Genomic DNA, 46,499 nt, shown 5'->3' on the forward strand with positions numbered 1-46,499 from the left:
TGGTGAGGTTATTTGGCCAGCAGTTCCCGGCGCACGATCTCGGCGCCCGCACTCAAGGCATTCAGCTTGCCGCTGGCGACCTGGCGAGGCAGGGGAGCCATGCCGCAGTTGGTCGACGGGTAGAGCTTGTCGGCATCGACAAACTGCAGCGCTTTACGCAGCGTAGCGGCCACTTCTTCCGGCGTCTCAACGGTATGATTCGCCACATCAATGGCGCCAACCATCACTTTTTTGCCGCGAATCAGTTCAAGCAGATCCATCGGGACGTGCGAGTTATGGCACTCAAGCGAGATGATATCGATAGTAGACGTTTGCAGCTTGGGAAACGCCTCTTCATATTGCCGCCACTCAGAGCCCAGCGTCTTTTTCCAGTCGGTATTGGCCTTAATGCCGTATCCATAGCAGATATGTACCGCCGTTTCACACTTAAGCCCCTCAACGGCCCTTTCCAGGGCGGCGATGCCCCAGTCATTCACCTCGTCAAAGAACACGTTAAATGCGGGCTCATCAAACTGAATAATGTCGACGCCGGCGGCCTCGAGCTCTTTGGCTTCCTGATTGAGGATCTTGGCGAATTCCCAGGCCAATTTTTCGCGGCTTTTATAATGGTTGTCATAGAGCGTGTCGATCATGGTCATCGGCCCCGGCAGGGCCCATTTAATCGGCTGCTTGGTCAGCTGGCGTAAAAATTTGGCGTCTTCAACAAAAACGGGCTTTTGGCGCGCGACCGCCCCCACGACGCTCGGCACGCTCGCCTCATAGCGATTGCGGATTTTAACCACTTCGCGTTTCTCGAAGTCGACGCCGCTGAGGTGTTCGATAAACGTCGTGACGAAGTGCTGGCGCGTTTGCTCGCCATCGCTGACGATATCGATGCCGGCCTGTTGTTGTTCAGCCAGCGACAAGCGCAGAGCGTCCTGTTTCCCTTCGATTAATTCTTCATTCTGCAATTTCCAGGGCGACCACAGGGTTTCCGGCTGGGCCAGCCAGGAAGGTTTAGGCAAGCTGCCGGCGGTCGAGGTAGGGAGCAATATTTTCATAATAGATGACCTGTATTTGAGTGAATCAAAGCGCGTAGTGAGCAGACCATTGCTCAAGAATGGGCTTGTAGGGCTTGATAAATTGCTCTTCCGTAAATTTCCCCTGCTCAATCGCTAACTGGCTACGCTCTTCGCGATCGTAAACAATCTTGGTTAATGAATGATCCTGGTTATTCAGGCTTGGCTGATAGCATTGCCCTGCCGCCGAGTTGGCATTGTAAATTTCAGGCCGATAGATTTTTTGGAAAGTCTCCATCGTGCTGATGGTGCCGATCAGCTCCAGATCGGTGTAATCGTTCAGCAAATCCCCGGGGAAATAAAACGCCAGGGGCGCGACGCTATTTTTCGGCATGAAATAGCGCACCTGCAGGCCCATTTTTTTAAAATACCGGTCGGTCAGCGACGCGCCGTCTTGCCGATACTCGTCGCCCAACACCGGATGTTGATTGCCCGTCCGATGATAGGTGTCTTTGCTGGACACGCTGAGGCAGATCACCGGCGGTTTGCTGAAATTCTCATGGTATGCGTTTGAATTGACGAAGTGCTTAAAGATATTGCCGTGCAAATCGCCGAAATCATCCGGAATGTTGAACTCCGCCGTGTTTTTATTGTGCGCCGGCAGCAAGACGCTAAAATCGTAATCGCGCACGTAAGACGAGAAGTTATTCCCGACGATGCCCTCAAGACGCTTTTGCGTTTTTTTATCAATGATGTTGGTTTTCAGGATTTCGATCACCGGGAAGCTGGCCCCCTGATCTTCAACGCGCATCTCAACCGAAATGATTTCAAGCTCGACCGAATAGCGGTCGGCCTTGGGATTATCCCAATGCGCCAACGAATTGAAGCGATTGTTAATCATCACCAGCGTGTTGCGCAGGTTCTCCCGGCGGTTTTCCCCTCTGGCCAAATTGGCGAAGTTGGTGGTGATACGCGTACTTTCAGAAGGGTTATAATCTTCATCGAAAGAACTGCTCTTAATCGTAAAGGCAAAGTCTCTATTCATGGTCTTATAGTATCCTGTTATATGATATGAAGGCTGGATTTATCCATTTATTTCAATGGGTTGTTTTTCTCTTTTTTTATTCAGCCGATTTCATATTGTCTGTCGTTAATGAGGTCTATTTTTGCCAGAGTCCCGAAGGGAGTGAAAGAGACTTAATTTCATTACTACATGAGCGGTATTCATGATCTGGCGTTCGGGCCGGTTGGCCGCCGTTGCCCTGCGGCGCAAACCGCCAACGTACGGGCCGGCAACCTGGTGCAGCCTGAAAAATTACGGGTATAATCCCCCCATGACCCCACGGCTTCAGACACGAACATGACAAAACTCACCTTACAAGAGCAGATGCTCAAAGCGGGCTTGGTAACCAGCAAGAAAATGGCCAAAGTCCAAAGAACGGCTAAAAAATCACGCGTTCAGGCCCGTGAGGCCAGAGAGGCGGTGGAAGAGAATAAAAAGGCGCAGCTTGAGCGCGATAAGCAGCTGAGCGAGCAGCAAAAGCAGGCCGCGCTGTCCAAAGAATACAAGGCGCAGGTGAAGCAGCTGATCGAGATGAACCGCATCGTCCTGGCGAAAGGCGATATCGGTTTCAACTTCACCGACGGTAACCTGATCAAGAAAATCCTGGTGGATAAGGCGACGCAGACCCAGCTGATCAATGGCCGTCTCGCCATTGCCCGCTTGGTGGTCGAGAACCGCGAAGAGTGTGAATACGCGATTATCCCCGCGAGCGTCGCCGATAAAATCGCGCAGCGCGATGCGGCCAGCATTGTGCTGCACAGCGCGCTGAGTCAGGAAGAGCAGGATGAAGACGATCCGTACGCCGACTTTAAAGTGCCCGACGATTTGATGTGGTAAGCCGCGTTCAGAACGGCGCAGCGTGACGAGCGGCGATCCGCGCTCCACTGACGGGGTGCACAAAGTCCAGCTCGCTGGCGTGCAGCATCAGCCGCGGCGTCTTTTCGGTACCCGGCAGCAGGCGCCCGCCATACAGATCGCAACCTAAAATAGGGTGGCCCAACTGCCGGCTGTGAATACGCAGCTGGTGGGTGCGCCCGGTCTCTGGGGTGAGCTGCACCCGCGTCAGCGGCAGCGAGATCCCGTCCTCCGCTTCACGATAAAAACGCTCGACGACCCGATAGCGGGAGCGGGCGGGCTTGCCGTGGAGGGCGCAAATTGACATCAGCGGGAACAGCGCCGGATCTTTGGCGATCGCCGCGTCTATGACCCCTTCGTTATCCGCCAGATGGCCGCAAAGCAACGCGCTGTACACTTTGCTGACGGTGCGTTCGCTGAACTGCCGGCAGAGCGCGGCGTTGGCGGCTTTGTTGCGGGCCACCACCATCAACCCGGACGTGCCGAAATCCAGGCGGTGCACCAGCGCGCAGCCGGGGAAGATCTGTACCAGACGGTGGTGTACCGAGTCGAGATTCTGCGGATTCTTGCCCGACAGGCTGAGCAGCCCGGCCGGCTTATTGATCAGCACCAGATGGTCGTCCTGATAGAGGATCTCTATCTGGTCATGGCATGGCGGGGCGATAAAGGTATCGGTAATCGTAGACATCGGGCGGCCGGCTGGAAGGTGGGTGCGGATGATAGCGAATTTTTCACCGAGGGGCGAATTTGACGGCGTTCATAGCGTGGATCCTCCCTCACTGATTTGAGTATTAGTCCCGCTGATGCTGGATTAGAAACATCAATTTCACCTAATGATCGCTTCCTCGTATGATGCGCGTGTTGACCGACACGCGCCCTCGTCCGGCGCCTTCTATCATTCGAGGAATCCCCATGTTAGCCGTCTTCCTGCAGGGTTTTACCCTGAGCGCCGCCATGATCCTGCCGTTGGGCCCGCAGAACGTATTCGTGATGAATCAGGGCATTCGCCGCCAGTACCATTTGATGATTGCTTCGCTGTGCGCCTTGAGCGATATCGTGCTGATCTGCGCCGGAATTTTCGGCGGCAGCGCCTTGCTGACCCGCTCACCGCTGCTACTGGCGCTGGTCACCTGGGGCGGGGTGGCGTTTCTGCTGTGGTACGGGTGGGGCGCGTTCCGTTCCGCCTTCAGCCCGCAACCGGCGCAGGAGCTGGCGCAGAGCCGCTGGCGCATCGTGGTCACCATGCTGGCGGTCACCTGGCTGAACCCGCACGTTTATCTGGATACCTTTGTGGTGCTCGGCAGTTTGGGCGGGCAGCTGACGGCGGACGTGCGCTCCTGGTTCGCGCTCGGGGCGGTCAGCGCGTCGGCGGTGTGGTTCTTCGGGCTGGCGCTGCTGGCCTCCTGGCTGGCGCCGTGGCTGAACACGCAGCGGGCGCAGCGCATCATCAACGCGCTGGTCGGGCTGGTGATGTGGGGCATCGCGCTGCAGCTGGCCTGGCAGGGGGCAAATTTATAAGAATTTGTCACTAATCCGAATTCAAAACGCCGCGCGATATGCTACGTTTGATGCCAGGAATCCGGCGGTTCTCACAGGGAAAAGCCGGCGATCAGAGACAGCCTGTCATTAAGGAGACACTGTGAAGCTAAAAGCATTGGCTATGGCCGCAATGGTCGGATTAGGGACGTTACCGATGGCGCTGCAGGCGGCTGAAGTGCCTGAAGGGCCGCACGTCGTCACCTCCGGCACCGCCAGCGTGGACGCCACGCCGGATATCGCCACCCTGGCGATCGAAGTGAGCGTTTCCTCCAAAGACGCCGCCCAGGCGAAGAAGCAGGTGGACGAGCGCGTGGCGCAGTACTTTGATTTCCTGCAGAAAAACAACATCGAGAAGAAAGACATCAGCGCCGCCAACCTGCGCACCCAGCCGGAATATGACTACCTGAAAACCGGCGAGTCGGTGCTGAAGGGCTACCGGGCGGTGCGCCAGGTGCAGGTGACCCTGCGTCAGTTGGACAAGCTGAACGAGCTGCTGGACGGCGCGCTGAAATCTGGCCTGAACGAGATCCGCGCGGTGGAGCTGGGTGTCGCCAAACCGGATGTGTATCGCGAGCAGGCGCGGCAAAAAGCGATCGAGAACGCGACTCAGCAGGCCGAATCCCTGGCCAAAGGCTTCCACGCCAAGCTGGGGCCGGTGTACAGCATTCGCTACCGGGTTGCCAACTACCAGCCGATGCCGGTGGCGCGGATGTATAAGGCGGCCGGTGCGGCGGCGGAAAGCGACGCGGCGCAAACCTATGAACAGCAAAGCATTCACTTCGACGATCAGGTGGATGTGGTGTTCGAGCTGCAGCGCAACGCCGCGCAGTAAGGTGTTCGTATTGAAGAAAAGGTTCGCTGCGGCGAACCTTTTTTCGTTTTAATCCTGACGCAGCACCTGGTGGCCGTGTTCCAGCAGCGCGTCGGTCACTTTGCGCATCATGCGGCTTTCCGGCGCGAAGCGGTGCCAGTACAGCATGCGGCGCTGGTACAGCCCCGGCGTCAGATCGATCAGTTCACCGGATGCCAGCTCCTTTTCGATCTGCAGGTGAGGGATCATACAGCAGGTGGTGCCCTGGCGTGCCAGCTGCACGAAGGCTTCCGACGAGTTCACGATGTGGCAGGGCACGCTGCCCGGCGACAGATCGAAGTTCTGCTGCAGGAACGCCTGGTGCATGTCGTCGAGATGATCGAAGGCCACCGCCGGCGCTTTCAGCAGCGCGGAGCGGGTGACGCCGCTCGGGAAGTAGCGCTCGGCGAAGCCGCTGGAGGCCACGAACAGATAGTCCAGTGCCCCCAGCCGATCCACCAGGCAGCTCGGCAGCGGCTGCGGCTGAATACTCACCGCGCCCACCACCTCACCGCGGCGCAGCCGCTCCTGGGTGCGGGTTTCATCTTCCACCTGCAGATTCAGGCGAATGGGGGAGTCCGCCAGCACCGGTTTCAGCGCCGGCAGCAGCCAGGTTGCCAGACTGTCGGCGTTGACCGCCAGCGACAGCAGCAGCGGCGTATCGACGCCGGTGTCGTTGCCCAGCCACTCTTCTTCCAGCAACTCCACCTGATGCAGCAGCGCCAGCAGCTTTTGCCCTTGTTCGGTCGGGCGCGGCGGCACGGTACGAACCAGCAACGGTTGGCCGAACAGGTTTTCCAGCTGTTTGATGCGTTGGGATACCGCCGATTGCGTGATACAGAGTTTTTGAGCGGCGCGCTCGAAGCCGCGCTCACGGATCACCGCGTCCAGCGCTTGCAGCGTACGATAGTCTGGGCGTTTCATCGGAAAGATATCCCTTAAATTAGAATGATACCGGCACTATGCCACATTTTGCGCACGGCGCAGGTGGAAAATCACGCCCCACCTCGCCGCCAAGCGGGTAAAAATGCGGGCTGCGGTAAATAAGTGTGATCCTGCCGGCGTGAAAAACAGCGTTTTACCCTATAATACGCACACGTTTTCGTACAGAGGCAAGGGACATATTATGACGCAGGATGAACTGAAAAAAGCGGTGGGCTGGGCGGCGCTGGAATACGTGACGCCGGGCACCATCGTCGGGGTCGGCACCGGCTCTACCGCCGCCCACTTTATTGACGCGCTGGGCTCCATCAAGCACCAGATCGAAGGCGCGGTGTCCAGCTCCGACGCCTCCACCGCCAAGCTGAAAAGCCTCGGCATCCACGTGTTCGACAGCAACGAAGTGGACTCGCTCGATATCTACGTGGACGGCGCGGACGAAATCAACGGCCATATGCAGATGATCAAGGGCGGCGGCGCTGCGCTGACGCGCGAGAAGATCATCGCCGCCATCGCCAAGAAATTCATCTGCATCGTCGACGTCAGCAAGCAGGTGGACGTGCTGGGCAAGTTCCCGCTGCCGGTGGAAGTGATCCCGATGGCCCGCTCTTACGTGGCGCGCGAGCTGGTGAAACTCGGTGGCCTGCCGGAGTATCGTCAGAACGTGGTGACCGACAACGGCAACGTGATCCTCGATGTGCATAACCTGAGTATCACCGACGCCATCGCGCTGGAGAACAAGATCAACGGCATCGCCGGCGTGGTGACCGTGGGGCTGTTCGCCAACCGCGGCGCGGACGTGGCGCTGGTCGGCACCCCGGAAGGCGTGAAAGTGGTCAAATAAGCCTCCGCCGTCTGTGGCCCGGTAGCGCCGGGCCGCATAATTCTTCGGTTAAAATATCTTTTCTGAAAAACGGCAAATTTGGTGACTTATGTCACATTGTGAAACCTGACTCCCCAAAGCTTCTGCCGAAAACTTTCCCTATGGCATTTTCTGCCGTAAACCGCCATCAACGCTGCGCCTTGTCCTGCCGGGCAGGCAATCGTTTGTATTGCCGCCCGCGTTATTTTTGTTATGTTGGATGGGAGCTGTGTCGTCACAGCCGCTTCTGAAGTCTGAACATAGGGTCGGGTAAATGGCAAAAGTATCATTGGAGAAAGACAGGATTAAATTCCTGTTGGTGGAAGGGGTTCATCAGAGCACGGTCGATAATTTACGTGCCGCCGGTTATACCAACATCGAATACCACAAGGGTGCGTTAGACACCGAATCGCTGAAGGCATCCATCCGCGATGCGCATTTCGTCGGCATCCGATCGCGTACGCACCTGACCGAAGAGGTGTTCGCCGCCGCAGAAAAACTGGTGGCGGTGGGCTGCTTCTGCATCGGCACCAACCAGGTTGATCTGAAAGCGGCGACCAAACGCGGTATTCCGGTCTTCAACGCCCCCTTCTCCAATACCCGATCCGTGGCCGAAATGGTGCTGGGCGAGCTGCTGTTGATGCTGCGCGGCATTCCGGCCGCCAACGCCAAGGCGCACCGCGGCGTGTGGCACAAATTGGCCGTGGGCTCCTATGAGGCGCGCGGTAAAAAGCTGGGCATCATCGGCTACGGCCACATTGGCACCCAGCTGGGCATTCTGGCCGAAGGGCTGGGCATGAAGGTGTTCTTCTACGATATCGAGAACAAGCTGCCGCTGGGCAACGCGCAGCAGGTGCGCCATCTGTCCGATCTGCTCAATATGAGCGACGTGGTGACGCTGCACGTGCCGGAAACGCCGGCCACCAAGAACATGATGGGGGCGGAAGAGCTGGCGCTGATGAAGCCAGGTGCCATTCTGATCAACGCCTCGCGCGGCACCGTGGTGGATATTCCCGCGCTGTGCGATACGCTGGCCAGCAATCACCTGGCGGGCGCGGCGATCGACGTCTTCCCGGAAGAGCCGGCAACCAACAGCGATCCGTTCAACTCGCCGCTGTGTGAGTTCGACAACGTGCTGCTGACGCCGCACATCGGCGGCTCCACTCAGGAAGCGCAGGAGAACATCGGCGATGAAGTGGCCGGCAAGCTGGCGAAATATTCCGACAACGGCTCGACCCTGTCCGCCGTCAACTTCCCGGAAGTGTCGCTGCCGGCGCATGGCCCGAATGCCAGCCGCCTGCTGCACATCCACGAAAACCGCCCGGGCGTGCTGACGCAGATTAACCAGATCTTCGCTGAAGAGGGGGTTAACATCGCCGCGCAGTATCTGCAAACCGGCCCGGAAATCGGCTACGTGGTGATCGACATCGAAGCGGAAACCGCGCGCGCCGATGCCGCGCTGCAGCGTATGAAGGCCATCGACGGCACCATTCGCGCCCGTCTGCTGTTCTGATTAGGCGGCATGCCGCAACGAAAAAGGCCGGAGCGATCCGGCCTTTTGCTATTTAGGTTCGTGCCAGGCCCAGTTGCAGAGCGGGGTGAGGATTTCCGGCAGCGGGATATCCCAGTGCTCGGTCGGCAGGTGCTCCACCTGCTGGCAATCATGGGCCAGCCCGATGGGATAGGGGCCGCCGCTGCGCCAGTTTTGCAGGGTGCGATCGTAAAAACCGCCCCCCATACCCAGACGCTGCCCGGTATGATCGAATGCCACCAGCGGCGTCAGCACGACGTCCAGCTCGCCCAGCGGCAACACCTGGCGCACATCGAGGCGCGGTTCGAGAATATTGAAGCGATTGCGCACCAGCGGCGTTTCCGGCGCATAGCGCAGGAACAGCAGGTGGCCCGGGTTGAACGGGTGCAGCACCGGCAGGTAAACCCGTTTTCCGAGCGTCCACAGCTGCTCGATCAGCGGCCCGGTGTCGAGTTCACCGTCAAACGACAGGAATACCGCGATGCTGTGCGCCGCCTTAATGTGCGCATGCGCGACGACGCGCTCGGCTATTTTTTCTGCGGCAAAGCGTTGCTGGCTCAGCGTAAGCTCGCGCCGACGTTGGCGAATGAGTTGACGAATGGCTTGGCGCTGCTGCGCGAATTGGGGTTGAAAAGGCATCGTATCAGGCTTGCTCAGTGTGGCGTTCGGCACACATAAACCGCTGAGAAGGGGAATCTCCGAGATGCCGTCGCAGGCTGTAACCCTTGAACCCATGGTTCAAGGTGAACGTGCCGTCGCAATCTTAAGGCTTCTCGGCGCACCGAGCGTGCTCACCGATCGCGGAGCAACACATTCTGTTTGTACTAAATATCGGCTCAGGGGACTGGCCCGCTGGCGAACATCTCAGAGAAATTTTGTACTCGTTGCCGAAACTTTGATTTCAACAACTTAAGTTATTCGAATTGTGCATCCTGACGTTCAGAGATGCGACCTTGTTCAAGCAGCGCTTGTTCAATGGTCTGCTGCAGCATCCGTATGCGTTGTTCCATATTGGACGCATAGTCACGGGTTTTCAACCGTTCTTGAGCAAGTTCGTGACAGACGTTCAATGCCGCGATGAAAACCAGTTGCTCAGTATTGGAGACTCTAGTGCGAACTTTAAGATCTTGCAACCGTTGGTTAAGATCGTCCGCCGCCATATTCAACGCATCTTGTTGTTCTGGCGGGCAATTGACTCTTAACGAGCGGCCAAAAATTTGAATATCTACCGGTTGTGCAGACATGCCACCTTCCTGCCTAAATTTCGCGCCAGCCTTGTCCGCCCTGGCCGGGCCGTCAAAGCGGGCGCCACTATATATACCTCGGTACCAAGATACAACCCCTTTTTCAGTACCTGGTTGTAATCTACTGTGGCGCACATTGCCAGTCAAAAAAGGGTTTCAAAATGCGTATTTACCGCACTTTCGCCACCCGACGGCGCCGTGTGAAACCTGCCACATCGCGATTATAACTAGCCACTGAGGTGTCGCGCTTATCTGGTATAGCGACGGACCTTGGTGGTAGCATAACACGAACTTATCCTGCCAACGATGGCGAATGCGCATGTCTATACAGAATACATTTCCAAGTTACCAATCTTTGACCGTGGCCCTCAACCAGCAGTCGGTGGCGCTGACCGCGGCAGAAATGCATGGCCTGATCAGCGGCCTGTTGTGCGGCGGCAGCCGTGATGCCGGCTGGCAGGCGCTGGTGCACGATCTGACCAACGAAGGCGTCGCCTTCCCGCAGGCGCTCAGCCAACCGCTGCAACAGCTGTATGAAGTGACGCGCGAAACGCTCGAAGACGACGAATTCCTGTTCCAACTGATGCTGCCGGAAGGGGAGATCGTCAGCGTGTTCGATCGCGCCGATGCGCTGGCCGGTTGGGTCAACCACTTCCTGCTCGGGCTGGGGATGATGCAGCCGAAGCTGGCCCAGGTGAAAGACGAAGTCGGGGAAGCGATCGACGATCTGCGCAACATCGCGCAGCTGGGCTACGACGAAGACGAAGATCAGGAAGAATTGGAGCAGTCGCTGGAAGAAGTGGCGGAGTATGTGCGGGTCGCCGCCATCATGTGCCACGGCGAATTCACCCGTCACAAGCCAACGGCGCCGGAAAACATCAAACCGACGTTGCACTAAACGTTCTATCGCCCCTCCGCCGGCGGTGCGGATGGCATGATTTCAGGAGAAGGTAATGACTCAGCAGGAATTCAACAACCGCCGTCAGGCGCTGTTGGCGAAAATGGCGCCGGCCAGCGCGGCGGTTATTTTCTCTGCGCCGGAAACGACGCGCAGTGCAGATTCAGACTATCCCTATCGGCAGAACAGCGACTTTTGGTACCTGACCGGCTTCAATGAACCGGAAGCGGTGCTGGTGCTGATCAAAAGCGATGAAACGCACAATCACAGCGTGCTGTTCAACCGGGTGCGCGATCTGACGGCGGAAATCTGGTTTGGCCGCCGCCTGGGGCAAGACGCCGCGCCGGCGAAGCTGGGCGTGGATCGCGCGCTGCCGTTCAATGAAATCAATGACCAGCTGCACCTGCTGCTCAACGGCCTGGACGTGGTCTACCACGCGCAGGGCGAATACGCGTATGCCGATCAGATCCTGTTCGGCGCGTTGGACAAGCTGCGCAAGGGGTTCCGCCAGAATCTGCAGGCGCCGGCCACCGTGACCGACTGGCGGCCGTGGCTGCACGACATGCGCCTGTTCAAATCGCCGGAAGAGCTGGCTGTGATGCGCCGCGCCGGTGAGATCAGCGCGTTGGCGCATACCCGCGCGATGGAAAAATGCCGCCCTGGCATGTTCGAATACCAGCTGGAAGCGGAAATTCACCATGAATTCATCCGCCTCGGCGCCCGCTACCCGTCTTACAACACCATCGTCGGCAGCGGCGAAAACGGCTGCATCTTGCACTACACCGAGAACGAGAGTCAGATGCGCGACGGCGATTTGGTGCTGATCGACGCCGGCTGCGAGTATCAGGGGTACGCCGGCGATATTACCCGCACCTTCCCGGTTAACGGCAAGTTCAGCAAGCCGCAGCGCGCGGTGTACGACATTGTGCTGGCGTCGCTGCTGCGCGCTTTGGCATTGTTCAAACCCGGCACCAGCATCCGTGAAGTCAACGACGAAGTGGTGCGCATCATGGTGGTCGGGCTGGTGGAACTGGGCGTCTTGAAAGGTGAAGTCGACCAGCTGCTCGCCGAACAGGCACACCGGCAGTTCTTCATGCACGGGCTGAGCCACTGGCTGGGTCTCGACGTGCACGACGTCGGCCACTACGGCACGCCGAGCCGCGATCGGCTGCTGGAGCCGGGCATGGTGCTGACCGTGGAACCGGGGCTGTATATTGCGCCGGATGCGGACGTGCCGGCGGAATACCGCGGCATCGGCATCCGCATCGAGGACGACATCGTGATCACCGCCGACGGCAACGAAAACCTGACCGCCGCCGTGGTGAAAGACGCCGATGCCATCGAGGCTTTGATGGCGGCGGCAAGGTAACGGAATGAGCGTAATTATCGTTGGTGGCGGTATGGCGGGCGCGACGCTTGCGCTGGCTATCTCGTCGCTTACTCAGGGAAGAATGGCCGTAGATTTGGTCGAGGCGACTCGGCCGGATGACCGCAGCCACCCAGGCTTTGACGCCCGCGCCATCGCATTGGCGCAGGGCACCTGTCAACAGCTGGCGCGCATCGGCGTTTGGCCGGCGCTGCGCGACTGCGCCACGCCGATCACTCAGGTGCACGTCAGCGATCGCGGCCACGCCGGTTTCGTGAATCTGCAGGCGCAGGATTATCAGGTCGATGCGCTTGGCCAGGTGATCGAACTGCACGACGCCGGGCAGCGGCTGTTCGCGCTGCTGGCGAAGGCGCCGGGCGTTACGCTGCATTGCCCCGCGCGGGTGGTGGACGTGATTCGCACCGCAGAGCGGGCAGAGGTGCTGCTGGATAACGGTCAGCGCCTGTGCGGGCAGCTGCTGGTGGCGGCCGACGGTTCACGTTCGGCGCTGGCGCAGGCCTGCAACGTGCAGTGGCGGCAAGAGGAGTATCCGCAGTTCGCCACCATCGCCAATGTCACCACGGCGGAAGATCCGCAGGGGCGCGCCTTCGAGCGTTTTACCCGCTACGGGCCGCTGGCGCTGCTGCCGATGTCGCAGGGGCGCAGTTCGCTGGTGTGGTGCCATGCGCGCGAAGATCGCGCCCGGGTGGATGCCTGGGACGACGAGCGTTTTATCGCCGAGCTGCAACAGGCCTTCGGCTGGCGGCTGGGGCGTATCCTCAAGGCCGGTAAACGGCACAGTTATCCGCTCAGCCTGCTGACCGCCGATCGCCATGTCAGCCATCGTCTGGCGCTGGTGGGCAACGCGGCGCAGACGCTGCACCCGATCGCCGGGCAGGGGTTCAACCTCGGCCTGCGCGACGTGATGTCGCTGGCGGAAACGCTGGCGGAAGCGGTAGACAGCGGCGAAGACGCCGGCGGTTATGCGCTGCTGAGTCGCTATCAGCAGCGGCGGCAAAACGATCAGCAGGCGACGATCGGCGTGACCGACGGATTGATCCGCCTGTTCGCCAACCGTTATGCCCCGCTGGTGGTCGGCCGTAATCTGGGGCTGATGGCGATGGAGCGTTTGCCGGCGGTGCGCGACGCCTTCGCCAAGCGCACGCTGGGCTGGGTAGAACGTTAGACACAGAATCGGGCGCCCTGTGGCGCGCCCAAAACGCGGCGCGGCAAGGCGTCGCGCGTCATTTAAGGAAATCGAGCAGCATGCAATCATTTGACGTGATTATCGCCGGTGGCGGTATGGTGGGGCTGGCGTTGGCCTGCGGCCTGCAGGGCAGCGGGCTGCGCGTGGCGGTGCTGGAGCAGCGTCAGCCGGACATGGTGCCGCCGTTGGAGCAGCCTGCGCTGCGCGTCTCCGCCATCAATGCCGCCAGCGAGCGTTTGCTGCAGCACATCGGCGTGTGGGACGACATTCTCCAGCTGCGCGCCAGCGCTTACAACGCGATGGAAGTGTGGGAGCGCGACAGCTTTGGCAAAATCGCCTTCCGCGGCGACGAGTGCGGCTTCAGCCATCTCGGCCACATCATCGAAAACGCGGTGATCCAGCAGGCACTGTGGAAACGCGCCGAAAGCCTGTCGGACATCACGCTGATTACCCCGGCCGCGCTCAAGCAGGTGGCGTGGGGCGAGAACGATGCCTTTGTCACGCTGGAGGACGGGCGCATGCTGACCGCCCGTCTGGTGATCGGCGCCGACGGCGCCCAGTCGTGGCTGCGCCAGCATGCCGATATCCCGCTCACTTTCTGGGATTACCGCCACCATGCGCTGGTGGCCACCATTCGCACCGAAGAACCGCATCAGGCGACGGCGCGGCAAATTTTCCACGGCGACGGCATTCTGGCGTTCCTGCCGTTCAGCGATCCGCATTTGAGCTCCATCGTCTGGTCGGTGACGCCGGAAGACGCCGAGCGGCTCAAACAGCTTGAGCCGGAGCAGTTCAACCGCGAGCTGGCGATGGCCTTCGATATGCGTCTGGGCGCCTGCAGCCTGGAAAGCGAGCGGTTGACGTTCCCGCTGACCGGCCGCTATGCGCGCAGCTTCGCCGCGCACCGCCTGGCGCTGGTGGGCGATGCGGCGCATACCGTGCATCCGCTGGCCGGGCAGGGCGTGAACCTGGGCTTTATGGACGCCGCCGAGCTGATTGCCGAACTGCGCCGCCTGCAGCGGCAGGGCAAGGATATCGGCCAGCACCTCTATCTGCGCCGCTATGAGCGCCGCCGCAAACATGGCGCGGCGGTGATGCTGGCCAGCATGCAGGGTTTCCGCGAACTGTTCGACGGCAACCACCCGGCCAAAAAGCTGCTGCGCGACGTGGGGCTGCGGCTGGCGGACAGCCTGCCGGGCGTCAAGCCAAAGCTGGTGCGTCAGGCAATGGGCCTGAACGATCTGCCCGAGTGGCTTGCCTGACACCTGCCTTCTGCGAGCCCCCAGCGGGCTCGCGCTTCTCGCCTTATGCCATCGTTTTTCCTTATATAACCCTTCATTTGAAATAATCTAATTTCAGCCGCTTTTTATCATTACTTTTTCTAATTCCATGTTCGGTTATCAAAAGTCGGAATCTCATGTGCGGCCGTCGGTTTGTTATATAACTTCGGAGTTTTGCCGCTTTAATTGTTAATTTTGTGCCTTAAAGCGCATTTTTCCAGTGAAAAACTCTGCACACTAGCCCGGCATTTTACCGCCCTGGAACGGCGATGAGCCTATTTTAACTTATGGTTAATGTGGTCGTTCGGTGATAAGTTCGAGGGAAAGGTATCGTTTGCGTCACGGCGGTTGCACGCAGTTTCCGCCCGTCCCGGCGCAGCATTTGTGTTGAGCAGTCAGTGCGCCATGGCGATCGGGCCGCGAGCCAGGCTCCGCCGCATTGCGTGGCAGCACCCTAACTTCTAGCGATGAGTGGAAAGAGGGAAAAGATGGCAAAGCAAACCCCACTGTACGACCAGCACGTGGCGTGCGGTGCGCGCATGGTAGACTTTCACGGCTGGATGATGCCGCTGCACTACGGCTCGCAGCTCGATGAGCACCACGCGGTGCGTCAGGATGCCGGCATGTTCGACGTGTCTCACATGACCATCGTCGATCTGCACGGCGCCCGCACCCGCGAGTTCCTGCGCTACCTGCTGGCGAACGACGTCGCCAAACTGACCCAACCCGGCAAGGCGCTGTACACCGGCATGCTGAATGCCTCCGGCGGCGTGATCGACGACCTGATCGTTTATTTCCTCACTGAAGACTATTTCCGCCTGGTGGTGAACTCCGCCACGCGCGACAAAGACCTGGCCTGGATCGAAGAGCACGCTGCGCCGTATGGCGTAGCGCTGACGGTGCGCGACGATCTGGCGCTGATCGCGGTGCAGGGCCCGCAGGCCAAAGAGCGTGCCGGTACCCTGTTCACCCCGGAACAAAAAAGTGCGGTCGAAGGCATGAAGCCGTTCTTCGGCGTGCAGGCCGGCGAGCTGTTCATCGCCACCACCGGTTACACCGGCGAGGCCGGCTACGAGATCGCGCTGCCGAAAGAGCAGGCGGCGGATTTCTGGCAAAAATTGCTGGCCGCGGGCGTCAAGCCGGCCGGTCTGGGCGCGCGCGACACGCTGCGTCTGGAAGCGGGCATGAACCTCTACGGGCAAGAGATGGACGAAGGCGTTTCGCCGCTGGCCGCCAACATGGGCTGGACCATCGCTTGGCAGCCGGAAGATCGCCGTTTCATCGGCCGCGAAGCGCTGGAACAACAGCGCGAGCAGGGCACCGAGCAACTGGTCGGCTTGATCATGACGGAAAAAGGCGTATTACGTAATGAGCTGCCGGTGCGTTTCACCGACGCGGCGGGGCAAACTCACGAAGGCGTGATCACCAGCGGTTCGTTCTCTCCGACGCTGGGCTTCAGCATCGCGCTGGCGCGCGTGCCGGCAGGTATCGGCGAGCAGGCCATCGTGCAGATCCGCAACCGTGAAATGCCGGTCAAAGTGACCAAGCCCGGTTTCGTTCGCGCCGGCAAGCCGCTGACAAATTGATTGTTATTGATTCTTCCCTAGGGATTTCGCGCTGCGGCTAGGCGGCAAGTGCGCGAGTCTTCGGGAGCTTACTGCGGTAAGTGACCGAGGTGAACGTACGCAGCCAACAACGCTGCAGTGTGAAAGATGACGGGAAATTATTTCTTCGAAGGAGTAATCGGCTATGAGCAATGTGCCAACAGAATTGAAATACGCATCCTCCCACGAGTGGGTTCGTTCAGAAGGTAACGGCGTTTACACCGTAGGCATCACCGAACACGCGCAGGGACTGCTGGGCGATATGGTGTTTGTCGATCTGCCGGAAGTGGGCCGCAACGTCGCCGCCGGTGAAGATTGCGCCGTGGCGGAGTCCGTCAAGGCGGCGTCGGACATTTACGCGCCGATCAGCGGCGAAATCGTGGCGGTGAACGGCGAGCTGGAAAGCTCTCCGGAGCTGGTGAACAGCGAGCCCTACGGTGACGGCTTCCTGTTCCAGATTAAAGCCGCCGACGAAGGCGAGCTGGCGAACCTGCTGGACGCCGCGGCTTATCAGGCCTCGATCGACGAGTAATCGTGACCACGCCCCAGGCCTGTTGGCCGGGGCGTTTTAGTTACCGCTCAAGCTATATCCCGTATCACGCAAGCATTCAGGAATTTGTAGCAATGACTCAGACACTCAGCCAACTCGAACACAGCGAAGCGTTCATTGAACGCCACATCGGCTCTTCTGCGGAACAACGCCAGGAGTTGCTGGCAGCGGTGGGCGCTCGCTCGCTCAGCGCGCTGATCCAACAGATCGTGCCGGCGGACATTCAGCTGCCGGGGCCGCCGCCGGTCGGCGACGCGGCGACCGAACACCAGGCGCTGGCTGAGCTGAAGGCGATCGCCTCGCAAAATCAGCGCTACAAATCCTATATCGGCATGGGCTACAGCGCCGTGCTGACGCCGCCGGTGATCCTGCGCAACATGCTGGAAAATCCGGGTTGGTACACCGCTTATACCCCTTATCAGCCGGAAGTGTCGCAGGGCCGCCTGGAAGCGCTGCTGAACTTCCAGACCGTGACCCTCGATCTGACCGGCCTGGATCTGGCTTCCGCTTCGCTGCTGGATGAAGCCACCGCCGCCGCCGAAGCGATGGCCTTGGCCAAACGCGCCAGCAAGCTGAAAGACGCCAATCGCTTCTTCGTGGCTGACGACGTGCATCCGCAGACGCTGGACGTGGTGCGGACCCGCGCCGAAACCTTCGGCTTCGACGTCATCGTCGATAAAGCGGAAAAAGTGCTGGAGTTGGACGGCGTGTTCGGCGTGCTGCTGCAACAGGTGGGCACCACCGGCGAGCTGCACGACTACAGCGCGCTGCTGGCCGAATTGAAATCGCGCAAAATCATCACCAGCGTGGCCGCCGACATCATGGCCCTGGTGCTGCTGACCGCGCCGGGCAAGCAGGGCGCCGACGTGGTGTTCGGCTCCGCGCAGCGCTTCGGCGTGCCGATGGGCTACGGCGGCCCGCACGCCGCTTTCTTCGCCTGCCGCGACGAGTTCAAGCGCTCGATGCCGGGCCGCATCATCGGCGTTTCCCGCGATGCCGCCGGCAACACCGCGCTGCGCATGGCGATGCAGACCCGCGAGCAGCATATCCGCCGCGAGAAGGCCAACTCGAACATCTGTACCTCGCAGGTGCTGCTGGCCAACATCGCCAGCCTGTACGCGGTGTACCACGGCCCGCAGGGGCTGCAGCGCATCGCCGGGCGTATCCATCGCCTGACCGACATTCTGGCCGCCGGGCTGCAGAAGGCCGGCCTGACGCTGCGTCACAACACCTGGTTTGACACCCTGACCGTTGAAGTGAAAGACAAGGCGGCGGTGCTGGAACGCGCGCTGAGCTTCGGCATCAACCTGCGCACCGATATCCACGGCGCCGTGGGCATCACGCTGGATGAAGCCACCTCGCGTGAAGACGTGCAAACGCTGTTCGCACTGCTGGCCGGCGACAACCACGGTCTGGACATCGACGCGCTGGACGCGGCGGTGAGCAAGAACAGTCAATCGATCCCGGCCGCCATGCTGCGCCAGGATCCGATCCTGACCCATCCGGTATTCAATCGCTATCACAGCGAAACCGAGATGATGCGCTACATGCATCGCTTGGAGCGTAAGGATCTGGCGCTGAACCAGGCGATGATCCCGCTGGGCTCTTGCACCATGAAATTGAACGCCGCAGCGGAGATGATCCCGATCACCTGGCCTGAATTCTCCGAGCTGCACCCGTTCTGCCCGCCGGAGCAGGCTGCCGGCTACCAGCAGATGATCGGCCAACTGTCTCAGTGGCTGGTGCAGCTGACCGGTTATGACGCGGTGTGCATGCAGCCGAACTCCGGCGCGCAGGGCGAATACGCCGGCCTGCTGGCGATCCGTCGCTACCACGAAAGCCGTAACGAAGCGGGCCGCCACGTCTGCCTGATCCCGAGCTCGGCGCACGGCACCAACCCGGCCTCTGCCCAAATGGCGGGCATGAGCGTGGTGGTGGTCGCCTGCGACAAGAACGGCAACATCGATCTGCACGATCTGCGCGTCAAGGCAGAGCAGGCAGGCGAAGAACTCTCTTGCATCATGGTGACCTACCCGTCGACCCACGGCGTGTATGAAGAAACCATTCGCGAAGTGTGCCAGATCGTGCATCAGTTCGGCGGTCAGGTGTATCTGGACGGCGCCAACATGAACGCCCAGGTGGGCATCACCACGCCAGGTTACATCGGCGCGGACGTTTCGCACCTCAACCTGCATAAAACCTTCTGCATCCCGCACGGCGGCGGCGGCCCGGGCATGGGCCCGATCGGCGTGAAAGCGCACCTGGCGCCGTTCGTGCCGGGCCACAGCGTCGTGCAGATCGACGGCGTAACCACCCAGCAGGGCGCGGTTTCCGCGGCGCCGTTCGGCAGCGCCTCCATCCTGCCTATCAGCTGGATGTACATCCGTATGATGGGCGCGGAAGGCCTGAAGCAGGCCAGCCAGATGGCGATCCTGAACGCCAACTACATCGCTACCCGTTTGAAAGACGCGTACCCGATTCTGTATACCGGCCGCGATCACCGCGTGGCGCACGAATGTATCCTCGATATTCGTCCGCTGAAGGAAGAGACCGGCATCAGCGAAATGGACATCGCCAAGCGCCTGATCGACTTCGGCTTCCACGCGCCGACCATGTCGTTCCCGGTGGCGGGCACGCTGATGGTCGAGCCGACCGAGTCGGAAAGCAAGGTGGAACTGGATCGCTTTATCGATGCGATGCTGGCGATCCGCAGCGAGATCGACCGCGTCGCCAAAGGCGAATGGCCGCTGGAAGATAACCCGCTGGTGAATGCGCCGCACGTGCAGGCGGAGCTGGTCAACGACTGGCAGCACCCGTACAGCCGCGAGCTGGCGGTGTTCCCGGTGGCCGGCGTGCGCGAGAACAAGTACTGGCCGAGCGTCAAGCGTCTGGACGACGTGTACGGCGACCGTAACCTGTTCTGCTCTTGCGTGCCGATGAGCGATTACGAATAACACGTTCGGCAAAGTTTGTGTTCGGGGGACACCGCATCATGCGGTGTCCCTTTTTATTTTATTGCGGCCTATTCTTTCCTGTACGTTCCCACGATTTGAGGAGTCACCATGCAAGCGGCAATCGTAAAAGCGTTGGGGCAAGCCCCGGTTTTCGGCACCTTTGAGGAGCCCCTGGCGCAGGCGAATGAAGTGCCGATCGAGGTTCTGGCGGCCGGCATCAAACAGCTGGATCGCGCTACCGTCGCCGGTACCCATTACTCCAGCCCCAAGCAGCTGCCGATCGTGCCCGGTACCGACGGCGTGGGCCGGACGGCCGACGGGCAACGGGTCTATTTCGCCTCCTTCCGCCGTCCTTACGGCGCGATGGCTGAGCGCAGCGTCGCGTCATGGACGGTGCCGGTGCCGGAGGCGGTAGACGACGCCACGGCGGCGGCGCTGATCAACCCGGCCTTCGCCGCCTGGCTGCCGCTGCGCTGGCGAGCGGATCTGCAGCCCGGTGAAACGGTGCTGATCATCGGCGCTACCGGCACCTCGGGCAAACTGGCGGTTGCGGCGGCGCGTCAGGCGGGAGCCGGGCGCATCGTTGCCGCCGGCCGTCGGCTGAGCGTACTGGAGGCGTTGGGCGTGGATGCCACGGTGGATCTGAGCCTGCAGGGCGAGGCGCTGACGCAGGCCTTCGCGGCGGCGGCGGGGCCGGGCGGTTATCAGGTGATCGTCGATTATATCTGGGGCCCGGCGACCGAAGCGCTGCTCGCGACGCTCAATAATCACGATCTCTCGTCTTACGCCGGCGGGCGCGGTATTCGCCTGGTCAATGTCGGCTCGATGGCCGCGGCGGATATTCGGTTGCCGGCGGCGGTATTGCGCAGCAATCAGCTGCAGATCCTCGGCAGCGGCACCGGCAACTTCCCGCCGATTCCGGAGATGCAGCGCTACGCGACCGACATTCTGGCGCTGGCGGCGACGGGCGCGCTCACTATCGAGACGCAGGAGCATGCGTTGGCGGAGATAGCCGAAGTGTGGGATCTGAACAAGAAAAGCGACGTGCGTTCGGTGATACGCATCGCCCGTTAGGCCCTTGTCTTTAACGGCAAGGGCAGACCAGGTGAATATCCTCCGGCTCGCGGGCGAACAGCTCGGCATCCGGGCGCTCGATGAGCCGGCAGCCCTGCGCCAGATAGAAGTCTACGGTGCTTTTGTTGGGGATGGAGGAGACGTATAGCCCAGCAGCGCCTTCTTGTGCCGCCTGACGCAGGCAGAGTTGAAACAGTTGCTTGCCCAGCCCCTGGCCGCGTTTGCGCGCGCTGACGTAAAAGAACAGCAGCTGGCGCAGATCCCGCTGCGGGCCGCGCGGCTCTGTGTCCAGCGCCGCTGCCGCGACGATCTCCTCGCCTTCGAACCGTGCGAAGAACGCGCCGCCGCGATCGAAGCAGGCTTCGTGGATCGGCGTATAGGTTTCCCGGTCGTGCGGATCCCAACCGCGCACGTCGTAGTAATCCGGGTAGGCTTGCAGCTTGCCGTCCTGCAGGCGATACAGGGTGTCGATGATTTCACTGCGGTCGATATCCCATAGGCGGTCGAGTTGCTGCCGTTGCAGCAGAACAGGGGCGCTCATGATCGTTGTTCACTCTCCGTCTGTGGCCGGTAACTTTCCGGCAAATCGATAATAAAACCGATGCCGCGATCGTCGAGGCCTTCGGTGACGCGCAGCTGCGCGCCGATTTTGTCGGCCAGGTTCCGGGCGATGGCCAAACCCAGCCCGCTGCCGGTCTGCTGCGTGCCGGGCACGCGGTAAAAGCGTTCAAACAGGCGCGGAAGGTGCTCTTCGCTCACTCCGGGGCCGTTGTCGCGCAACGTAATATAGCAGCCGAGCGGCGCCAGCGAACGGACATTGGCTTCGATGCGGCTGCCGGGCGGCGCATACTTGAGCGCGTTGTCCAGCAGGTTGGTGAAGATGGCGATCAGCGCTTGGCGATCGGTGTTTATCACCACGTCCTCGCTGCCGTCGAGCGAGAGTTCCACATCCTTTTCCAACGCATAGGGGACGTGCTGCGCGATGCATTTGCCAATGTCGGCGTAGATGTCCACCGCCTCGATTTTCAGCGGAAAATCCTCCGCCTCCAGCTTGGCCAGGTTGATCAGCTGGCGCGACAGCGACGCCGCGCGATCCAGCCCCTGCTGCATGTCGCCGATGATTTCCCGGCGCTCCTGCTGCTCGCTGACCTGGGTCAGCAGATGCAGCTGCGCCAGCACAGCGGCGATCGGCGTACGCAGTTCGTGCGCCGCATCGGCCATAAAGCGTTTTTCGCGCTGGTTGGCGGCGTCGATGCGCGCCATCAGCTTGTTGACCTCCACTACCACCGGCCGGATTTCCTGATACTGCTCGCTGACGTTGATCGGCGACAGGTTACCCGGCTGGCGATCTGAGATGGTGCGGGCGATCTGGCGCAGCGGCCGCAGGCTGAAGTAGGCGGTAAACAGCAAGGTGATGATGATCGCCGCCAGAATGCCCAGCAGCGGCACGGCGGTGCTTTCCGCCGGGTTGCCGAACAGCGTGGAACGATCGGCGAAGGATTCGCCGACAATCACCCGATACTGCCGCTTTTCGCTCCAGCTGCCGGCAAGATGCCAGTTGGCGCCGGCGTACTTAACGGAACCGGACAGCACCGAAGGCGGCAGGCGCAGCGGTTCTCCCTGCGTTTGCGAACTGTAAAGCACCCGGTTGTCCCGGTCGTAAACCACGAACAGCGGGCGGTAATCGATTTGATCCTGCATGCCGTTATTGATGGAATCAATGTACATGCCTTCAATGGTTTTGATGATGCCGCGGTAATCGATATTGTCGGTGCCGGTTTCATCGAGAATATTGGCGATACCCACGGCGACGATGCGTTGCTGGTTATCGAAGTATTTTTCCATGTCGGGGTAATACCAATATTTCACCCAGGCGACGAGGAGCCCCCACAATAATAAAATGGCCAGGACCTGGAAAATAATGGTGCGCATAAAGAAGGACTTGAAACCGATCATCCTGCTACTCTTTCTTCAGCAAATAACCAATGCCGCGTACGGTAATAATTCTTTCTTTACCGATCTTGCGCCGTAAATTATGCATGTGCACTTCCAGCGAGTTGCTTTCCACGCTGTCGCCGTGGCCGAACAGCCGCTGTTCCAAGACCGCTTTGCGCACCACGGTGCCGGCACAGCGCATCAGCTCGTGCAGCAGGTGATACTCTTTTTTCGACAGCATCAGCAGTTCGTTATCCAGCGTCACCTGATGGTTGACCGGGTCGAGATACAGCGTGCCGAGGCTCCAGGTTTGCGAAGCGAAGCCCGCCATGCGCCGGTTGACCGCCTTGACGCGCGAGATGAGCTCGGGCAGCGCAAAGGGTTTGGCCAGAAAGTCGTCCGCGCCGGAATCCAGGCTGTTCACCAGGCTTTCGATGCGGTCGCGGGCGGTCAGGATGATGATGGGGATATTTTGCCCGGCGGCGCGCCAGGCGATCAACTTTTGCAAACCGTCGCCGTCCGGCAGCGTAAGATCCAACAGCATCAGGTCGAACCCGCCGGGTGAAAGTTTATTTTCCGCGTCCGAGAGCAGGCGCACCCAGCACAAATTAAAGCCGGTGAGCTCCAATGCGCGGCATAGCGCCTTGCCTAATTGCAGGTCGTCTTCCACCAACAGTATGTTCACGTTTGTTCCGCTGAGATCCTCAAGTCGCGATTATCTAACTATAACCCTGCCGGGAAGACAACGGGGAAAATCGCTTTGCCTGCGCGTTCTTAAGCAAACCTTAATCTGGCTTTAATCTCGCGTTAAGGGAACGCGGGGGAATTTCCATTATTTTACTGGCATTCGATATCACGACAGAAGGAGCGAAACATGCAGACTGACGGTTCCCCGCTCGCGGGCACCTCGCGGCGGCTGATATATTCAGGCGTGGCGGCCGTGCTCGTTCTGTTGATGCTGTCTTTTCGCGGCGACGCCCAGAGCCATGGCCATAGCGGCCTGCATGCTGCCGGCTTACAACGGGGGCATCAGGTGACGACGCCGGACGCCTACGGCTGCGTCAAAGCGCGCATTAAAAAGCAGCTGCGCCGCCTGGCTCAGCTTTAAAGCGTTTTTTAGCGCGCGGCTCTATACTCTGACGGGCAAACGGGGCGCCTGTGCGCAGGCCGCTGTGTTGATATCGCCAACCAGAGAAAAACAATATGACGAAAGTGGCATTGGTCACAGGCGCGAGCCGGGGAATTGGTCGTGCGACCGCTTTGCTGCTGGCCCGGCAGGGCTATGCGGTGGGGGTGAATTACCTGCGCGACGAAAGCGCGGCGCGGCAGGTGGTGGCGGAGATTGAGGCGCAGGGCGGTAAGGCGCTGGCGCTGCAGGCCGACGTGGCCGATGAAGCACAGGTGATGGCGATGTTCGCTGCGCTGGACGCCGGGCTGGGCACGCTCAGCGCGCTGGTCAACAATGCCGGGATTCTGTTCCAGCAGGCGAACATTGAACAATTGACCGCCGAGCGCATCAATCAGGTGCTCGGCACCAACGTGACCGGTTACTTCCTGTGTTGCCGCGAGGCGGTGAAGCGCATGGCGCTGCGCCATGGCGGGCAGGGCGGCGCTATCGTCAACGTTTCCTCCGCGGCGTCCCGGTTGGGGGCTGCCGGGGAATACGTCGATTACGCCGCCTCGAAAGGCGCCGTCGATACCCTGACCATCGGGTTATCGCGCGAGGTGGCGGCGCAGGGCATCCGCGTAAACGGCGTGCGGCCCGGATTCATCTATACCGAGATGCACGCCAGCGGCGGCGAGCCCGGCCGGGTGGATCGCGTGAAGGGCAGTTTGCCGATGCAGCGCGGCGGGCAGCCGCAGGAAGTGGCGGAGGCGATCGCCTGGCTGCTGTCTGACGCCGCGTCTTACGTGACCGGCACTTTTATCGAGGCCGCCGGCGGGCGTTGAATGCATGAGGGGGTTTTGACATCCCGTCGTGCGGAGTGTATTTTGATTAAATAACAATCAAAATGTAGTTACAAAAATGTATGTTTATTTTGAATGGAATCAGGATAAAAATCACAGCAACCAGCGCAAACACCGCGTCAGTTTTGAGATTGCGCAACGGGTTTTTCTGGATCCCAACCATTTGGCCGTGCTGGAGAGGATCGAGGGCGGAGAAGAACGCTGGCAAACGCTCGGTATGGTCTGCTCCTGTTTGTTGCTGCTGGTGGCGCATACGACGATCGAAACGGATGTCGAAGGCGATACAGTAGAGATCGTGCGTATCATTTCAGCACGCAAGGCCGATGCCAAAGAGAGGGGAAGATATGAAGCGCAAAAATTCAGCCAAAAATCTGGCGCATAGCGTACTCTCTCCGTTGACGGAGGAGCAGAAAGCGCAAATTGCTTCGTTGAGCGCGCTGCCGGATGAGGATATCGATTATGCCGATGCCCCGGCCCTGGGTGAGGAAAAGTGGCAGACTGCGGTGCAGGGGCGTTTTTATAAACCGATGAAAGTATCGAAAACCATCCGAATCGATGCGGATGTGTTGGCCTGGCTTCAGCGGCCAGGCAAAGGCTATCAGAAACGCCTGAACGCCGTGTTGCGTGAGGCAATGTTGAAAGAGCATGAGCACGAGGAATAAGTCGTGTCAGACGGGTAACTGTCCGGTGAGGTTCTCACCGGATTTTTTTGCAGTTTTTCAGGTAAAGCCTACCAGCATTAGCTGCCGCTCGGCAGCGTTCGGTCAAAACCACAAAAACGGTCATTAACGGTCATGTTGCGGAACGTGGAATTGTGACCGTTTACCGTTTCTCTCCTGTCTGTCTAAGACGCACACGCATCATAACTGCCTGTTACTCCACAATTTCGTAATTATTCATTTCATTTCCTGCCCGATTTTTTTGACAACTATCACACCGCCATCGTTGACCGATCGCGGGGCGATGCGCTTTGCGTCTGCGCGCAAAACGCGGCGCGGCAAATCGATATCGTAATCATCGTCCTGGAGGAGAAAAGAAACATGCTGCCTGTAGAACGTCATCGCTTTATCACCGAAGTCTTGAGCCAGCGCGGCCGCGTGATGGTGCAGGAGGTGGCGCAGCTGTGCCATATCTCTATCGAGACGGCACGGCGTGATTTGGCCTTGCTGGAACGGCGCGGCCTGCTGCTGCGCAGCCACGGCGGCGCGGTGTTCGTCGAGCCGCCGGCGGTGGAGAAAACCTATGTGCCCGCCGAGATAGACCAGGGGGAATCTTTCCGCCAGCGCAGCAACGAGGCGCCGGAGCAGAAAACGCGCATCGCCAAACGCGCGCTGGAATTTATCGCGCCGGGGGATTGTCTGCTGCTGGACAGCAGCTCCACCAGCTGGTTTTTGGCGCGCCAACTGCCGGATATCTCGCTGGTGGTATTGACCAACTCGCTGCACATCATCCAGACACTGGCCTGCAAGGCCAACGTGCGCACCATCGGACTGGGGGGCGAGTATTCCGCCAAGTACGAGGATTTCATCGGCGTGCTGGCGGAGCAGATGCTGAAGGAGTTTGTGATCAACAAGCTGTTCTTCTCCTGCCACGGCATCTGTCAGGACGGCGGCATCCGCGAGAGCAACGAGCACCATGCGCGGTTGAAGCAGCAGATGCTGCTGGCGTCGGAGCGCAAGTTCCTGCTGGTGGACAGCAACAAGTTCGGCCGCCGCTCGTTCGCGCGCATCTGCCACTACCGGGAGATAGATACCTTAATCACCGATCGGCTCAGCGACGACGAATTTCGTCAGGAACTGGCCTGGAACAACGTCGACGTGATTGAAGTTTCACCCGCCGCGAAAAGGACGGCGCGATAACAACAACGAAAACCCTTTATTACAGCCAACACTTGTGGAGAGAGAACAATGAAAAAATCCGTACTGGTCGGTCTGTTTGCCTCGCTGCTGCTTTCGGTCTCCGCGCAGGCGGCGGACAAGCTGAAAATGGGCGTGGTGGTGAAGATCGGCGGCATTCCCTGGTTCAACGCCATGGAGGCCGGCATCAAAAGCGAGGGCGCCAAACGCGGTATCGATGCCTGGATGGTCGGGCCGACGGCGGCGGATCCGGCGCTGCAGGTGCGCGCCATCGAAGATCTGATCGCGCAGAAGGTGGACATCATCGGCGTGGTGCCGAATGACGCTCGGGTGCTGGAGCCGGTGCTCAAGCGTGCGCAGGAAGCGGGCATCAAGGTGATCGTGCACGAATCCCCCGGCCAAAAGTACGCCGACTGGGACTTTGAGCTGGTGGACGCCTCGCAGCACGGCGTCAACCACATGAAAGCGCTGGCTGCCTGCATGAAAGAGCAGGGCAAGTACGCGGTGTACGTCGGCAGCCTGACGGTGCCGCTGCACATCACCTGGTCAGACTCGGCGATCAACTACCAGAAGCAGCACTACCCGAACATGCAGCTGGTGGGCGACAAGTTCGGCGTGGGCGAATCGCTGGATGACAGCGTGCGCACCACCAACGATCTGATGGCCAAATATCCCGATCTGAAAGGCGTGCTGGCCTTTGGTTCACAGGGGCCGATCGGCGCCGGGCGCGCGGTGCTCAACCGCGGAAAAAGCAACGATATTTGCGTCATCGGGCCGTTCAGCCCGGGCCAGGGCGCTTCGCTGGTCAACCGTGGCGCCATCAAGGGCGGCCATATCTGGAATCCGCTGGTGGCGGGCGAAGTGTTCGTGCGCATCGCCGACATGATGCATAAGGGAGAACAGATCACCGACGGCATGACCATCGAAGGCATGGGCAAGGTGCAGGTGGATGCGCAGCAGCACACCATTCTCGGCAACGCCACCGAAAGCCTGGATAAGCAAAACCTGCCGAAGTTGGTGAAGATGGGGCTGTAATCATGGCGATTTCCGGCAATACGGCAACGCAGGGGGGGCCGCTGATCGCGCTGCAGCAGCTGTCGATGACCTTTGGCGGCCAGCGAGCGCTGAACGCTATCTCGCTGGCGCTGATGCCGGGGGAAGTGCACTGCCTGGCGGGTACCAACGGCTGCGGCAAGAGTACGTTGATCAAGGCGATCGCCGGCGTGTATCAACCGGACGACGGCAGCCGCATCACCATCGACGGGCAAACCTTCGGTCGGCTGTCGCCGGATCAGGCGCGTGCCTTCGGTATTCAGGTGATCTACCAGGATCTGTCGCTGTTTCCCAACCTGACGGTGGCGGAAAACATCGCCTTCGAGCACAACCTGCATGGGCTGCTGGGATGGTACCGCCCGGCACGCCTGCGGCGCACCGCCGAGCGGCTGCTGCAGGAGCTGAGTTTCCATCTGGATCTCGACAAACGGGTGGCGGAGCTGCCGATTGCCCAGCGCCAGCAGGTGGCGATCTGCCGCGCGCTGGTGGCGGAGGCGCGGCTGGTGATCATGGATGAACCGACCGCCTCGCTGACCCGCACCGAGGTCAATCAGCTGCTGCGTACGGTGGATTACCTGAAAGCGAAAGGCATCTGCGTGGTGTTTGTCAGCCACCGGCTGGACGAGGTGCTGGAAATTTCGGATCGCGTCACGGTGATCCGCGACGGCAACAAGATCGGAACCTGGCCGGCGGCGGAGATCACCGGCGATCGTCTGACCGAGCTGATGACCGGTCTGAAGCTGGACTATCGCCTGAAGTCACCGAGCATGAATAAAGATCGGGTGATGTTGGAGGCGGATCGCCTCAGCCGCACCGGGCAGTATCAGGACGTGAGCTTCCGGCTGCATCAGGGCGAGGTGCTCGGTCTATGCGGCCTGCTCGGCTCCGGGCGCACCGAGCTGGCACTGAGCCTGTTCGGCATGACCCGGCCGGACAGCGGCAAGCTCTACCTCGACAGCAAACCGGTGCGCTTTCGCGGCCATGAGGACGCGATCAAGGCCGGCATCGGCTACGTCTCGGAGGATCGCCTGACGCTCGGCCTGGTGCAGCAACAGTCGGTGGCGGACAACGCGGTGCTGACCATTCTCGATAAGCTGCGCGGGCGTTTTCGCCTGATTGACGACTACCGTAAGAATCGCATCGTCGCGGAGTGGATCGCCAAACTTGGCGTGCGGGTGGCGGATCCGGAGCAGGCGGTTTCGACGCTGTCCGGCGGCAATCAGCAAAAGATCGTGTTGGCCAAGTGGGTGCTGACCCAGCCGCGGATCCTGATCCTCGACTCGCCGACCGTCGGCGTCGACGTTGGCGCCAAGGCCAGCATCTATCAACTGATCCATCTGCTGGCGCAGGAGGGGATCGCCATTTTACTGATCTCCGACGAGGTGCCGGAGGTGTATTACAACTGCGATCGGGTGCTGCACTTCAGCGGCGGCAGCGTGATCGGCGAATACCTGCCGGGGCAGGTGAGCCAGCAACAGCTGGCGGAGGCGGTCAATGCGTAGATTCAGCCTGAAACCGCGCGGTAACGAAGGCTACCTGGCCTGGGTACTGCTGCTGACGGTCATCGTTTTTTCGCTGCTCAGCGATCGGTTTTTGACGGTGCAAAACCTGCTCGATCTCAGCGAAAGCTATGCAGTGAGCGGCATTTTCGCCCTCGGCCTGTTCGTGGTGCTGGTGACCGGCGGTATCGATATCTCCTTCGCGGCGGTGGCCTCGGTGGTGCAGTACCTGATCGCCACGCTGGCGACCCACTACGGGCTGGCCAGCCCGGCGGGCAGCATTCTGCTGGCTTTGGCGATCGGCGCCGCGCTGGGCATGGTCAACGCGCTGTTGATCTACTGCCTGCGCATCGTTTCGATCATCGTCACCATCAGTATGCAGGCGTTGTTGTTCGGCATGCTGATGTGGCTGACCAACGGCCGCAGCCTGTACGCGCTGCCGGACTGGTGGACGCTGCCGCGCAGCGTGCTGCCGTTCCAGCTGGGTGAACAGAGCTATCAGCTCGGTTTGCCGACGCTGGTGATGCTGGCGGTGGCGCTGCTGACCTGGCTGCTGCTGAACAAGACGCACCTTGGGCGCCAGCTGTTTGCCGTCGGCGGCGATGCGGAGTCGGCGCGGCGCATCGGCATCCGCGTCGGCCTGCTGCACCTGTTCGCCTATGGCTACCTGGGCGTGATGGCGGCGATCGGCGGCCTGGTGCAGGTGTACCGCATGGGGGAGGTGGTGCCCAACGCGCTGGTGGGCGGTGAGCTCGACGTACTGGCGGCGGCGGTGCTGGGCGGCGCCAGCCTGAACGGCGGCAAGGGCAGCGTGGTCGGCACGTTGATGGGCGTATTCCTGATCGGCGTGTTGAAAAACGGTCTCAACCTGATCGGCGTGTCCAGCTACTTCATGAACGTGGTGATCGGCCTGGTGATCGTCGCGGCGATTACCGTCACCCACTACAAGAAACGCAAAGAAACCGACGTCGGTTTCGCCTGAGGAGCGCCTGATGGGTAACTACCTGAAATTTCGTCCGGACGGCACCGCCGTCGGCCTGTTGGCGCTGCTGGTGGCGGTGGTGCTGGCCTTCAGCCTGCTGATGCCGGGGCGCTTCTTCAGCGGCGCCACCTTCACCAGCGTGGCGTTCCAGCTGCCGGAGCTGGGCCTGCTGACCCTGGCGATGTTCATCCCGATCCTCAGCGGCGGCCTGAACCTGTGCATTATCGCCAGCGCCAACCTGACCAGCCTGCTGATGGCCTGGCTGTTCATCAGCTATCTGCCGCCGGACGCCGGGCTGGGGCTGCAGGCGCTGTGGCTGGTGTTGGCGCTGGCGGCGGCGATGCTGCTGGCCGTGATGATTGGCGCGGCGACCGGCGCGTTGGTGGCCTACGTCGGCGCGCATCCGATTCTGGTGACGCTGGCCACCATGACCACGGTTAACGGCATCGGTATCTATCTGACGCGCGGTGCGGCCCTGAGCGGCATGCCGGAGATCGTGCGGTTTATCGGCGCCGAGCGCGTGCTGGGCGTGCCGGTACCGCTGTGGATCTTCCTGGCGGTTGCCGTGCTGCTGGCGCTGTTCTTGCAGAAAACCCGGCTCGGCAAATGCATCTACATGAGTGGCAGCAACATCAACGCCACCCACTTCAGCGGCGTGAATACCCATCGGGTGCTGATCGCCATTTACACCCTCTCCAGCCTGCTGTGCGTGATCGCCGGGCTGGTGATGATGGCGCGCTTCAACTCGGCGCGCATGGGCTACGGCGACTCTTATCTGCTGCTGACGGTACTGGCGATCATTTTGGGCGGCACCGATCCGTTCGGCGGTTTTGGCCGGGTCAGCGGCGTGGTCCTGGCGCTGGTGGTGCTGCAGGTGATCGCCACCGGTTTGAACCTGATGAACGTCAGCCCGCATTTCAGCCTGGCGATGTGGGGCGCGGTGCTGATCGCCGTGCTGGCGCTGAAGTTTTTCCGCCATCGCTATCGGCAGCGGCGGGCGATGCGCCGCAGCGCGGCCCAGGCCAGAGCCGCAGCGGGCCACTGATCCTTTTCCCTTTTGCGCAGGATAACGCTAATGAAATACCAGATTTCACCTTCACTGATGTGCATGAACCTGATGGATATCCGGCAGCAATTGGCGGTGCTGAACCGCCGCGCCGATATGCTGCATATCGACATCATGGACGGGCACTACGTTAAAAACATCACGCTGTCGCCGTTCTTTATCGAACAGATCCGCCCGCACACCTCGTTGCTGCTGGACGTGCATCTGATGGTGGAGAACCCGACCGATTTTATCGACCCGATCGCCCGTGCCGGCGCGGACTTTATCTGCCCGCACGCCGAAACCATCAACCGCGATGCGTTCCGGGTGATCAACCAGATCCGCGCGCTGGGTAAAAAAGTGGGGGTGGTGCTGAACCCGGCTACGCCGGTGGAGTTTATCCGCCACTACCTTCATCTGCTGGATAAGATCACCGTGATGACCGTCGATCCGGGCTATGCCGGGCAGCCGTTCATTCCCGAAATGCTGGAAAAGATCCGCCAGTTGCGCGATCTGAAACGCCAACAAAACCTGAGCTATCTGATCGAGATCGACGGATCCTGCAATCAGCGCACCTACCGCGATCTGATGGGCGCCGGCGCGGAAGTCTTGATCGTCGGCAGCTCCGGGCTGTTCAACCTCGATCCGGATCTGGAGACGGCATGGGAAAAAATGCTGGATCAGATGCGGCAGGCGGCCTGAGGCGGGGGACATGATGCGGCATTTTCTAGGCGTAGACGTCGGCGGCACCAATACCCGCCTGCTGTTGATGGATGATGACGGCGAGTTCAGCGGGTACCGCAAGATAGTGACCGCCGATTGGGCACGGCAGGCCGATCCGCTGGTGGCGTTGGGCCGCCTGATCGCCGGGCATTGCAAAGATCGTCAGGTGGCGCAGGTGATGCTCGGGCTGCCGGGGATCCTCAGCCGCGATCGCTCGCGGGTGCTGTCGCTGCCGTTCATTCCGGCGCTGGACGCCCAGCCGGTGGCGGCGCTGTTGGCCGATGCGCTGGCGCTGCCGGTGCGGATGGATAAAGACGTCAATCACCTGCTGTGGTGGGACTTGCAGCAGCTGCCGGCGCTGCCGCAGGTGGCGGTGGGGCTGTATCTGGGCACCGGCATGGGCAACAGCCTGTGGCTGAACGGCGACTTTTATCACGGGGCGCACGGCGCCGCCGGCGAGCTGGGGCACATTCCCTGGCCGGGCCATCAGGGTGAGTGCCCGTGCGGTAAACGGGGCTGCGTCGAGAGCCTGACCTCCGGTCACTGGCTGACCGGCTGGGCGCGCGCCAACGCGGCGCAAACGCCGTTCGAACGGCTGTTCGAACGCCACGGCGAACATCCGGATCTGCGGCGCTTCGTCGAACGATTGGCGCAGACCATCGCCATCGAAATGAACGTGCTCGATCCCCAGCGGCTGATCCTGGGTGGCGGCGTGATCGCCATGAGCGGTTTCCCGTTGGCGCTTCTGGAACAAGAGATCCGCCGCCATTTGCGCGGGCCGCAGCCGGCGCAGGGGCTGGCGATCTCCATCAGCCGCCTGACCGATGAAACCGGCAGCAAAGGCGCCTGCCTGGCCGCCCGGCGCCACCTCCAATTGAGCAGGGAGTACCCGCAATGAAAGGCAAAGTCTGCGTGTTCGGTTCGTTCAACCTGGATATCGTCGCCGGCATGGCGCGCTTTCCGCAGCCCGGCGAATCGCTGATCGCCCGCAACAGCATGATGGGCGCGGGCGGTAAGGGGGCCAACCAGGCCACCGCTGCGCTGCGCGCTGGGGCAAGGGTGCATTATATCGGCAAGGTGGGGCGCGATGACTTCGGCACCTTCGCCCGGCGCCACCTCGCCGCCGCTGGTTTCGATGCGGTGACGCTGTTCTCGACCGGCGATTGCCCGACCGGCAATGCGCTTATCTACGTTGCCGGTGAGGAGGCGGAGAATATGATCGCCGTCGATCCCGGCGCCAACCTGACGGTCAGCGAAGACGAGGTGCGCCAGTGTCGGCCGGCGATCGCCGCGGCGGACATTTTGTTGACCCAGCTGGAGAACAATCTGCCGGCGATTGAGCAGGTGATCGCCATCGCCCGCGAGGCGCAGACGTTCATCATTCTCAACCCGGCGCCGTTTCAGCCGGTGCCGGACAGCCTGCTGGCGCAGGTCGATATGCTGACGCCCAACGCCACCGAGTGTACGTTGCTGACCGGCGTGCCGGTGCGGGATGTGGCTTCGGCGCGCCAGGCGGCGCAGGTGCTGCATGCCAAAGGCATTCGCTTACTGATCGTGACCTTGGGCACGCAGGGGGCGTTGTTCTCGGACGGGGAAAACAGCGAGCTGATCCCGGCGTTTCCAGCGCAGCCGAAAGACACCACCGGCGCGGGCGATGCGTTTAACGGCGCCCTGGCGGCGCAGCTGGCGAATCAGGTGCCGTTAGCCGATGCGGTGCGCTTCGCCGCCGCCTATGCGGCGGTCTGCGTGGAGCGCGCCGGGGCGGCGGGATCGATGCCGAGCTATGAGGAGGCGTTGGAACGCCAGCGGGCGTTCGCTTGACGTTGAAGGGCTGCTGCGACAGCCCGGTTCACTTACTTCAACCAGCCTTTGCGCTGCGCATCCCGCAGGTGTTGCTCCATGTGGTGCCACAGCTCGGGGTGCACGTCGGCGATCGATGCATTGCGCGCCAGCACCTGCTCCAGGCTGATGCCGTTCTCTACCCAGCTCTGGCCTTCATTGTGCAGGTTCATCAGCATCGGCATGGTGCGATCCAGCAGCAAAGCGAAGCGCGCATCGGCGCTTTCGCCATCTTCATATTCCTGCCATAAAGCGGTGAAATACTCGCGCTGAGCCTCCGGCAACATGCCGAACAGACGGCGCGCCGCCGCCACTTCCTGATCGTGGATTGCCGCGCGGGCCGCCAGATCGTAGACCAGCACGTCGCCGGCGTCGATTTCCACGATGTCATGCAGCAGCGCCATCTGGATCACGCGCTGAATGTCTACGTCATCACCGGCGTAGGGCGCCAGGCTCATGGCGGCGATGGCGAAATGCCAACTGTGTTCGGCGGAGTTTTCCTGGCGCTGGGTACCCAGCACTTTGGTGCGGCGTTGCACGCCTTTCAACTTATCGATTTCCATCAGGAACTGGATGACCTGGGTCATTGAGCCGAAATCTAACGCGGGTACAGCGGATGACATGGTGTAAACCTCAAGGTGGGTGGGTTGAAGCCTGACGATTGTAGACCACCGGACGGGCGATTTCGATGGTTACACGCGTTCACATTTTTATTTTAGCGTACACGTGTACACTGGAATTATTCTCAGTTAAGCTGCTTTGCGTTAATTTCGCACAAAGCAGGGCATTTTGAGGGGTTACGCGTTATGGGGAAAACGGACGTAGTGAAAGCCGGGAACAATAAGATTGTCGCCGCGGCTTATCCGTGGGCGGAAGAGATCGCCAACAGCATCAGCCACGGCATCGGGCTGGTATTCGGTATCGTCGGCCTGGTGTTGCTGCTGGTGCAGGCGGTGAATACCGGCGCGGATGCGACGGCCATCACCAGTTACAGCCTGTACGGCGGCAGCATGATCCTGCTGTTTCTCGCTTCCACGTTGTACCATGCGATTCCGCATCAGAAGGCCAAGCATTGGCTGAAAAAATTTGACCACTGCGCCATTTATCTCCTGATTGCCGGGACTTATACCCCGTTTTTGCTGGTGGGGCTGGATTCGCCGCTGGCGAAGGGCCTGATGGCGGTAATCTGGGGGTTGGCGCTGCTGGGCGTGCTGTTCAAGCTGGCCTTCGCCCACCGTTTTGAAGCCCTGTCGCTGGTGACCTACCTGACGATGGGCTGGCTGTCGCTGATCGTGATTTATCAGCTGGTTACGCGGCTGGAGGCCGGCGGCGTCACGCTGCTGGCGATAGGCGGGGTGGTCTATACCCTGGGGGTGATTTTCTACGCCTCCAAGCGCATCCGCTTTGGCCACGCCATCTGGCACGCCTTTGTGCTCGGCGGCAGCGCCTGCCATTTCATGGCGATCTACCTGTACGTCTAAGCGTTGCCGCTACGTCTGAATGCGTATTGAACAGGCGCCTCTTTTGTTTTAAAAAAGAGGCGCTTGCTTCTTTCGGGTATCCAGCAAGCCCGTTCTTTCATTTCTGAGCCCGCATACTCTTTCTCTTAACTTTGTTCAGGACTCATCACGATGATCGTTCGCTTATCCAAAGCGCTGCTGGTCTGCGCTATCGCTTTGTTCGCTTCGCTGGTGGCCTTCGGCAATATCACCGATTACGGCTCCAACTTCGCCTTCGTGCGCCACGTCTTTATGATGGACACCATTTTCCCCGACGCCACCATCGGCTACCGTTCTATACAAACGCCGTGGCTGCATCACGCCGGCTATATTTTCATCATTGCGCTGGAGAGCCTGACCGCGCTGCTGTGCTGGATCGGCGGTCTGCGTCTGTTGAGCGGCCTGAAACTGCCCGCTAAAGCCTTCAACGGCCGGAAAAAACTGGCGGTAGTGGGGCTGACGCTGGGTTTCCTCACCTGGCAGGTCGGCTTTATGTCGATTGGGGGAGAGTGGTTCGGCATGTGGATGTCGAAACAATGGAACGGCGTGCCCGATGCGTTTCGCTTTTTCATCACCATCATCCTGGTGCTGATCTATCTGGTGCAGCGCGACGGGGAGTTGGACGAGTAACGAAGACGGCCGCAGGCAGGGCGCCTGCGGCCGATGGATTATTTCTCTTCGGCCAGCGAGTACGGCAAGGGTTTGATCGCCAGCTGGCTGGCGGCATCGTCGCGCACCCGCAGCTTGCTGTCGGCGTCCAAATCGTTGTTCATCACCACCTGTACCCACAGCGTGCCGTCGGCCAGTTGGCTCGACGCCAGTACGGTGCCGGTGCGGCGCCAGTTTTCACCCAGCTGCAGCTCCAGATCTTCCGCCGCCTGCGGGGCGCGGGCCGCCTTACCTTCCAGCCAGTAGAGCGCACGCTTGTTGGCGCCGCGGAATTTGGCGCGCGCCACCATCTCCTGACCGGTATAGCAGCCCTTGCTGAAGCTGATGCCTTCCAGCGCCTGCAGATTGGTAGCTTGCGGGATCAGCTGCGCGCTGTTGGCGGCGTCGATAACCGGATAACCGGCTTCGATCTCCAGCGCCAGCCATTGGCCGCTGTCATTCAGCTCCGCCTGGTCATGCAGCTTGCCGATCAGCTGTTCGGCCACGGCAGGGCGGGTCACCAGCAGAAAACGTTCCGCCGGCGCACTGAAGTGCAGAATCGTGGTCTCGCCGTCCTGCACCACCGGGTGTTCGGCATCCGGCAGCGTAGCGAACCGGCCCGCCAACGCGGCGCGCGCCTGGAAACCGGCGACGCCCAGCAACACCGCATCGTTATCGGCGGCGATGGTGACTTTGGAGAACACCGCGGATTTTTTGATTTCAGCCAGTTGGCTGTCCAGCACGCTGCGGCGTTCCAGATAGGCGAAGCCTTCACCACGGTGGAACAGACGCAGGTTGCTCCACATTTTGCCCTTGGCGTCGCAGTGGGCGCACAGCACGTGCCGATCGGCCGCCAGCGCGTCGATGTCCGCCGTCACCTGGCCCTGGAGATACTTCACCGTGTCCGGCCCGTTTAACGTCACCAGCGCCCAATCTTCCAGCGAGATCAGCGTCAGGGGCAGATGGGTGGAAGCGGAGGGCTGACGGGGTGGGAATGGAATGTTATGCGCCATAGTAAGTTCCTGCTCAACGTTTAGCTTACCTGAAGGGTATTGAACCCATGGTAAAAGAGGCGGCGGGCTTTGCAAACTGTTATTCGCGCCGTGGCGCCGGGGTGCGCTTTTTTTGGCATTTTGCGCTTTATTACGTTTTCCGCAGCAAAGCGCCTTCCCGGCGTGTATGTCAAATTGTTACTCTATAGGCTTGCGGCCTGGGCACCCTTGCAGACAGATCCCCGGCTGATGGAATTATATTGCGACGGCGTTGCCATACAGTGTGTCATTTGAACCCTGCGCTGGCGCTGCCGCGCTGAAAAGAGGTGAGTCATAACAACATGGATATTAACAACAAAGCACGTATTCACTGGGCTTGCCGCCGTGGCATGCGCGAGCTGGACATCTCCATCATGCCGTTCTTCGAATACGAATACGACAGCCTGAATGACGCGGACAAGGCGTTGTTCATCCGCCTGCTGGAGTGCGACGATCCCGATTTGTTCAACTGGCTGATGAATCATGGCGCGCCGCAGGACAGCGAGCTGCAGAGAATGGTGACCCTGATCCAAACGCGAAATAAAGACCGTGGCCCAGTGGCGATGTGATATCCGCATTTCCTGGCGCACTCAGCTGTTTTCCCTGTTGACCCACGGCGTTCTGATCCTGCTGATCCTGATTTCGCCCTGGCCGGAAGGCTTGGGTCCGCTCTGGCTGGTGCTGCTGACGCTGGTGGTGTTTCAGTGCATTCGCAGCCAGAAGCGCATCGCCGCGGTGCAGGGCGAGCTGCGGCTGTTGGCGGACCGGCGCTTCAGCTGGCACGGCCGCGAGTGGCGGCTGGCGAAAAAACCGTGGATGCCGGGTTACGGCATGCTGCTGACGCTGCAGCCGACGGAGGGCAAAAAGCGCCGCCGGCTGTGGCTGGCTTCCGACTGCATGAGCAAAGAGGAGTGGCGCCACCTGCGGCAGCTGTTGCTGTATCCTCCGACGGGTGACGGCGAACCAGAGTGAGACGGCTGGGCCGGCGGGGAAACGCTTCACCGCCGGCAGAGGGCTGAACGCCGGCGGCGTTACAGCAGCGGCTCCATCTCCAACAGGATCTGCTCGCACCATTGCTGCAGGCGCTCTTCGCTCAGATCGTATTGGTTGACCTCATCGAGCGCCAGGCCAACGAAATGTTTGCCGTCGGCGCTCAGCGGTTTGGGGCTGGTGAACTCGAAGCCGTCGGTCGGCCAGAAGCCGACGAACTGCACGCCCAGCGGCGCGATCTGATCGTGCAGCATGCCCAGCGCGTCGAGGAACCACTCACCGTAACCGAGTTGATCGCCCATGCCGTACATGGCGACGATCTTGCCTTTCAGATCCAGCGCCGGCAGCTGCGGCCAGATCGCTTCCCAGTCTTCCTGCAGTTCGCCGAAATCCCAGGTCGGGATACCGAGGATCAGAATGGAATAGTCCTCCATCAGCTTGGGAGAGACGTCTTTCAGGTTGTGCAGGTCGACCAGGTCTTCACCCAGAATCTCACGGATTTTTTCTGCCGCCATCTCGGTGTAGCAGGTGCTGGAGCCGTAAAACAGACCAATCTTCATGTGTAAACCGTTACGTTGCTGTTTAGAGAATTGCAGCGAGTATACCTGATTTGCGTCGGCTTAAGGCATAATGGCGCGGGTGGAAATGCAACAAAGAGAGGACCGCGTGCAACAGCAAGACAATGCGCTGATTGAACAATTCCTGGATGCGCTGTGGCTTGAGCGCAATCTGGCGGAAAATACGCTGGCCTCCTACCGGCTGGATTTGCAGGCCCTGGGCACCTGGCTTGGCCATCAAAACACCGCCTTGCTGCAGGCGCAGGCGTTGGATCTGCAGGCCTTTCTCGCCGAGCGGGTGGAGGGCGGCTACAAGGCCACCAGCTCGGCGCGTTTGCTGAGCGCCATGCGCCGCCTGTTTCAGTACCTGTATCGCGAAAAACTGCGCGCCGACGATCCCACCGCGCAGCTGGCCTCTCCCAAACTGCCGCAGCGTTTGCCGAAGGATCTGAGCGAGGCGCAGGTCGATGCGCTGTTGCAGGCGCCCTGCGTCGATCAACCGCTGGAGCTGCGCGACAAGGCGATGCTCGAAGTGTTGTACGCCACCGGGCTGCGGGTTTCCGAACTGGTGGGGCTGAGCATCAGCGACGTCAGCCTGCGCCAGGGCGTGGTGCGGGTGATCGGCAAGGGCAACAAGGAGCGGCTGGTGCCGCTGGGCGAAGAGGCGGTCTACTGGATCGAAAATTATCTGGAACACGGCCGCCCGTGGCTGGTCAACGGCCAGACGCTGGATGTGTTGTTCCCCAGCACCCGTTGCCAGCAAATGACCCGACAGACGTTCTGGCATCGCATCAAACACTATGCCATCCTTGCGGGCATCGACAGCGAACGTCTGTCGCCGCACGTGTTGCGGCACGCGTTCGCCACCCATTTGCTGAACCATGGGGCCGATCTCCGTGTCGTACAGATGTTGTTAGGGCACAGCGATCTCTCGACCACGCAAATTTATACTCATGTAGCGACCGAACGACTGAAACAGCTACATCAACAGCATCACCCGCGCGCCTGAGCGGCGGGTTCGAAAGGATTGGAACAATGAAAAAAGGTTTAATGCTGCTCTCTCTGCTGGTGGCTTCGGTGACCGGTGCCGCCCATGCCGATGACGCGGCGATCAAAAAAGCGCTCGCCAGCCTGGGCATCCAGCAGGCGGACGTGCAGCCTTCGCCGGTTAACGGCCTGAAAACCGTGCTGACCGACAGCGGCGTGCTGTACGCCTCCGAAGACGGCAAGCACATCCTGCAGGGCCCGCTGTTCGACGTCAGCGGCAAAGAGCCGGTCAACGTGACCAACCAACTGCTGAGCAGCAAGATGGACGCGCTGAAAGATCAGATGATCGTCTACAAAGCGCCGAAAGAGAAACACGTGATCACCGTGTTCACCGATATCACCTGCGGTTACTGCCATAAGCTGCACCAGCAGATGAAAGAGTACAACGATCTGGGCATCACCGTGCGTTACCTGGCGTTCCCGCGTCAGGGGCTGGCTTCCCAGGCTGAGAAAGACATGAAGTCTATCTGGTGTACCGCCGACAAGGCCAAGGCGTTCGACGCCGCCATGAAGGGCGACGCCATCTCTCCGGCCACTTGCAAAACTGACATCAGCAAGCATTACGAGCTGGGCGTGCAGTTCGGCATTCAGGGCACGCCGGCGATCATTCTGGAAAACGGCATGATGATCCCGGGCTATCAGGGGCCAAAAGAGATGGCCGCCATGCTGGATGCGCACCAGGCCGCCACCAAAGCCGGTGGTTAATCGCCGGTGAGTATTAAAACGCAACTACGCCGCCGTCCGGCGGCGGACGACACGCATCTGCCCGCCAGTTTGCCGCCGCTGCTGCGCCGGCTTTACGCCCTGCGCGGCGTGCAGGGTGAGCAGGAGCTGGAGCGCGGCGTCAAGGGCATGCTGCCCTGGCAACAGCTGGACGGCATCGACGACGCCGTCAGCCTGCTGCAACAGGCGCTGGCCGACGGTCGCCGCATCATAGTGGTGGGCGATTTCGACGCCGACGGCGCCACCAGCACTGCGCTGACGGTGCTGGCGCTGCGCAGCATGGGCGGCGCAACCGTCGACTATCTGGTGCCGAACCGCTTTGAAGACGGCTACGGCCTGAGCCCCGAAGTGGTGGAGCAGGCGGCGGCGCGCGGCGCGGAGCTGATCGTCACCGTCGATAACGGCATCTCCTCGCACGCCGGCGTCGACGTGGCGCACGCCAAGGGCATGCAGGTGCTGGTGACCGATCACCACCTGCCGGGCGAGACCCTGCCGGCGGCCGAAGCGATCGTCAATCCCAACCTGCGCGGCTGCGCCTTCCCGTCCAAATCGCTGGCCGGAGTGGGCGTCGCGTTCTACCTGATGTTGGCGCTGCGCGCCCGGCTGCGGGACAGCGGCTGGTTCGAACAGCGCGCGCTGGCGATGCCCAATCTGGCGGAACTGCTGGATCTGGTGGCGCTCGGCACCGTGGCCGACGTGGTGCCGCTGGACGCCAACAACCGCATTCTGGTGTATCAAGGGTTAAACCGCATCCGCGCCGGCAAATGCCGTCCGGGCATCCGCGCGCTGCTTGAGGTAGCCAACCGCGACGCCCGCCAGCTGGCGGCCAACGATCTCGGTTTCGCCCTCGGCCCGCGTCTCAATGCCGCCGGCAGGCTTGACGACATGTCGATCGGCGTGGCGCTGCTGCTGAGCGACGACATCGCGCAGGCGCGTATGCTGGCCAACGATCTCGACGCGTTGAACCAGACGCGACGCGAGATAGAGCAGGGCATGCAGGTGGAAGCCCTGCAGCTGTGCGACCAGTTGGAGCGCACCAGCACCGAGCTGCCTTACGGGCTGGCGATGTATCACCCGGAATGGCACCAGGGCGTGGTGGGTATCCTCGCTTCACGTATCAAAGAGCGTTTCCACCGTCCGGTGATCGCGTTCGCGCCGGCGGGTGACGGCATCCTGAAAGGCTCCGGCCGTTCGGTGCCCGGCCTGCACATGCGCGACGCCCTGGAGCGGCTGGATATGCTGAACCCCGGCCTGATGATGAAGTTCGGCGGCCACGCGATGGCGGCCGGGCTGTCGCTGGAAGAGGCCAGGTTCGACGAGTTCCGCCAGCGCTTCGGCGAGTTGGTGGGGGAATGGCTCGATCCGGCGATGCTGGAAGGGGTGATCTGGTCCGACGGCGAACTGGCGATGCAGGAGCTGTCGCTGACGACGGCGGAGCTGCTGCGCGAGGGCGGCCCGTGGGGCCAGGCGTTCCCGGAACCGACCTTTGACGGCAAATTCCGCATCCTGCAGCAGCGGCTGGTGGGCGAGAAGCACCTGAAGCTGATGGTGGAACCGCTCGGCGGCGGCCCGCTGCTCGACGGCATCGCGTTCAATGTGGACACCACGCTGTGGCCGGACAGCAGCGTGCGCGAGGTCGAACTGGCCTACAAGCTCGACGTCAACGAGTTTCGCGGCAACCGCAACGTGCAGCTGCTGATCCAGCATCTTTGGCCGCGCTGAGGCGAAATTGAACACAATTCGGGGATTGGGCTCTCCAATCCCCTGCATCCTTCCCGATCGCCACAAAAACTGACCAACTCGCTATAAACTGCCGCCCGGATCCGTTAGAATTAGCGGTTCCAATGGCATTCCGCCATCGACGACATCAACGTAAAAGAACGAAACCATGTTTGAAATTAACCCGGTAAAAAACCGAATTCAGGACCTGTCCGAGCGGACTGCGGTTCTTAGGGGGTATCTTTGACTATGATGCCAAGAAGGAACGCCTAGAAGAGGTCAACGCCGAGCTGGAGCAGCCGGACGTTTGGAACGAGCCGGAGCGCGCACAGGCGCTCGGCAAAGAGCGCGCCGCGCTGGAAGCCATCGTTGAAACCATCGATCAGCTGGAGCAGGGCGGCGAAGACGTCGGCGGGCTGCTGGAACTGGCGGTGGAAGCCGACGATGAAGAGACCTTCAACGAAGCGGTCGCCGAGCTGGATCAACTGATGAGCAAGCTGGATCAGTTGGAATTCCGCCGCATGTTCTCCGGCGAGTACGACAGCGCCGACTGCTACCTGGATATCCAGGCCGGCTCCGGCGGCACCGAAGCGCAGGACTGGGCCAGCATGCTGCTGCGCATGTACCTTCGCTGGGCTGAAGCCAAGGGCTTCAAGACCGAAGTGATCGAAGAGTCCGACGGCGACGTCGCGGGCCTGAAGTCTGCCACCATCAAGATCATCGGCGACTACGCGTTCGGCTGGTTGCGCACTGAAACCGGCGTTCACCGCCTGGTGCGCAAGAGCCCGTTCGACTCCGGCGGCCGTCGCCACACCTCGTTCAGCTCGGTGTTCATCTACCCGGAAGTTGACGACGATATCGATATCGAAATCAACCCGGCGGATCTGCGTATCGACGTGTACCGCGCCTCCGGTGCGGGCGGTCAGCACGTCAACAAAACCGAATCCGCCGTACGTATTACTCACCTGCCAACCAACATCGTGGTGCAGTGCCAGAACGATCGTTCTCAGCATAAGAACAAGGATCAAGCGTTTAAACAGCTGCGAGCCAAGCTGTACGAGTTTGAGATGCAAAAGAAAAATGCTGATAAGCAGACGATGGAAGACAACAAGTCAGACATCGGCTGGGGCAGCCAAATCCGTTCTTACGTGCTGGATGACTCCCGCATCAAGGATTTGCGCACCAACGTCGAAACGCGTAACACGCAGGCCGTACTGGATGGCGACCTGGATAAATTGATTGAGGCAAGTTTGAAAGCCGGGTTATGAGGAATAGAAATGTCTGAACAACAAGTACAGGGCGCCGATCAGGCGCTGGATCTCAATAACGAACTGCAGTCCCGCCGCGAGAAACTGGCCGGCCTGCGCGAGAACGGCATTGCGTTCCCGAACGACTTCCGTCGTGACTCCACCTCCGACAAACTGCACGCCGCGTACGGCGATAAAGACAACGAAGAGCTGGAAGCGCTGGGCGTAGAAGTGACCGTCGCCGGCCGCATGATGACCCGCCGTATTATGGGCAAGGCATCCTTCGTCACGCTGCAGGACGTGGGCGGCCGCATTCAGCTGTACGTCGCGCGCGACGATCTGGCTGAAGGCGTATACAACGACCAGTTCAAGAAGTGGGACCTGGGCGATATCCTCGGCGCACGCGGCAAGCTGTTCAAAACCAAGACCGGCGAACTGTCGATCCACTGCACCGAGCTGCGTCTGCTGACCAAAGCGCTGCGCCCGCTGCCGGACAAATTCCACGGCCTGGCGGATCAGGAAACCCGTTACCGCCAGCGTTACCTGGACCTGATCGCCAACGAAGAATCGCGCAACACCTTCAAGGTGCGTTCTCAGGTGATGTCGGCTATCCGCAACTTCATGGTGGAACGCGGCTTCATGGAAGTCGAAACCCCGATGATGCAGGTGATCCCGGGCGGCGCGTCCGCGCGTCCGTTCATCACGCACCACAATGCGCTGGACATCGACATGTACCTGCGCATCGCGCCGGAACTGTATCTGAAGCGTCTGGTGGTCGGCGGCTTTGAGCGCGTGTTCGAAATCAACCGCAACTTCCGTAACGAAGGCGTTTCTCCGCGTCACAACCCAGAGTTCACCATGATGGAACTCTACATGGCTTACGCGGATTACAAAGACCTGATCGAGCTGACCGAGACGCTGTTCCGCACCCTGACCGAGAAAGTGCTGGGCACCTCTCAGGTGCAGTACGGTGACGAAGTGTTCGACTTCGGCAAGCCGTTCGAGAAGCTGACCATGACCGAGGCGATCAAGAAATACCGCCCGGAAACCGATCTGGCTGACCTGGCCGACATGGGCAAAGCGGTGGCCATCGCCGAATCCATCGGCATCAAGGTTGAGAAGAGCTGGGGCCTGGGCCGCGTCGTGACCGAGATCTTCGAAGAAGTGGCGGAAAGCCATCTGATTCAGCCGACCTTCATCACCGAGTACCCGGCTGAAGTGTCGCCGCTGGCGCGCCGCAACGACGTTAACCCGGAAATCACCGACCGCTTCGAGTTCTTCATCGGCGGCCGTGAAATCGGCAACGGCTTCTCCGAGCTGAACGACGCCGAAGACCAGGCACAGCGCTTTGCCGATCAGGTGAACGCCAAAGACGCCGGCGACGACGAAGCGATGTTCTACGACGAAGACTACGTCACCGCGCTGGAGCACGGCCTGCCGCCGACCGCCGGTCTGGGCATCGGTATCGACCGCATGGTGATGCTGTTCACCAACAGCCATACCATCCGCGACGTGATTCTGTTCCCGGCGATGCGCCCACAGAAATAATTCCGTTTAGCGTGAAACCACCGGTGCAGGCAACTGCGCCGGTTTTTTTTCGCCCACCGGACTTAACCGCTTAAAACATCGACAGTTACGCGCCATCTCCGCTTGCCCGCCGCCGATAACCGGTTATAATGCCTGTCGCACACCGATGCGGGTGTAGTTCAATGGTAGAACGGCAGCTTCCCAAGCTGCATACGAGGGTTCGATTCCCTTCGCCCGCTCCAAACTCAAGTCTTCTGAAGTCTACCAAACTCAATTTTCCCTTGATAAATCAGCAGTTATAGCATTCTATTAGTCTATTGAACTCAATTGTACTCCCCCAGGGTCAAGCTCAATGTGGGGGTATGGATGGGGGTATAATTGTACCCCCTGCTGAGAGGTACCCCCAATGAAGCTGACAGCTCGTCAGGTTGAAACTGCAAAACCTAAAGATAAGCCCTACAAACTCGCTGATGGTGGTGGTCTTTACCTGCTGGTTAATCCCAACGGTAAAAGATACTGGCGTCTCAAATACCGTTCGCTAGGTAAAGAGAAGCTGCTCGCTATTGGCGTTTACCCCGATGTTTCTTTAGCTGAAGCCAGAAATAAGCGTGAGGATGCAAAAAGGACATTAGCGGCTGGCAACGATCCTTCTCTTGAACGGAAAATTGAGAAACTTAGTCGTCAACAAGATGCAGAAAACTCTTTTGAGGCTATCACGCGGGAGTGGTATCAGCGTCGCTATGACCGCTGGTCTGTCTCCTACCGCGAAGAAATGTTGAGAACCTTTGAAAAGGATGTGTTCCCTTATATCGGTCACCGGCCAATCAAAGATATCAAACCGATGGAGTTGCTTGCTGTTCTTTCAAAGATAGAAGTTCGAGGAGCAACTGAGAAGGTCCGTAAGGTTCGCCAGCGTTGTGGAGAGGTCTGGAAGTATGCCGTTGTGACTGGCAGGGCTGAGTACAATCCAGCTCCTGATCTAGCCAGCGCAGTAGCTCCCCATGAGAAAGAGCACTATGCTTTTTTGACCCAGGATGAATTGCCAGAGTTTCTTCAAACTCTGAACACCTACGCAGGTAGTGTACTTGTTAAAATAGCGATGCAATTACTTATTTTGACTGGAGTAAGGCCTGGGGAATTGAGGCAAGCGGAGTGGCAGGAGTTTGATTTTGAGCGGAAGGTTTGGAACGTGCCAGCAGAGCGCATGAAAATGCGCCGCCCTCATCTGGTTCCGTTATCAAGCCAGGTAATTGACTTGCTTAATCAGCTTAAACCCATGACGGGAGCGGGAACGTTGCTGTTCCCAGGACGTAATAATCCAAAGAAACCGATGAGTGATATGGCATTGACTGTGCTGGTCAGGCGTATCGGCTATGCCGGGCGTGTTACGGGGCATGGATTCCGCCACACGATGAGTACTATTTTGCATGAGCAGGGATTTAACTCAGCTTGGATCGAGCTACAACTGGCTCACGTCGATAAGAACTCAATTCGTGGAACGTATAACCATGCTCAGTATCTAGAGGGAAGGAGGGAGATGATGCAGTGGTATGGCAATCTAATCATTGATTTGAATTCAGCAGTACGGTCAGGCTGACCTGCCCCCACGATTAGATACAACACTCAGTTAGTAACGTCGGAATCTTCATTCTCAGAATGACCCTTTCTCCAGCCCGCTGCAAATTCAGACGGTGTCTGATAATTCAGCGTGGAGTGCGGGCGGCATTCGTTATAATCCTGCCGCCAGTCATTAATAATTTTCCTGGCATGAACGATATCGCTGAACCAGTGCTCATT

48 protein-coding genes, 1 tRNA gene and 1 other RNA gene are annotated in these 46,499 nt (G+C 60.2%); 36 read left to right on the forward strand and 14 right to left on the reverse strand.

The genetic code is table 11. From position 1 onward, the window contains the following. Window positions 1-8: 8 nt before the first annotated feature. Both HMPREF3138_RS11820 and HMPREF3138_RS11825 read right to left on the reverse strand, forming a co-directional pair. Window positions 9-1,040, reverse strand: coding sequence for a methionine synthase (locus HMPREF3138_RS11820; protein ID WP_033649411.1), 1,032 nt, complete (start codon window positions 1,038-1,040; stop codon window positions 9-11). 25 nt (window positions 1,041-1,065) lie between these two features. Beyond that, on the reverse strand, window positions 1,066-2,043 hold the full coding sequence (locus HMPREF3138_RS11825; RefSeq protein WP_038871142.1) for a DUF1852 domain-containing protein: 978 nt from the start codon (window positions 2,041-2,043) through the stop codon (window positions 1,066-1,068). A 315-nt stretch (window positions 2,044-2,358) separates the two neighbouring features. On the opposite strand from HMPREF3138_RS11825, the gene HMPREF3138_RS11830 reads away from it, so the two are divergent. Next, window positions 2,359-2,898, forward strand: a complete 540-nt coding sequence (locus HMPREF3138_RS11830) for a DUF2058 domain-containing protein (RefSeq protein ID WP_025160208.1) — start codon at window positions 2,359-2,361, stop codon at window positions 2,896-2,898. Between the two features lie 7 nt (window positions 2,899-2,905). Here HMPREF3138_RS11830 and HMPREF3138_RS11835 read toward each other — a convergent pair whose 3' ends face one another. Next, window positions 2,906-3,604: an RluA family pseudouridine synthase gene (locus HMPREF3138_RS11835; protein ID WP_038871145.1), complete on the reverse strand. Its 699-nt coding sequence runs from the start codon at window positions 3,602-3,604 to the stop codon at window positions 2,906-2,908. 224 nt (window positions 3,605-3,828) lie between these two features. On the opposite strand from HMPREF3138_RS11835, the gene argO reads away from it, so the two are divergent. After that, a complete protein-coding gene (gene argO / locus HMPREF3138_RS11840; RefSeq protein WP_038871148.1) occupies window positions 3,829-4,434 on the forward strand; it encodes an arginine exporter ArgO in 606 nt (201 codons plus the stop codon). 121 nt (window positions 4,435-4,555) lie between these two features. After that, window positions 4,556-5,287 carry an oxidative stress defense protein gene (locus tag HMPREF3138_RS11845; protein WP_025160209.1) on the forward strand — a complete coding sequence of 244 codons (732 nt, stop codon included), beginning with the start codon at window positions 4,556-4,558 and terminating at the stop codon, window positions 5,285-5,287. A 48-nt stretch (window positions 5,288-5,335) separates the two neighbouring features. Here the strand turns inward: HMPREF3138_RS11845 and HMPREF3138_RS11850 are convergent, their stop codons facing one another. Further along, window positions 5,336-6,229: a LysR family transcriptional regulator ArgP gene (locus HMPREF3138_RS11850; protein ID WP_038871151.1), complete on the reverse strand. Its 894-nt coding sequence runs from the start codon at window positions 6,227-6,229 to the stop codon at window positions 5,336-5,338. A 202-nt stretch (window positions 6,230-6,431) separates the two neighbouring features. Here HMPREF3138_RS11850 and rpiA point away from each other — a divergent pair, with 202 nt between their 5' ends. Both rpiA and serA read left to right on the forward strand, forming a co-directional pair. Then, window positions 6,432-7,088, forward strand: coding sequence for a ribose-5-phosphate isomerase RpiA (gene rpiA / locus HMPREF3138_RS11855; protein ID WP_038871153.1), 657 nt, complete (start codon window positions 6,432-6,434; stop codon window positions 7,086-7,088). 292 nt (window positions 7,089-7,380) lie between these two features. Continuing rightward, entirely contained in the window at window positions 7,381-8,619 is a 1,239-nt protein-coding gene (gene serA / locus HMPREF3138_RS11860) for a phosphoglycerate dehydrogenase (protein ID WP_038871155.1), read from the forward strand. A 48-nt stretch (window positions 8,620-8,667) separates the two neighbouring features. Here the strand turns inward: serA and HMPREF3138_RS11865 are convergent, their stop codons facing one another. The 3 genes from HMPREF3138_RS11865 to zapA all read right to left on the reverse strand — a co-directional run bounded on the left by HMPREF3138_RS11865 (window position 8,668) and on the right by zapA (window position 9,881). Continuing rightward, a complete protein-coding gene (locus HMPREF3138_RS11865; RefSeq protein ID WP_038871160.1) occupies window positions 8,668-9,276 on the reverse strand; it encodes a 5-formyltetrahydrofolate cyclo-ligase in 609 nt (202 codons plus the stop codon). A gap of 52 nt (window positions 9,277-9,328) precedes the next feature. Beyond that, a non-coding RNA gene (ssrS, locus tag HMPREF3138_RS11870) (6S RNA) lies at window positions 9,329-9,511 on the reverse strand. A 40-nt stretch (window positions 9,512-9,551) separates the two neighbouring features. Then, window positions 9,552-9,881, reverse strand: coding sequence for a cell division protein ZapA (gene zapA, locus HMPREF3138_RS11875; protein WP_004931621.1), 330 nt, complete (start codon window positions 9,879-9,881; stop codon window positions 9,552-9,554). 319 nt (window positions 9,882-10,200) lie between these two features. On the opposite strand from zapA, the gene HMPREF3138_RS11880 reads away from it, so the two are divergent. The 8 genes from HMPREF3138_RS11880 to HMPREF3138_RS11915 all read left to right on the forward strand — a co-directional run bounded on the left by HMPREF3138_RS11880 (window position 10,201) and on the right by HMPREF3138_RS11915 (window position 20,814). Continuing rightward, entirely contained in the window at window positions 10,201-10,779 is a 579-nt protein-coding gene (locus HMPREF3138_RS11880) for a YecA/YgfB family protein (protein WP_038871164.1), read from the forward strand. Between the two features lie 55 nt (window positions 10,780-10,834). Then, window positions 10,835-12,148, forward strand: coding sequence for a Xaa-Pro aminopeptidase (pepP, locus tag HMPREF3138_RS11885; RefSeq protein ID WP_038871167.1), 1,314 nt, complete (start codon window positions 10,835-10,837; stop codon window positions 12,146-12,148). Between the two features lie 4 nt (window positions 12,149-12,152). Continuing rightward, on the forward strand, window positions 12,153-13,331 hold the full coding sequence (gene ubiH, locus HMPREF3138_RS11890) for a 2-octaprenyl-6-methoxyphenyl hydroxylase (RefSeq protein ID WP_038871170.1): 1,179 nt from the start codon (window positions 12,153-12,155) through the stop codon (window positions 13,329-13,331). 80 nt (window positions 13,332-13,411) lie between these two features. Beyond that, complete coding sequence (gene ubiI / locus HMPREF3138_RS11895; RefSeq protein WP_038871173.1) at window positions 13,412-14,614, forward strand: FAD-dependent 2-octaprenylphenol hydroxylase; 1,203 nt, start codon at window positions 13,412-13,414, stop codon at window positions 14,612-14,614. A gap of 506 nt (window positions 14,615-15,120) precedes the next feature. Next, window positions 15,121-16,218 carry a glycine cleavage system aminomethyltransferase GcvT gene (gene gcvT, locus HMPREF3138_RS11900; protein ID WP_004931631.1) on the forward strand — a complete coding sequence of 366 codons (1,098 nt, stop codon included), beginning with the start codon at window positions 15,121-15,123 and terminating at the stop codon, window positions 16,216-16,218. Window positions 16,219-16,381: 163 nt separating this feature from the next. After that, window positions 16,382-16,768 carry a glycine cleavage system protein GcvH gene (gcvH, locus tag HMPREF3138_RS11905; protein ID WP_038871176.1) on the forward strand — a complete coding sequence of 129 codons (387 nt, stop codon included), beginning with the start codon at window positions 16,382-16,384 and terminating at the stop codon, window positions 16,766-16,768. 92 nt (window positions 16,769-16,860) lie between these two features. Beyond that, window positions 16,861-19,740 (forward strand): aminomethyl-transferring glycine dehydrogenase, encoded by a 2,880-nt coding sequence (gene gcvP / locus HMPREF3138_RS11910; RefSeq protein ID WP_004931634.1) that lies wholly within the window; start codon window positions 16,861-16,863, stop codon window positions 19,738-19,740. Window positions 19,741-19,848: 108 nt separating this feature from the next. After that, the gene (locus HMPREF3138_RS11915; protein WP_038871180.1) at window positions 19,849-20,814 is read left to right on the forward strand and encodes a quinone oxidoreductase family protein; all 966 of its coding nucleotides are present in this window, start codon (window positions 19,849-19,851) and stop codon (window positions 20,812-20,814) included. A 10-nt stretch (window positions 20,815-20,824) separates the two neighbouring features. Here the strand turns inward: HMPREF3138_RS11915 and HMPREF3138_RS11920 are convergent, their stop codons facing one another. The 3 genes from HMPREF3138_RS11920 to HMPREF3138_RS11930 are packed head-to-tail and all read right to left on the reverse strand — an operon-like array spanning window position 20,825 to window position 23,434. Continuing rightward, window positions 20,825-21,355 carry a GNAT family N-acetyltransferase gene (locus HMPREF3138_RS11920; RefSeq protein ID WP_038871183.1) on the reverse strand — a complete coding sequence of 177 codons (531 nt, stop codon included), beginning with the start codon at window positions 21,353-21,355 and terminating at the stop codon, window positions 20,825-20,827. Continuing rightward, window positions 21,352-22,770, reverse strand: a complete 1,419-nt coding sequence (locus HMPREF3138_RS11925; RefSeq protein ID WP_047729903.1) for an ATP-binding protein — start codon at window positions 22,768-22,770, stop codon at window positions 21,352-21,354. Before HMPREF3138_RS11925 ends, HMPREF3138_RS11920 begins: the two co-directional genes overlap by 4 nt. 4 nt (window positions 22,771-22,774) lie before the next feature. Beyond that, window positions 22,775-23,434: a response regulator gene (locus tag HMPREF3138_RS11930; protein ID WP_047729904.1), complete on the reverse strand. Its 660-nt coding sequence runs from the start codon at window positions 23,432-23,434 to the stop codon at window positions 22,775-22,777. Between the two features lie 189 nt (window positions 23,435-23,623). On the opposite strand from HMPREF3138_RS11930, the gene HMPREF3138_RS11935 reads away from it, so the two are divergent. From HMPREF3138_RS11935 to rbsK, 12 genes are all read left to right on the forward strand, one after another. Then, entirely contained in the window at window positions 23,624-23,857 is a 234-nt protein-coding gene (locus tag HMPREF3138_RS11935) for a hypothetical protein (protein WP_038871191.1), read from the forward strand. Window positions 23,858-23,952: 95 nt separating this feature from the next. Then, window positions 23,953-24,699, forward strand: coding sequence for an SDR family oxidoreductase (locus HMPREF3138_RS11940; protein WP_038871194.1), 747 nt, complete (start codon window positions 23,953-23,955; stop codon window positions 24,697-24,699). A gap of 76 nt (window positions 24,700-24,775) precedes the next feature. After that, the gene (locus HMPREF3138_RS11945) at window positions 24,776-25,099 is read left to right on the forward strand and encodes a BrnT family toxin (protein WP_038871197.1); all 324 of its coding nucleotides are present in this window, start codon (window positions 24,776-24,778) and stop codon (window positions 25,097-25,099) included. Then, window positions 25,062-25,379, forward strand: a complete 318-nt coding sequence (locus HMPREF3138_RS11950; protein ID WP_038871200.1) for a BrnA antitoxin family protein — start codon at window positions 25,062-25,064, stop codon at window positions 25,377-25,379. Before HMPREF3138_RS11945 ends, HMPREF3138_RS11950 begins: the two co-directional genes overlap by 38 nt. A 378-nt stretch (window positions 25,380-25,757) precedes the next feature. Further along, window positions 25,758-26,576: a DeoR/GlpR family DNA-binding transcription regulator gene (locus tag HMPREF3138_RS11955; RefSeq protein WP_038871203.1), complete on the forward strand. Its 819-nt coding sequence runs from the start codon at window positions 25,758-25,760 to the stop codon at window positions 26,574-26,576. A gap of 48 nt (window positions 26,577-26,624) precedes the next feature. Further along, a complete protein-coding gene (locus tag HMPREF3138_RS11960; protein ID WP_038871205.1) occupies window positions 26,625-27,608 on the forward strand; it encodes a substrate-binding domain-containing protein in 984 nt (327 codons plus the stop codon). A 2-nt stretch (window positions 27,609-27,610) separates the two neighbouring features. Continuing rightward, the gene (locus HMPREF3138_RS11965) at window positions 27,611-29,128 is read left to right on the forward strand and encodes a sugar ABC transporter ATP-binding protein (RefSeq protein WP_038871207.1); all 1,518 of its coding nucleotides are present in this window, start codon (window positions 27,611-27,613) and stop codon (window positions 29,126-29,128) included. Then, on the forward strand, window positions 29,121-30,107 hold the full coding sequence (locus HMPREF3138_RS11970) for an ABC transporter permease (protein WP_038871209.1): 987 nt from the start codon (window positions 29,121-29,123) through the stop codon (window positions 30,105-30,107). The genes HMPREF3138_RS11965 and HMPREF3138_RS11970 overlap by 8 nt, the downstream gene beginning before the upstream one ends. Before the next feature lie 10 nt (window positions 30,108-30,117). After that, window positions 30,118-31,152, forward strand: coding sequence for an ABC transporter permease (locus HMPREF3138_RS11975; RefSeq protein WP_038871213.1), 1,035 nt, complete (start codon window positions 30,118-30,120; stop codon window positions 31,150-31,152). A gap of 30 nt (window positions 31,153-31,182) precedes the next feature. Beyond that, window positions 31,183-31,854, forward strand: a complete 672-nt coding sequence (alsE, locus tag HMPREF3138_RS11980; RefSeq protein WP_033635837.1) for a D-allulose 6-phosphate 3-epimerase — start codon at window positions 31,183-31,185, stop codon at window positions 31,852-31,854. 10 nt (window positions 31,855-31,864) lie between these two features. After that, window positions 31,865-32,773: an allose kinase gene (alsK, locus tag HMPREF3138_RS11985; protein WP_038871215.1), complete on the forward strand. Its 909-nt coding sequence runs from the start codon at window positions 31,865-31,867 to the stop codon at window positions 32,771-32,773. Next, entirely contained in the window at window positions 32,770-33,696 is a 927-nt protein-coding gene (rbsK, locus tag HMPREF3138_RS11990; protein ID WP_038871218.1) for a ribokinase, read from the forward strand. The genes alsK and rbsK overlap by 4 nt, the downstream gene beginning before the upstream one ends. 32 nt (window positions 33,697-33,728) lie before the next feature. On the opposite strand, the gene HMPREF3138_RS11995 is transcribed toward rbsK, so the two are convergent. Then, window positions 33,729-34,337, reverse strand: a complete 609-nt coding sequence (locus tag HMPREF3138_RS11995) for an HD domain-containing protein (RefSeq protein WP_025304127.1) — start codon at window positions 34,335-34,337, stop codon at window positions 33,729-33,731. Between the two features lie 183 nt (window positions 34,338-34,520). Between HMPREF3138_RS11995 and HMPREF3138_RS12000 the strand changes: the two genes are divergently transcribed. Together HMPREF3138_RS12000 and HMPREF3138_RS12005 are read left to right on the forward strand one after the other, a co-directional pair. Next, complete coding sequence (locus HMPREF3138_RS12000) at window positions 34,521-35,195, forward strand: PAQR family membrane homeostasis protein TrhA (protein ID WP_038871224.1); 675 nt, start codon at window positions 34,521-34,523, stop codon at window positions 35,193-35,195. A 150-nt stretch (window positions 35,196-35,345) separates the two neighbouring features. After that, the gene (locus tag HMPREF3138_RS12005; RefSeq protein WP_038871226.1) at window positions 35,346-35,843 is read left to right on the forward strand and encodes a DUF2165 family protein; all 498 of its coding nucleotides are present in this window, start codon (window positions 35,346-35,348) and stop codon (window positions 35,841-35,843) included. Between the two features lie 38 nt (window positions 35,844-35,881). On the opposite strand, the gene ygfZ is transcribed toward HMPREF3138_RS12005, so the two are convergent. Continuing rightward, window positions 35,882-36,874, reverse strand: a complete 993-nt coding sequence (gene ygfZ, locus HMPREF3138_RS12010) for a tRNA-modifying protein YgfZ (protein WP_070559072.1) — start codon at window positions 36,872-36,874, stop codon at window positions 35,882-35,884. A 320-nt stretch (window positions 36,875-37,194) separates the two neighbouring features. Between ygfZ and sdhE the strand changes: the two genes are divergently transcribed. Both sdhE and HMPREF3138_RS12020 read left to right on the forward strand, forming a co-directional pair. Further along, window positions 37,195-37,461, forward strand: a complete 267-nt coding sequence (gene sdhE / locus HMPREF3138_RS12015) for an FAD assembly factor SdhE (RefSeq protein WP_019455657.1) — start codon at window positions 37,195-37,197, stop codon at window positions 37,459-37,461. Beyond that, complete coding sequence (locus HMPREF3138_RS12020) at window positions 37,442-37,864, forward strand: protein YgfX (protein WP_038871231.1); 423 nt, start codon at window positions 37,442-37,444, stop codon at window positions 37,862-37,864. The genes sdhE and HMPREF3138_RS12020 overlap by 20 nt, the downstream gene beginning before the upstream one ends. A gap of 59 nt (window positions 37,865-37,923) precedes the next feature. Here HMPREF3138_RS12020 and fldB read toward each other — a convergent pair whose 3' ends face one another. After that, window positions 37,924-38,442 carry a flavodoxin FldB gene (gene fldB / locus HMPREF3138_RS12025; RefSeq protein WP_038871234.1) on the reverse strand — a complete coding sequence of 173 codons (519 nt, stop codon included), beginning with the start codon at window positions 38,440-38,442 and terminating at the stop codon, window positions 37,924-37,926. 106 nt (window positions 38,443-38,548) lie between these two features. Here fldB and xerD point away from each other — a divergent pair, with 106 nt between their 5' ends. The 7 genes from xerD (at window position 38,549) to HMPREF3138_RS12060 (ending at window position 46,299) form a co-directional block, all read left to right on the forward strand. Beyond that, window positions 38,549-39,448: a site-specific tyrosine recombinase XerD gene (xerD, locus tag HMPREF3138_RS12030; RefSeq protein WP_038871248.1), complete on the forward strand. Its 900-nt coding sequence runs from the start codon at window positions 38,549-38,551 to the stop codon at window positions 39,446-39,448. 26 nt (window positions 39,449-39,474) lie between these two features. After that, the gene (gene dsbC / locus HMPREF3138_RS12035; RefSeq protein WP_038871236.1) at window positions 39,475-40,191 is read left to right on the forward strand and encodes a bifunctional protein-disulfide isomerase/oxidoreductase DsbC; all 717 of its coding nucleotides are present in this window, start codon (window positions 39,475-39,477) and stop codon (window positions 40,189-40,191) included. Window positions 40,192-40,197: 6 nt separating this feature from the next. Then, a complete protein-coding gene (gene recJ, locus HMPREF3138_RS12040) occupies window positions 40,198-41,931 on the forward strand; it encodes a single-stranded-DNA-specific exonuclease RecJ (protein WP_038871239.1) in 1,734 nt (577 codons plus the stop codon). A 166-nt stretch (window positions 41,932-42,097) separates the two neighbouring features. After that, a protein-coding gene (gene prfB, locus HMPREF3138_RS12045; protein WP_139145148.1) for a peptide chain release factor 2 occupies window positions 42,098-43,196 on the forward strand; the annotation gives its coding sequence in 2 pieces (ribosomal slippage) (window positions 42,098-42,172 and window positions 42,174-43,196; 1,098 coding nt in all). 9 nt (window positions 43,197-43,205) lie between these two features. After that, window positions 43,206-44,723, forward strand: a complete 1,518-nt coding sequence (gene lysS / locus HMPREF3138_RS12050; protein WP_033649459.1) for a lysine--tRNA ligase — start codon at window positions 43,206-43,208, stop codon at window positions 44,721-44,723. A gap of 147 nt (window positions 44,724-44,870) precedes the next feature. Beyond that, a tRNA-Gly gene (locus HMPREF3138_RS12055) sits at window positions 44,871-44,944 on the forward strand. A 164-nt stretch (window positions 44,945-45,108) separates the two neighbouring features. Further along, window positions 45,109-46,299: a tyrosine-type recombinase/integrase gene (locus HMPREF3138_RS12060; RefSeq protein WP_048998164.1), complete on the forward strand. Its 1,191-nt coding sequence runs from the start codon at window positions 45,109-45,111 to the stop codon at window positions 46,297-46,299. Window positions 46,300-46,325: 26 nt separating this feature from the next. Here the strand turns inward: HMPREF3138_RS12060 and HMPREF3138_RS25515 are convergent. Beyond that, the coding region (locus tag HMPREF3138_RS25515) for an integrase core domain-containing protein (RefSeq protein ID WP_139145149.1) at window positions 46,326-46,499 on the reverse strand (174 nt) is incomplete at its 5' end.

It is taken from the genome of Serratia sp. HMSC15F11 (genome assembly GCF_001808215.1).
Classification (GTDB): Bacteria; Pseudomonadota; Gammaproteobacteria; order Enterobacterales; family Enterobacteriaceae; genus Serratia; species Serratia nevei.

What these genes read in the sequence shown, in the direction of transcription:
- HMPREF3138_RS11820 (WP_033649411.1), bottom strand. Translation starts at nt 1,040, where the DNA reads ATGAAAATATTGCTCCCTACCTCGACCGCCGGCAGCTTGCCTAAACCT.
- HMPREF3138_RS11825 (WP_038871142.1), bottom strand. Translation starts at nt 2,043, where the DNA reads ATGAATAGAGACTTTGCCTTTACGATTAAGAGCAGTTCTTTCGATGAA.
- HMPREF3138_RS11830 (WP_025160208.1), top strand. Translation starts at nt 2,359, where the DNA reads ATGACAAAACTCACCTTACAAGAGCAGATGCTCAAAGCGGGCTTGGTA.
- HMPREF3138_RS11835 (WP_038871145.1), bottom strand. Translation starts at nt 3,604, where the DNA reads ATGTCTACGATTACCGATACCTTTATCGCCCCGCCATGCCATGACCAG.
- argO (WP_038871148.1), top strand. Translation starts at nt 3,829, where the DNA reads ATGTTAGCCGTCTTCCTGCAGGGTTTTACCCTGAGCGCCGCCATGATC.
- HMPREF3138_RS11850 (WP_038871151.1), bottom strand. Translation starts at nt 6,229, where the DNA reads ATGAAACGCCCAGACTATCGTACGCTGCAAGCGCTGGACGCGGTGATC.
- rpiA (WP_038871153.1), top strand. Translation starts at nt 6,432, where the DNA reads ATGACGCAGGATGAACTGAAAAAAGCGGTGGGCTGGGCGGCGCTGGAA.
- serA (WP_038871155.1), top strand. Translation starts at nt 7,381, where the DNA reads ATGGCAAAAGTATCATTGGAGAAAGACAGGATTAAATTCCTGTTGGTG.
- HMPREF3138_RS11865 (WP_038871160.1), bottom strand. Translation starts at nt 9,276, where the DNA reads ATGCCTTTTCAACCCCAATTCGCGCAGCAGCGCCAAGCCATTCGTCAA.
- zapA (WP_004931621.1), bottom strand. Translation starts at nt 9,881, where the DNA reads ATGTCTGCACAACCGGTAGATATTCAAATTTTTGGCCGCTCGTTAAGA.
- HMPREF3138_RS11880 (WP_038871164.1), top strand. Translation starts at nt 10,201, where the DNA reads ATGTCTATACAGAATACATTTCCAAGTTACCAATCTTTGACCGTGGCC.
- pepP (WP_038871167.1), top strand. Translation starts at nt 10,835, where the DNA reads ATGACTCAGCAGGAATTCAACAACCGCCGTCAGGCGCTGTTGGCGAAA.
- ubiH (WP_038871170.1), top strand. Translation starts at nt 12,153, where the DNA reads ATGAGCGTAATTATCGTTGGTGGCGGTATGGCGGGCGCGACGCTTGCG.
- ubiI (WP_038871173.1), top strand. Translation starts at nt 13,412, where the DNA reads ATGCAATCATTTGACGTGATTATCGCCGGTGGCGGTATGGTGGGGCTG.
- gcvT (WP_004931631.1), top strand. Translation starts at nt 15,121, where the DNA reads ATGGCAAAGCAAACCCCACTGTACGACCAGCACGTGGCGTGCGGTGCG.
- gcvH (WP_038871176.1), top strand. Translation starts at nt 16,382, where the DNA reads ATGAGCAATGTGCCAACAGAATTGAAATACGCATCCTCCCACGAGTGG.
- gcvP (WP_004931634.1), top strand. Translation starts at nt 16,861, where the DNA reads ATGACTCAGACACTCAGCCAACTCGAACACAGCGAAGCGTTCATTGAA.
- HMPREF3138_RS11915 (WP_038871180.1), top strand. Translation starts at nt 19,849, where the DNA reads ATGCAAGCGGCAATCGTAAAAGCGTTGGGGCAAGCCCCGGTTTTCGGC.
- HMPREF3138_RS11920 (WP_038871183.1), bottom strand. Translation starts at nt 21,355, where the DNA reads ATGAGCGCCCCTGTTCTGCTGCAACGGCAGCAACTCGACCGCCTATGG.
- HMPREF3138_RS11925 (WP_047729903.1), bottom strand. Translation starts at nt 22,770, where the DNA reads ATGATCGGTTTCAAGTCCTTCTTTATGCGCACCATTATTTTCCAGGTC.
- HMPREF3138_RS11935 (WP_038871191.1), top strand. Translation starts at nt 23,624, where the DNA reads ATGCAGACTGACGGTTCCCCGCTCGCGGGCACCTCGCGGCGGCTGATA.
- HMPREF3138_RS11940 (WP_038871194.1), top strand. Translation starts at nt 23,953, where the DNA reads ATGACGAAAGTGGCATTGGTCACAGGCGCGAGCCGGGGAATTGGTCGT.
- HMPREF3138_RS11945 (WP_038871197.1), top strand. Translation starts at nt 24,776, where the DNA reads ATGTATGTTTATTTTGAATGGAATCAGGATAAAAATCACAGCAACCAG.
- HMPREF3138_RS11950 (WP_038871200.1), top strand. Translation starts at nt 25,062, where the DNA reads ATGAAGCGCAAAAATTCAGCCAAAAATCTGGCGCATAGCGTACTCTCT.
- HMPREF3138_RS11955 (WP_038871203.1), top strand. Translation starts at nt 25,758, where the DNA reads ATGCTGCCTGTAGAACGTCATCGCTTTATCACCGAAGTCTTGAGCCAG.
- HMPREF3138_RS11960 (WP_038871205.1), top strand. Translation starts at nt 26,625, where the DNA reads ATGAAAAAATCCGTACTGGTCGGTCTGTTTGCCTCGCTGCTGCTTTCG.
- HMPREF3138_RS11965 (WP_038871207.1), top strand. Translation starts at nt 27,611, where the DNA reads ATGGCGATTTCCGGCAATACGGCAACGCAGGGGGGGCCGCTGATCGCG.
- HMPREF3138_RS11970 (WP_038871209.1), top strand. Translation starts at nt 29,121, where the DNA reads ATGCGTAGATTCAGCCTGAAACCGCGCGGTAACGAAGGCTACCTGGCC.
- HMPREF3138_RS11975 (WP_038871213.1), top strand. Translation starts at nt 30,118, where the DNA reads ATGGGTAACTACCTGAAATTTCGTCCGGACGGCACCGCCGTCGGCCTG.
- alsE (WP_033635837.1), top strand. Translation starts at nt 31,183, where the DNA reads ATGAAATACCAGATTTCACCTTCACTGATGTGCATGAACCTGATGGAT.
- alsK (WP_038871215.1), top strand. Translation starts at nt 31,865, where the DNA reads ATGATGCGGCATTTTCTAGGCGTAGACGTCGGCGGCACCAATACCCGC.
- rbsK (WP_038871218.1), top strand. Translation starts at nt 32,770, where the DNA reads ATGAAAGGCAAAGTCTGCGTGTTCGGTTCGTTCAACCTGGATATCGTC.
- HMPREF3138_RS11995 (WP_025304127.1), bottom strand. Translation starts at nt 34,337, where the DNA reads ATGTCATCCGCTGTACCCGCGTTAGATTTCGGCTCAATGACCCAGGTC.
- HMPREF3138_RS12000 (WP_038871224.1), top strand. Translation starts at nt 34,521, where the DNA reads ATGGGGAAAACGGACGTAGTGAAAGCCGGGAACAATAAGATTGTCGCC.
- HMPREF3138_RS12005 (WP_038871226.1), top strand. Translation starts at nt 35,346, where the DNA reads ATGATCGTTCGCTTATCCAAAGCGCTGCTGGTCTGCGCTATCGCTTTG.
- ygfZ (WP_070559072.1), bottom strand. Translation starts at nt 36,874, where the DNA reads ATGGCGCATAACATTCCATTCCCACCCCGTCAGCCCTCCGCTTCCACC.
- sdhE (WP_019455657.1), top strand. Translation starts at nt 37,195, where the DNA reads ATGGATATTAACAACAAAGCACGTATTCACTGGGCTTGCCGCCGTGGC.
- fldB (WP_038871234.1), bottom strand. Translation starts at nt 38,442, where the DNA reads ATGAAGATTGGTCTGTTTTACGGCTCCAGCACCTGCTACACCGAGATG.
- dsbC (WP_038871236.1), top strand. Translation starts at nt 39,475, where the DNA reads ATGAAAAAAGGTTTAATGCTGCTCTCTCTGCTGGTGGCTTCGGTGACC.
- lysS (WP_033649459.1), top strand. Translation starts at nt 43,206, where the DNA reads ATGTCTGAACAACAAGTACAGGGCGCCGATCAGGCGCTGGATCTCAAT.
- HMPREF3138_RS12060 (WP_048998164.1), top strand. Translation starts at nt 45,109, where the DNA reads ATGAAGCTGACAGCTCGTCAGGTTGAAACTGCAAAACCTAAAGATAAG.